Here is a 57,671-nt window from a genome sequence, read left to right as displayed (position 1 = left end):
CGGCATCTGCATCGGCCGAAGCACCGACGCCTGCACCGATCCCACCGGGTTTTGCGCCGGTGCCGGTCGTGCCCCAGCCGTTCGCCCGGGCGGAGGCCGTGCCTGCGCCGCCCGTCGTTGCCCCCGCGTTCGAAGGTCGCCGCGAAAGTGCCGCTCAGTATCGTGCGCGCATGATCGCCGAGCATGAAAGCATGCGGCGCGCTGCCGACCAGAGAGCTCGCGAGTACTGGGAGCAGATGCAGATGCCCGCCCCGATGTCCGCACCGGCAGGTTATCCCGCTTACGGACCGGCGTACGGGCCGGCCTTCGGACCGAGCTACGGCGCGCCTGTTTATCAGCGATAGCCTTGCCGGAGGCTCCGCCGCATCCGGATTCAAGCGGACGTGCGGATGAGTCGCTCGGTTGCGGGCCTGCGCGAGGCGGAATGTCCGCCTCGCGCTCAAAAATAGTGATTTTTAAAGCGCGTCTCCGTCTCCGCAAAGGTCGGGAAAATCCTTAAGCCCGATACACAATGAAAACGGCACGTTCCACCCTGGACGCGGTTTCGGTCCTCTACCCTCGCAGGTCGATCTCGTGCCGCAGGGGTTGGTGGCAGCGGCGACAGAGATAGACGGTTCCCTGTCGGCAGATTCGATTGTGACGAATGCTGCTGATCTCGTGCGTGCCGCAGCTGCACCGGTACAGAAATCGTTGCAGGGATCGGGTGCGCAGCCGGGAAACGTCGTAGCGATGACAGCGTGAAGGCTCGACACCGAAATAATGCATGACGGCTTGCCATTCCGGGCCGTGTGGACGAATACGCGGTCCGTGTTGCACGAACGCAACGACATGGGCGACCTCATGCGGCACGGTCTCGGCGATAAACTCCGTCGGGTGCAGGTCCAAGAGCGTCGCGTTGTAGCGGATGATCGCGGAGGATGCGTTTCGCATCCGCGCCTGTCCTGCCGCGGTCCCTCGAAGGTCGAATCGGATCTCGACCTGAGGCATGGCGAGGTGCAGCCAGGTTTCCGCTTCGCGCAAAAGCGCTCCGGTACGGGCTGCGGCGTGCTCGGCGGGGATCGCCATCGTCCCGCCTGTGATCGATTTGCCTGTCATCGGATCCTCGTCGTCGTATTCCGTGTCTCGATGGCTTGGCTGGTGGTCGGTCGACATTCAGGCGCCGGGCTCCCGAGGGTTCGCCGCGTTGGTTCTTTCCGCGCTCGGAGACTGCACGGATAATGCCGGTCTGGCAATGGGCGGGAGGTTCGCCGCTCGTCGCGTCGCTTCGGTCGATAGGTCGCGCCGACTCTTCTTCTCGATCGACAACCTTGCGGATCAAAGTCGAACGGGATACACTCCAAGGGCTTCGTGGATGAAGTCTCCCACGAACACCTTAAGAAGGTCGGCGTTTCATAAGAACCCCTTCGATGGGGTTTTTTTATCTCGGGCCTTTCATTGCTGCCGAGCTTCAGGTCGGCGGTCTCCTTCGCAGGGTGGTCCGCCGGGTGTCACCTGTCCAGCGTCTCGCACGTGAAGTCGGTTCTCATGGTCCGGGATCGCGCCGGTGCAGCGGCCATCCGACGACGAGGCCGTCGTCGCGGTGCATTCGATTGTGCCGGGTTGATGGCGGATTCTTTAAGTCGTTGGGCCAATGGCCCAATTTTTGTTTCTGAAGGGCGTTCGATGGAGCCTGCCGAGAGTCGTCTCTGCCAATTGGCCCGCGGGGTGGTCGAACCTCTGGGCTACGAGCTTGTCGGTGTCGAGCTGTTTCAGCGCGGCGCGAGCGGGGCTACGCTGCGGGTCTATATCGATCACGAGCGCGGCATCGGGCTCGACGATTGTGCGGCCGTGAGCGACCAGTTGAGCGCCGTTCTGGACGTCGAAGACCCCCTTCAGGGGCGCTATGACCTCGAGGTCTCCTCGCCGGGGATGGATCGGCCGCTGGTGTTTCCCGAGCATTTTCGGCGGTTCCAGGGCTCGCGCGCCAAGGTTCGATTGAGCGAAAAGCTCGAAGGGCGACGCAATCTGGAAGGGATTCTTCGCGGATGCGAAGAGGGCATCCTGAACCTCGAGGCAGACGGTCGTGTTTGGGCGATCCCCGTGAATCGGATCGAGATCGCCCGGCTTGTCCCCGTCTATTGACGTCGTCGGGTCAGCGTTGTGCCGGATCGGTGGAATGCCGGGCCGATGTATGTCGGATCGGCGTAGCCGCATTCGGTCGACGCGGACGTCGGTTGTCGATCGTATCGGCACGACCCTGTTGCGAGCCGGATCTTTTGAGTCGGATGAGGTGGAATGAGTAAAGAGATCTTAATGGTCGTGGAGGCGGTCTCGAACGAGAAGGACGTCCCCGAAGGCGTCATCTTCGAGGCCATCGAGGCCGCACTGGCGTCTGCCACCCGCAAGAAACACGGCGGGGAGATCGACGTGCGCGTGGCGATCGACCGCAAGACCGGCGACTACCGCTCTTTCCGGCGTTGGGAGATCGTTCCCGATCCCGAGCAGGGTGTGCTCGAGGCGCCGTCGCGGCAGATTACCGAGTCCGCTGCGCAGATCCTCGAGCCCGAGCTCGGCCCCGGCGACTTCATCGAGGAGGAGATCGACTCCGAGCTGTTCGGTCGCATCGCGGCCCAGACCGCCAAGCAGGTTATCGTGCAGAAGGTGCGCGAGGCCGAGCGTGCGAAGATCGTCGAGGCCTTCGGCGAGCGCAAAGGCCAGCTGGTGACCGGCATCGTGAAGAAGGCCGAACGCGGCACCATCATGGTGGATCTCGGCAGCAACGCCGAGGCACTGGTGCCGCGCGACCATGTGATTCCTCGCGAGTCGGTGCGCCCCGGCGATCGCCTGCGGGGCTATCTCTACGACGTCCGCTCCGAGCCCAAGGGGCCGCAGCTGTTCGTCAGTCGAACCGCCCCGGAGCTGCTGATCGAGCTGTTCAAGCTCGAGGTACCGGAGGTCGGAGAGGGGCTGATCCAGATCCTGGGTGCGGCGCGCGATCCGGGCTCCCGTGCCAAGATCGCCGTACGGACCACCGACCCGCGCATCGATCCCGTCGGCGCCTGTGTCGGGATGCGCGGCTCGCGCGTGCAGGCCGTCTCCAACGAGCTTAACGGCGAACGCGTCGATATCATTCTGTGGGACGACAATCCCGCCCAATACGTCATCAACGCCATGTCCCCGGCCGATGTCGTCTCGATCGTCATCGACGAAGAGGCGCGCAGCATGGATGTCGCGGTCAAGGAAGAGAACCTTGCGCAGGCGATCGGACGCAACGGTCAAAACGTGCGCCTTGCCAGTCAACTGACCGGCTGGGAGCTCAACGTGATGAACGAGGAGGACGCGGCGGCCAAGGGCGAGCAGGAGGCCGTTCGCTCGGTCCAGAACTTCATGGAGCAGCTGGGTGTCGACGAGAATCTCGCGGCGATCCTGGTGGAAGAGGGTTTCAGTACGGTCGACGAGGTGGCGTACGTGCCCTTGGTCGAGATGCAGGCGATCGACGAGCTCGACGACGAGACCATCGAGTTGCTGCGCGAGCGTGCGAACGACGTGCTGTTGACCCGCGCCATCGCCACCGAGGAGGACGGGACGCGGGATCCGGCGACGGATCTCTTGGACATGGACGGGATGGACGAGCCGTTGGCCTATGCCCTTGCGGAACGCGGCGTGGCCACAGTCGAGGATCTCGCCGAGCAGTCGGTCGACGACCTGCTGGATATCGACGGGATGGACCGCGAGCGTGCGGCCCGCTTGATCATGAAGGCCCGCGAGCCCTGGTTCGCGGACGCCCCGCAGGAATAGAGGAATAAAGGTCAGTTCATGAGTGAAGTCACGGTCAAGCAACTCGCCTCTACGGTCGGCATCCCGGTTGAGCGCCTCCTGACACAGTTGAACGAGGCAGGTATCACCGCTGAAAACGCGGAGACTACCTTGACGGAGCAGGAGAAGCTCCAGCTTCTCGGCTATCTGCGTCGCAGCCACGGCAAGGCAGAAGCCGACAGCGGCACCGCGCCCGGTCAAGTCACGCTCAAGCGCAAGTCGGTCAGCGAGCTGCGCCAGCCTGCGGCGGCTCCACGGGGAAATGTCGGAAGTGCTCGACCCACCCCCGCCGCACGGGCGAAGACCGTGAGCGTCGAGGTGCGTCGCAAGCGCACCTACGTGAAGCGAGCCGATGAACCTGTCCCGCCGCCGTCCGCCGCCGCTGCCCAGCAGCGGCCGGCCGTCGAGCGTGCGCGGCCGCAGCGCGAGCGGTCCTCCTCGTCTGCACCTGCGCATGACGGCGGGCGTCGTCGCATCGAGCTCGAGGCCTTGCGCGCCGAGCAGGAGGCACGCCGGCTCGCCGAGCAGGAGGAGCAGGAACGTCTAGCGCGCGAGCAAGACGAGAAGCGGCGGATCGAGGAGCAAGCGCGACGTGCAGCCGAGGCTGCCCGTGCAGCCGAAGAGGCCGAGCGCCTTGCCTCCGAGGCCGCGGCGCAGGCCGCCGCCAGCGTTGCAGTCGCTCCCGAGAACGACGACGTGGAAGAGGCGCCTGAAACGGCGGTTGTCGCCCGTCGCGCAGAGCCCGCGAAGTCGAAGAAGGCTGCACAGAAGAAGCCTGCAGAGCTTTCCGAGAAGGAGCGATCGGTCAAAAAGGCCGGGCGCAAGGATAGCTCGCGTGGCCGCGAGACCGCGGTGGTTCCGGGTGCCGATTACGAAGAGATCGACGCGGGCGGCGATTCCGCCGGTCGCGGACTGCGTCGGAAGAAGAAGACGCTCAAGCCGCAGCTGCAGGACAAGCATGTCTTCCAGAAACCGACCGCGCCGGTGGTTCGCGAGGTCGAGATCCCCGAGGCCATCTCGGTCGGCGAGCTCGCCAGCCGCATGTCGGTGAAGGCATCCGAGGTGATCCGCGAGCTCTTCAAGCAGGGCGTCATGGTCACCATCAACCAGACGCTCGATCGCGACACGGCCACCATCGTCGTCGAGGAGCTCGGTCACACGGCCGTGCGCGCCGACGAGCGCGACGCCGAAGGCGTGCTGATGGAAGAGGTCCAGGAGCAGGTGGAGCAGGCCGAGATGGTGCCGCGTCCGCCGGTCGTCACCATCATGGGTCACGTCGACCACGGCAAGACCTCGTTGCTCGACTACATCCGCCGCACCCGTGTCGCCTCCGGCGAGGCGGGCGGGATCACCCAGCATATCGGCGCCTATCACGTGGAGACGCCCAAGGGGACGGTCTCCTTCCTCGATACCCCCGGCCATGCCGCCTTCTCGGCGATGCGCGCTCGCGGGGCCAAGGTGACGGACATCGTCATCCTGGTGGTCGCGGCGGACGACGGCGTGATGCCGCAGACCGTCGAGGCCATTCAGCATGCCCGCGCCTCGGGTGTGCCGCTCATCGTCGCGATCAACAAGATCGACAAACCCGATGCCCATCCCGACAAGGTGATGCAGGAGCTGACCCAGCACCAGGTCGTCGCCGAGGAGTGGGGCGGCGATACCATGATGGTGCAGGTCTCGGCCAAGACCGGCGACGGCATCGACGATCTTCTCGACGGTATCTTGCTGCAGTCCGAGGTGCTCGAGCTCAAGGCAGCCGTCGACGGCCCCGCCCGGGGTACGATCGTGGAGTCCAGTCTCGACAAGGGCCGTGGTCCGGTCGCGACCGTCTTGGTCCAGTCCGGAACCTTGCGGCGTGGCGACATCATCGTCAGCGGCGGCGAGTACGGTCGCGTTCGAGCCATGTTCGACGAGGCCGGAGCGCCGATCGAGGCCGCGGGTCCGTCCATCCCCGTCCAGGTGCTGGGTCTATCGGGCACGCCCTACGCAGGGGACGACGTCATGACCGTCGCCGACGAGCGCCGGGCGCGCGAGGTCGCGGAATTCCGTTCGGCACGTTCGCGTCAGAGCCGCTTCGACGAGCAACGCGGCGTCAGCCTCGATCAGCTCTTCGCTCAGATCAAGGACGGCGAGCAGAAGAGCGTCAACCTCATCGTCAAGGCCGACGTACAAGGCAGTCTCGAGGCGCTCAAGGACAGCTTGCTCAAGCTCGGCAACGAAGAGGTCAAGGTCGCGCTGGTCGCGGTCGGCGTCGGCGGCATTACCGAGTCTGACGCCAACCTGGCCGTGACATCCAACGCCATCCTGCTCGGGTTCAACGTCCGCGCCGATGCCGCGGCACGCAGGGTGATCGAGGAGAAGGGTCTCGACCTGCGCTACTACAGCATCATCTACGAGCTGATCGACGACGTGAAGAAGGCCATTTCCGGCCTGCTCAGTCCGATCGTGACCGAAGAGATCATCGGTCTGGCTCAGGTGCGCGACGTCTTCCGCTCCTCGAAGTTCGGCGCGGTTGCCGGCTGCATGGTCACCGAGGGCGTGATCCGGCGCAACAGCCCGATCCGCGTACTGCGCAACAACGTCGTGGTCTACGAGGGCGCGCTCGAGTCGCTGCGCCGCTTCAAGGACGACGTGAGCGAGGTGAAGAACGGCGTCGAGTGCGGCATCGGCGTGAAGAACTACAACGACGTACAGCCGGGCGACCAGATCGAGGTCTTCGAGCGGACCGAGCGGGCTCGCGAGATCTGATCGGATGAAGGAATTCGATCGTACCGAACGCATCGGCGCGGAGCTCAAGCGTCTGCTCTCCACGCTGGTGCGCGACGAGGTGAATGATCCGCGCCTGGCGAACATCACCGTCCACGAGGTGCGGGTCACCCGGGATCTGGCGCACGCCAAGGTCTTCTTCACATGCTTCCCGACGGACGACGAGGCGGCCGAGCAGACGCGTCTGCTCAACGGGAAGCTTGCCGGCTTCCTCCGTCACGGGCTCGCACAGCGCGTTCGTCTTCGGACCATCCCGCAGCTGCATTTCGTGTTCGACGAGTCCATCGGTAAAGGCGAGCGCCTTGCGGCACTGATCTCGCAAGCGGTCGGGCGATCCGACACATCCACGCGTGAAGACGCCGACCCGGAGGAGCTGCAAGCTGATGGGACGCCGTCGTAATACAGGCCGAGATGTCACCGGCATCCTCTTGCTGGATAAACCGCTGGGTCTGTCGTCGAACGACGCCCTGCAGCGCGTCAAGCGCTTCTACCGCGCCGCCAAGGCCGGGCATACCGGAAGCCTGGACCCTTTGGCGACCGGGCTCTTGCCCTGTTGTCTGGGCGATGCGACCAAGTTCTCCGCCTATCTGCTGGATGCGGACAAGCGCTATCGTGTGCGGGTGCGCTTGGGCGTCACGACCACGACCGCCGATGCCGAGGGCGACATCCTTGCCGACGAGCCGGTGGTCGGGATCGACGAGGCGCGCGTGCGCGAGGTGTTGCTCGGCTTTCTCGGGACCATCTCGCAACTGCCGCCGATGCACTCGGCGGTGAAGCACCAGGGGCAACGGCTCTACAAACTCGCCCGGCAAGGCCTGGAGGTCGAGCGCACCCCGCGCGAGATTCAGATCTTCGCGCTCGATCTGCTCTCGATCGATCTGCCGGAGATCGAGCTGGACGTGCACTGCTCCAAAGGCACCTATGTGCGGACGCTTGCGGAGGATATCGGTCGTGTGCTGGGCTGCGGTGCGCATGTCAGCGGACTGCGCCGCACCGCCGTGGGACCTTACGCGGAAACCGCCGGTCCCTTCGTCGGTCTGGACCGGATCGAAGCGATGGCAGGCGAAGAGGACATGGCCGGTCTGGACGCGCTGCTCCTGCCGCTCGACAGTGCCCTGGGTCACTGGCCGGCGGTGCGACTGTCCGCCGATGCGGCCTTTTACCTCCGGCAAGGTCAGGCGGTCTTGATCCCGCAAGCGCCGACCGAGGGACTCGTTCGCCTCTATGATCCGTCGCAGATCTTCGTCGGCGTCGGCAGTATCCTCGACGACGGGCGCGTTCAGCCCAAGAGGCTGATTTGAAATCGTAGAGCGCCGCAGGCGCCGCGCCCGGCGAAAAAGCCGGGAAGCGGTGCCCCCGCGCGGCACTCGACGACTCGAAAAACGTTTCAAACCACGGTCCGATCCCCTGATGTCATTGTCGGGGCGATCCATCCCTCTCCCCGCCGGAGACGGACCAGGACCTTTTTTCTCTCCATCACCGAACCAGGAGACCACCAATGACAATGACCGCAGCCGAGAAGAAACAGATTGTCGAAGACTACCGTCGCGCCGATACCGACACGGGGTCCCCCGAGGTGCAGGTCGCGCTCCTGACCGCGCGCATCCTGCAGCTCACCGAGCATTTCAAAGAGCACAAGCACGATCACCACTCGCGCCGCGGTCTGGTCCGTATGGTCAACTCCCGTCGCAAGCTGCTCGACTATCTCAAGCGCAAGGATCTCGACCGCTATCGCGAGCTGATCACGCGTCTCGGCCTGCGCCGCTGACACGCCTCCCGACTCGGCGAGCGGGCGGTCGGGAGACGCCCGGCCCGCCCGCTCCCCGCGGAAGGGATGCCGCCGGCGGCACCGACGCACAGCCCTGCCACCGAAGCGCCAGCGGGCGCGTCTAAGGTGCAGGGGTCCAAGGCCCGGCGCTACGACGGACCACATACCCCGAGGATCTACTTGTGATTCCCAAAGCTATCGTTAAGCAGTTCAAGCTCGGTGACCAGACGGTCACCCTCGAGACCGGCGAGATCGCGCGCCAGGCCGACGGCGCCGTGATGGTCAACGTGGACGATACGGTTGTTCTGGTCACGGTCGTCGTGGACAAGCGCCCCGGCGCGGTGCGCGACTTCCTGCCCTTGACCGTCGATTATCAAGAAAAGACCTATGCCGCCGGACGTATTCCGGGCGGCTTCTTCCGTCGCGAGGGGCGTCCGAGCGAAACCGAGATCCTGACCTCGCGGCTCATCGATCGCCCGATTCGACCCCTGTTCGCGAAGGGTTTCCGGCAAGAGATCCAGGTGATTGCGACGGTCAAGTCGCTGAACCCCGCGGTCAATCCCGAAGTCCCGGCCATGATCGGCGTCTCCGCCGCACTGGCGGTCTCGGGGGTTCCGTTCAACGGACCGATCGGCGCGGTGCGTGTGGGTTACAAGAACGGCGAGTACATCCTCAATCCGGCGGTGGTCGGGGTGGGTCCGGATTCGGATCTCGACCTGATCGTTGCCGGCACCGAAAAGGCGGTCTTGATGGTCGAGTCCGAGGCGCGGGGCCTGTCGGAGGAGGTCATGCTCGGCGCCGTGTTGTTCGGTCATGAGCAGATGAGGCCTGCGATTCAGGCGATCCGCGAGCTTGCGGCCGAGGTGGGCAAACCGCCGATCGCCTGGACCCCGCCGCCGGCCGATACCGATCTGGCCGAGGCCGTCGCGAGCGCCTGCGGCGATCGCATCGCCGAGGCCTATCGCATCAAAGAGAAGCAGGACCGCTATGCAGCGTTGGATGCGGTGCGTGCCTCCGTCGTCGCCGACCTGTGCGGCGGAGACGCACCGGTCTGGACCGAGCAGCAGGTCATGGGCGCGATCGAGAAGTTCGAGAAGACCACCGTACGCGGCTCGATCATCGCCGGCAACCCGCGTATCGACGGCCGCGACAACGTGACCGTGCGTCCCATCACGATCCGCACCGGCGTGCTGCCCCGCACCCACGGCTCGGCGCTCTTTACGCGCGGCGAGACCCAGGCGCTGGTCATCACGACCTTGGGCACCGAGCGTGATTCGCAGATCATCGACGCGCTGGAAGGCGAGCGGCGCGAGCACTTCATGCTCCACTACAACTTCCCGCCCTTCTGCGTGGGCGAGACGGGTCGTGTCGGCTCGCCGAAGCGGCGCGAGGTCGGCCACGGCCGGTTGGCCAAGCGCGGCGTCCTCGCCGTCATGCCGAGCATCGAAGAGTTCCCCTATTCGGTGCGCGTGGTCTCCGAGATCACCGAGTCGAACGGCTCGAGCTCCATGGCCAGCGTCTGCGGCACCAGCTTGTCGCTGATGGACGCCGGCGTGCCGGTCAAGGCGCCGGTGGCCGGCGTGGCGATGGGCCTGATCAAGGAAGGCGATGCCTTCGCCGTGCTCACCGACATCATGGGCGACGAGGATCATCTCGGCGACATGGACTTCAAGGTGGCCGGGACGTCCGAGGGCATCAACGCCCTGCAGATGGATATCAAGATCGAAGGCATTACCGCCGAGATCATGGAGACCGCGCTCGATCAGGCGAAGGCCGGCCGGCTGCATATCCTCGGCGAGATGAACAAGGTCATCGGCGCACACCGCACCGAGATGTCCGAGCATGCCCCGCGCATCATCGAGCTGAAGATCCATCCCGAGAAGATCCGCGACGTCATCGGCAAGGGCGGCTCCGTCATCCGCGCCATCACCGAAGAGACCGGTGCCACCATCGACATCAACGACGAGGGCGTGGTCAAGATCTTCTCGGTCGAGAAGGCCGCGGGCGAGGAAGCCAAGCGGCGGATTCGTCTGATCACGGCCGATGTCGAGGTCGGCAAGATCTATGAAGGTCGTGTCGCACGCCTGATGGATTTCGGCGCCTTCGTCACCATCCTGCCCGGCCGCGATGGTCTGGTGCACATCTCCCAGATCTGCGAGGAGCGCGTTCAGAGCGTGAGCGACAAGCTCTCCGAAGGCGATCAGGTCCGTGTGAAGGTCCTCGAGGTCGACAAGCAAGGCCGCATCCGTCTGAGCATGAAGGCGATCGAGCCCGGCGAGTAACTGCCCGGTCTGATGGCGTATCCAAAAGGGGCCGATGGCCCCTTTTTTGTATCTTCAATAGGCGCCTGTTTTTCGGATTTCACGTCGCTCGGCAACGTGTCGGAAAGAAACCCCGACACGCCCCGACATGCCAGTCGTGCCTTTCGCAGACGATCGGCCGGTAGCGACGCCAACGGTCGCCGCGAAGCGGCGACATCCCCCGGGATAGACGACTTGCAGTCGTCCTCTTCCCTGACCAGACCGAAGTAAGGCACCTCATGGCGCTCGCGCCGGCGTTCGACCCCCGCCCGTCGTGAAAGCGCCTCCCTGGGCCAGCCGACGAGCGTTCAACGCGGTTCGCGAGAGCTTCCCGTTGACCGCAAACCTGCCGGCCGTCGGGACGGCGGAAGAGGACGACTGCAAGTCGTCTATCCCGGGTGGGCGGCGCGAAGTGCTACGATCTGTCGACGAGTCGAGAACACAAAGGCCATCTCCCTATGTCAACGCGTCCGCTCCGCCCACCGATCGCCTTCGGCCTCATCGTGATCGGCGACGAGATCCTCAATGGCTCCCGCGTCGATGCTCATCTGAGCGCCTTCAAGGGGATGGTCGGCGAGCGCGGTCATGAGCTGGCCTGGCACTGGTTGCTCCCGGATGAACCCGAGGTCTTGGTCGCCCATCTGCGCTTTTCGATGGGGCGCCCCGACCCGGTGTTTGTGTGTGGCGGGATCGGCGCGACCCCCGATGATCACACTCGCGCATGCGCCGCGACCGCAGCCGGTCTGGACCTGGTGCGTCATCCCGAAGCCAAAGCGCTGCTCGAGGAGAAGTTCGGATCCGAGGCCTATCCCAACCGCATCCTCATGGCGGATCTCCCCGCAGGCTGCGATCTGATCCCGAATCCGATCAACCGGATCCCCGGCTTTTCGCTGCGCGGACATTGGTTTCTGCCGGGTTTTCCCCAGATGGCCTGGCCGATGGCCGAATGGGTCATGGATGGGTTCTACTGCGTCTCGGCCCGCGTCGAGGAGCGAGCCTTCGAACTCCGCGGCGTTCCGGAGAGTCTCTTGATCCCGTTGATGCGCGATCTCGGCGAGCGGTTTCCGCAGGCCAAGCTCTTCAGCCTGCCTCACATGGGCGATGATGCCTACATTCGATTGGGTTTTCGCGGGCGTAGCGGGCTCGAAGAGGCGATGAGCGCCCTGCGCGAACGGCTCGAACGCGACTCGATTCGTTATCGAGAGGCTGAGTCGGATACCCTGCGTCCTTAACAAAAAGAAACCGCCACGGCGGGTGTGTGGTGCGCCATGGCGGCCAATTGCTTGCTGCCGAACACAAGCCTGAATGCGTGCCGGCTGAGGTAGGGTACCGGGAAACGCTTCGAGGCTTGAGTCTCTATGCTGAGCTTTACCTGCAACGATATGAAGTAAAGATCTGTAAAGGACTCAAGATGCACCGCGCGCAAGGGTTGGCCCTTCACGAATCTTTACTTGTTCCAAAGCCCTTGACGGCCATAAATGGGGCTTAGATCGACTTTGTTGATGGATCTCATGGCCTCCATCCCTGCCCGAGATACAAAGTTTCTCAATCCTATGATGTAGTCACTCAGGAGCCCCATCATGGCAGCACGGACGCCGCACGCGTCGGACGAGCAGTACTCGCCACTCTACTTCCTCGCCGCGCTCGGTGCCGGTGGGTTGGCTGCCAACTTCTATGTCTGGCTCCTGTTCTGGGTACCCCATCCGGATCGACCGGTCCCGGTGTTCGAAGACATCATTGTCGCCGTTACCAATGGGACAACGCCGTTGCAGAGCGCCATCGCAGTCGCCGTTGCCGGCATTGTGATCTTTGCGCTGCTGCACTTGGGGCTGCTGGGCTGGAACCTGGTCCGCTTCGCGCGCTATCGCGGCACCGATGCCGCTCGCCTGCTGCGGACCGGTAACTCCGAAACCCAATTGCTCGCCCTGCCGCTGACCGTGGCCATGACCATCAACGTCGGTTTCGTCCTCGGGATGGTCTTCGTACCCGGCCTTTGGTCGGTGGTCGAATGGCTGTTCCCGGCAGCCATTGCGGCCTTTTTTCTGGTGGGGATCTGGGCGTTGAGCCTGCTCGGGGACTTCTACGGGAGGGTGCTTACGCAGGGCGGTTTCGACTGCATGCGCAATAACAGTTTCGCACAGATGCTCCCGGCCTTCGCGCTGGTGATGGTCGGCGTGGGGCTCAGTGCGCCTGCGGCCATGAGTGTCACACCTTGGATCGCCGGGCTGGGATACGTCCTGTCGACCTTCTTCATTGTCGTCGCTGTCCTCCTCGGTGCCGCAAAAATGGTCCTTGGGCTGCGCTCGATGATGGAGACGGGTGCCAATGCCGAAACCGCTCCAACCCTCTGGATCGGCGTGCCTATCCTCACGGTGTTGACCATCGCGCTCGTGCGCCTCGGGCACGGGGCTGAGGTTCATTTCGACGATCAGGCCACGGCCATTCACCACTTTGATCTCATGTTGGTGCTGCTCAGCGCCCAGATCAGCTTTCTGATGCTCGGTTGGGCGGTCCTGCGACGCCAAGGCTATTTTCGCCGCTATGTCTTCGGACGTGAGATCTCGCCGGGCAGTTGGGTGCTGATCTGTCCCGGCGTTGCGATGGCCGTCATGCTGCACTTTTTCGTTAACCAGGGCCTGGTGAATGTGGGGCTGATCGGGAAGTTCGAGCTTACCTACTGGACCCTTTCAGGCCTAGCGCTTCTGGTGCAGGCGGTCACCATTCTGTTGATGCTGCGCATTGGCTTCAACCAGCGCCGCTCCGCGCGCGGCGACGGAGTCGCTCCGGTGACGGGAGGCGCGCAGTGCAGCGATGAGACGCAAATTGTTCTGGCTACACTCGCGCCCGCTTGGCCGGAGCAACTCAAGACCTCCTTGGCATGGAACGGCAAACGCGTCTCGGTTGCCAACGGGCAGGCACTCTTTCGTCCGGGTGATCTCTGCAGCGGTTTCCTGTTGATCCTGAAAGGACGTCTGCGAGTCGAACATCTTGCGTCGTCGGATCAGCCCCCGATCCCACTCTATACGATCGGCCCTGGTGATAGCTGCGTCGTGACCACGGCCTGCCTCATGAGCGCGACCCGCTATCAGGCCCGGGGCGTCGCGGACGGTGAGGTTGAAGTCTTGATGCTCCCGTCGCAGGCATTCCATCGCCTGATCGCAGAGAACGAGAGTTTCCGCGCCATCGCCTTTGGCGTCTTCGCTGCCAAAGTGAATGCCTTCGTCGATGTCATCGATGAACTGCTGCTGCGTCAGGGGCAACGGTCAACCGCGACGGCATCAAGCGCCGCTCTCGGAGCTCAAGCCTGAATGCGTGCAGGCAGAAGCAGGGTGGCAGGGTGTCGGGAGACGATTCGAGGCTCAAGCCTCTACGCTGGGCTCTACCAGCAACGACAGGACATCAAGCCTTGTAAAGAGCTCAAGGGCTCAAGGGTGCCTTCACGAATCTTTACTTGCCCCAAGGGTCTTGGAGGAGGCTAATGTGGTGAAACCCATGTCGGTTGAATCGTCCTGCCGACCTGTTCCGGCTTAATGCAACCCGATCCATTCCGTTCGGGATAGAGCTTAGGGACAGGCTCCGACGGGGCCTTCTCATCGGAGTCACCATGCATCCCACCGTCCTTGACGACGACACGCGGATCGAAGCGGTATCGGGTTGTTTCCTGCAACCTATCCGAGGAGTCTTGTTCGGTGTATCCGGGACTGCCGAGGAGCAGCGGAGGAACGTCACGCCTTGCTCCGGACCTGTCGATCGGGCCCTGCGCCCGGCAGCAGTCGATCAATCCTCTGGCCGCTATCCTGGTAGCGACGCAGCTCGCATCATGGTCGTCGATGACGACCTGCTTTTGCTGCGTGCCACGTCGCGCCTGGCGATCTCCTGGGGCTATCGCTGCGAAACCTATAGCGAACCTCGCCGCGCGCTCCTCGCTGCCGAGGAAAGTGCGCCTGACCTCTTGATCGTCGATATCTACATGCCGGAGATCGATGGGTTCGAAGTGATCAAACGGATGCGGCGGATGGCTGGCCCAACCAGCATCCTCGCCGTCAGCGGGGACGCGGGCTGCGGGAAGAGGACCCACGTGCTCGACATGAGTCGCGTTATGGGGGCAGATGCCGTTCTTGAGAAACCAATCGGCGCCGGGCTCTTGCGGGCGACCGTCAAGCGCCTGGTCGGTCCCGCGGATCGCGACTGATTCCGGTTCTCCGGCTATCCGATTGCACGCGCGGCCGAGCATCTCCTCTTCTCGGCCCATCCGAAACGATGCATCGCATTCGACCTGACATCGGCTTTGGCCTCCGATCGGGCGGGACCGGTCGGTTGTCGGTCGCTCTAGGCTATTGGGCCCACCGGGTCCAGCCACGGCCATCGCGCGAATCGACGCCGTCTGCGCCGAGGCGATCGCGCCCTTTCTTCACAAATCTTTACCCCTCGCGCGGCGAGGTGGTGGTGCGGATGCTGGAGAATGTCCAACAGAAGACAATCGAACCTATTATCCGCGCCTGCGTAGCCGAGGGGACGCGCTTCTACACCGATGAGTATGATATCTACGCACGCTTGCCGGCATAGGGCTACGAGCACCACAGCGTCTGCCACAGCCGCGGCGAATACGCCCGCGACGAGGATGGTGATGGCTTCCATGAAGTCCACGTCAACACCATCGAGGGCACCTGGTCGTTGTTGCGCTCCTGGCTGCGCCCTCACCGCTGGATCTCCCGGGAACACCTCCCGATGTACCTGAGCTTTTTTCCGTTCGTCCACAACAGTCGTGCGCGCGGGAAGAGGCTCCTCCAGGCACTCTTGTCAGCGCTGGTCGTCGAGCTGTCTGGAATGCATCAAGAGCCAAAATTTATCATTTTAAACTGCGTCTCCGCTAAGGGTCGTGGATGCACCGTAGGGACGACTTAAGTCGCCCCTTGTAGTCGGGCTCGAGCGACGATCGCGCGGGATGGTTTCAGCCGGTTTCGTTCGTTCAGCGCATTCGAAAGGGTATGTTGCTGATATGATCGACCGAGGGACAACGGCGATAGAAATCACGCTGATCGCTTCGGCCGGCGTACACCCAGGCCACCAGTCCGTGCGCGACGGCGAGCTGCACCGCTTCCTCGATCAAGGCCTGTCCCAACCCGTAGTGTCGCCAACCAGGCGCGACGAAGACGCTCAAATGCGCATTGCGAGGTCGCTCGCAAAAGGGTTTGAACCAACGCACCAAGCTCCAGCCGAGGATCTCGGATTCCGAGCGCGCCAAGAAGCACAGCGCCTGCTTCGGATGCTCGCGAAGAACGGCAAGCATGTGGGAGTCCCCGGTGCCGTCGGTTAAAATGCGCAGGCGATTACGTTCCGATGACGTCAGTGCCGACAAGGGCTTCTCCTCGATCCGGACATCGTGTGTCGCAGGGGATTCTCCCGACGGGACGGCCGAGCCATCCGAGCTTGCGAAGCCGAAGGGTTCCGGATCGACGCAGGCGACACAGCCCTCGTAGTCTTGATGATCGCCCTGTTTTCCGCCGGACGAGACAGGGCCCCTCTCGACGGGGCATGGCATCGGTTTCGGGGACGGGGAGTCCTCCGATGCAACGCCGGCGACGGGTTCCCGAGGAGGATCTAGGTTTTCGAGTGATTTCGATGTTTGTTGCATCCAAAATCCTTAGCGAAGACACGGTTTAGAATGATATATTTTTAAGGTCTTAAACCGCGCCGACTTCAACGGCCGTCAAGTCTGCCGGGGCCGATCCTATCAAAAACATCGCATTCCAGGCGTTGCGTGGTTAAGGGAGAGACGAGTATTCCTGCCACCATTATCGTCGTCGAAGACGACCCGCGCATGGGTCATGTCCTTGCGCGTCATCTGACGCGAGCGGGTTACGCGGTGTCGAGCGCCGCCAACGGATCCGAGATGCGTCGCCTCTATCGTCACGATGGCGCGGATCTTGTGCTTCTGGACCTTAATCTGGGTGCGGAGGACGGCATGGATCTGGCGCGCGAGCTTGTCGGTTCCACCCCCGCGGCCGTCATGATCGTGACCGGACGCGATGACATCCAGGATCGCATCGACGGATTGGATGCCGGTGCAGACGATTACATCACCAAACCCTTCGAGATCGAGGAGCTGCTCGCACGCATCCGAGCTGTCCTCAGACGACATGCGTTCGAGGCGAGCGTTCACGACGCGATCCAACTGGGCACGTTGACGCTCGACCCGAGCGCCATGAGCCTGAGCGACACCTCCAGCGGGGCCTCCCTGCGCTTGACCGAGACGGAATCCCGCATCCTCGCGACCTTGATGCGTCAGCACGGACGGGCCGTGAGCCGCGCACAGTTGCTGAACCGCGAGCCCTTGGCCCCGGAAGACCGCACGGTCGATGTTCACATCGGCAACATTCGGCGCAAGCTGCGTGACGGCGGCATCCACACGCTCGTGATCTGGCCGGTGCGAGGCCACGGCTACCGCCTGAGGCTCGAGAGCAAATGACCGATTCCGATGCCCCAACGGGGCTCGCCATGCGAGCCCGGGCCGACGCCCCGGGATTAAGGATCCCCATCCAGCTTAAGCCCTGAAGCGGCGGCCGAACGCTTTGATGTGCCTTTGATGTGTCGATCTCAGGTGCATACCGCGCCGGGCGCGGTTTAATCAGGTAAGTCCTTCATAAATCTTTACTTGCAGCAATCGAGTTTGGCTTGGCCTAATGCGTTATTGTCTCGAAGCGCCTTGACTCCGCCGGGTGAACCGCCATCGCTCGAGGGCAGGCGAGCAGTCGGGATCGACGTCTTGTCCCGAAAGGAGAGTCAACATGCGACTGATGTGTCTTGATGACGATCCTCGAATCGAGGCCGTTCTGGGGCGTTTCCTGAAGCGGTTCGGGCATGCCGTGGATTTCCATGTATCGATCGCTTCCTTCAAGGCCGCGCTTGAGTCCGATCTTCCCGAGCTTGTCCTCCTCGATCTCGGTCTGGGGCGGGAGAACGGCATCGATGTCATCCACTGGCTGGCCGAGACCCATCCCGGGATTCCCGTCGTTCTCCTTTCGGGGCATGGCGACGATCTTCTCGATACCGCGCGACGCATCGCCCGCTCGACCGGAATCGAGGTCCTCGGGGCGGTATCCAAGTCCCGGATGGTGAAGGATCTTCCCGCAATCCTGGAGAGGGGCGTCAAGGCGGCAGCGCAAAGACCGCACCAAGACCCGCAAGCCGGGGCCGGCATCACTCGGCAGGATCTGGAATGGCAGATCCGGAGCGGCGGTATCGTCGCGTATTTTCAACCCATCGTCTCGCCGGCCGACGGGCGGTTGAGGGGCGCGGAGGTGCTGGCGCGCCTGCGGCTGCCGAGCGGACAGATCCTCGGTGCCGGGGAGTTCATTCCGCTCGCCGAATCGAGCGGGCTCATCTACGAGGTCACCGAGACCCTGTTCGAGCGTCTGATCGAGTCGCGCGAGACGCTTGCCGCGTCGGGTCTGACCTTCATCGCGGTCAACCTCTCGCCGCTGATCCTGCAGCAGGAACGGGCCTTGGTCTTGGTGCGCCGCTTGGTCGACGGGCTCGGGGGAATCTGCGCCGTCAAGATCGAGATGACCGAGAGCGCTGCCAGCGCTTATCCCGACATCTTGCGCAGCGTGGCGGCTCAGATCCATCTGATGGGCGTGTCGTTGGCGATCGACGATTTCGGGATCGGCTATTCCTCGATGCGGGCGGTCGCCGAGCTCCCGTTCGACACGCTGAAGATCGATCTGTCGTTCGTCTCGGAGATGTTCGATTCACCGAAAGCGCTGAAGTTGTTGCGCGCCATGATCAGCTTCGGTCAGACGCTGGAGCTGCAGGTGGTTGCCGAAGGGGTGGAGACGGAGGCGCAGCGCCGATTGTTGATCGAAGCAGGCGTCGATTTCGCGCAAGGCTATCTGTTCGGAAAGCCCATGACAGCGGAGTTGCTGGCGAGCAACTTCTCCGTGCCGAAGACGGATGCCAATTCCGAACCCGGGTCTAAACCTGACCGGGACCCGGAGCCGGAGGCGGAGCCTTCGCGTGCGCCGGACGAGCCGACCGGGCGCATCATCGGGGGCGAGATCGGGCGAACCATCATGGTCGTCGATGACGACCAACGCATGCTGCATGCCATCGCACGCATGGTGACGGCCTGGGGTTACCGCTGCGAGACCTTCACGGATGCACGCACCGCATTGCAGGTCTGCGAAGAAACTGCCCCCGCAGTTCTGATTGTCGATATTTACATGCCGGAGCTCGACGGGTTCGAGGTGATCAAGCGGATGCGCCAAATCGCGCCATCCACCCGAATCATTGCCGTGAGCGGTGATGTGGTCCGCGGGCACCACACCAACGTCCTGGATATGTGCCGAGTCTTGGGTGCGGATGCAATTCTGCAGAAGCCGATTGCCCCGGAACGCCTCGAAGCGACGCTCGAGCGTTTGATCGGCGGACCGGATCAGAGCGCGTCGGGCGGTGCGCCCGTCGCGTCGGGGCGCTCGCCGGGTCCGCGGCGGGTCGAAGATCCGCAGAGCGATGACCGCGCCGAGGTCTCGTAGCGCCAGGCGGCTCGGTCCGGCCTTCAAGGGCAGGGAGCCGCCGGGACGCGTTTGGATACAAATGCGGAGCGACAGGAGTGAAACAGCAGTCCAGCCACGCCGACCCGGCTAGCCCCGGCGCGGCCATGAGTCCGATCTACACCGTGGCCCTCACGGTCCTGCTGGCCGTGCTCGCTGTGGTCGGCAACCATTTCAATCTTTCGCTCTTCTTCGGCCTACAGATCATCTTCGGATCCGTGGCCGTGCTCTTGGCCATTGTCTGGCTCGGGACCCGTGCCGGCCTGATCGTCGCAGCCGCCTCGGGGGCCTACACCTATCTTCTGTGGGATCATCCCTTCGCGCTGTTGATTTTTTTGGCCGAGGCGGCCTTTGTGGGCTGGCATCGGGATCACGCGCGACGACGCGGCCGCGAGGTGCCGATGCTCGGTCTCTCGGTGGTGCTCTATTGGGCTTTGCTCGGCGTCCCCCTGGTTCTGCTCTTCTATCGTCTGGTCATGGGGATGGTCTGGCACCAGACCCTGGTGGTCGCGGTCAAGCAGTCCCTGAACGGTATCCTGAACGCGGCCTTGGCGGGGCTGGTGGTCATGGCCGTGGCCGCCGCGAGAGGTCGCCCGGGCAGCCTCTCGACACGAGAGGTGTTGTTCACGCTCTTCCTCTCGGGGTTTCTGCTGCCGTCGATCTTCCTTGTTGCCTGGGAGAATCGCGATCTCAAGGGCCGCTTGGAGCAGGATCTCGCCGATCGCCTGAGGATTTTCGGTGTGCTCGCCATTCACGATCTCGGCCCGGCCCCACCCGCAACTACGAGTGAAGCGGCCCGAATCCTGAGCCATGTACAGGAGCTGACCCGGCTCTTCGGCAACACACTGCCCGATTCCGCCAAGCTCGAGGTCCGTCCGATCGGGCTGTTCGGGGGCATCGGGCCTACCGCGGGTGCGCCGCATACGCGCGTCGTCCGAACCGCGGTCGAGGGTCTGATGATCCTCGTGCCGGAGGATTGGCATCCCTCGCGGATGGCGCTCTGGCGGCAGGCGCGCTATCGCATGACCCTGCCGCTTGCAGACCCGACAGTGGGCGCGGGTCTGTCGATCGAGCTCAGTGCGGCCCCGCTGGTCGACGAGCTGCAGCGCAGGGTGCTGCGTCTGCTGACGCTTCTGCTGGCGATCGCCGGGATCGCGATCCTGCTGGCGGACCGATTCGCCGTGCTGCTGGTGCGTCCGTTGAAACAGCTCGTGCAGACCGCTGTCGAGGTGCCCGCTCGGGTCGTCGCGGGCGAGACCCTGCCCATCCCGTCGGCCGGGCTCTTGGCCGAAGGACGGGCACTGACCGACGCCTTCGGGGCCATGGCCAACCGCCTCGCCGCGAGCTTCGCACGGTTGGCCGAGAGCGAGGCGTCGCTGCGCGAGGCGCAGGCAACCGCGCATCTCGGCAGTTGGAACTTCGATTACGTCAGTGGCCGGCTCGCCTGGTCCGACGAGGGGTTTCGACTGCTCGGGTATGCGCCCGACGCCGTCACGCCGAGCCTGGAGGCGTTTTACGCGGTCGTGCCCGAGGAGGATGGCGTGCGCGTGCGGGCGGCAATGGAGGCCGTCCTCACCCGCCCCGATGGTCTTTTTGCCGTGGAGCATCGGGTGCAGGGTGTCGACGGCGTGCAGCGGATTCTCCGCGCGGAAGGTCGAGCGCATTTCGCCGATGACGGAACACCGTTGCGTTTCTCCGGAACTGCCCTCGATATCACCTCGCAGCGCGCGGTCGAGGATACCTTGCGGGCGCAGGAGGAGCGTTATCGTCTGGTCGTGGAGAACATCGAAGATCTGGTGGTCCGCACCGATGCCCAAGGCCGATTCCAGTATGTCAGCCCCTCCTATTGCAGGCTCTTCGGTCGCGACGAGGCCGAGCTGATCGGCCATCATTTCATGCCGCGTGTCCACCCGGACGACCGAGAACGCACGGCGGAGGCCATGCGTGCGCTGCAGAACCCGCCGTACACCTGTCGGATCGAGCAGCGCGCCGAAACGGTGCTGGGTTGGCGGTGTTTGCAGTGGTTCGACCGCGCCGTGCTCGACATGGAGGGCCGCGTCGACACGATCGTCGGGATCGGGCGAGACATCACCGAGCGCAAGGCCGCCGAGTCGGCGCTGGCGGAGGAGCGTCGCCGTCTCGCCGACATCATCGCCGGGACACAGGTCGGGACCTGGGAGTGGGATCTCGTCACCAATGCATTGACGGTGAATCCGCGCTGGGCCGAGATGATCGGCCGCCGCCTCGAGGATCTCGAGCCGACCACGATCGAGACCTGGCAGATGTTCTGTCATCCCGAGGATCTCGCGAGGTCCGAGAGCGCGGTCGCGCGGCATCTCCGCGGCGAGACCGACCAATACCGTTGCGATCTGCGGATGTTGCACGACGACGGCCGTTGGATCTGGGTGCATGATCAGGGGCGCGTCTCGGCGCGCGATGCGCAAGGTCGGCCGCTGCGTATGGCCGGAATCCATGAGGATATTACCGTCCGCCAAGAGGCCGAGCTCGAGCTGATGCGGCGCGAGTCCCTCGAGCGCGAGCTGCTCGGGCTGGCCTCGGCCTTCGTCGCAGTCTTTGATGAGCATCTCGACCCCCTGGTCAACCGAACCCTCGAGCGGCTCGGCGGCTTCACCGAGTCGGATCGGGCCTATGTGTTCCGGTTCGATCGCGCTGCCGACACCATGAGCAACAGCCATGAGTGGGTCGCCCCGGGGATCGAGCCGATGATCGGGCATCTGCAGCAGATGCCGATCGAGCGCTTTTCCGCCTCGATGCAGCTTCTCGAGTCCGGACAGGCCGTTGTCGTCCCGCGTGTGGCGGAGCTCCCGGAGGCCTGGGCCATGGAGCGCGAGGTCCTGCAGTTCAAAGCGATCCTGTCGGTCGTGCTGGTGCCCCTGCTGCAGGATGAGCACCTGATCGGTTTCGTCGGTTTCGATGCGGTGCAGGCGCCGCGGGACTGGTCGGAGGCGGAGGTCCGCTTCCTGCGGGTCTTTGCCAGCATCCTGGTGAGCGCGTTCGAGCGCGCCCGTATCTACTCGGAGCTTCGCGACAGCAACCGGCGCTATGACCAGCTCGCGGTGCAGAGCCGGATCGTCAACTGGGAGGTCGACGCCGAAGGTCTCTTCACCTATCTCAGTCCGGCGGCCGAGGCCGTTACCGGCTACCGCCGCGAGGAGCTGGTCGGTCGAAAGCACTTTTTCGATCTAACGCCCGAATCGATGCGATCCCGCGTGAAGTCCGAGGCATTGCAGCTCTTCGGGCGCCGGGATCGCCTGAGCGACTACAGCAATCCCCTCCGTTGCGCCGACGGCTCGACGATCTGGGTGCTGACCAACGGTGCCCCGGTCGTCGCCGAGGACGGCACGTTGCTCGGATACCGTGGTACCGACATCGATATCACCGCTCGGTATCGGGCACAGGAGCGGCTCAAGGAAAGCGAGGCCCGTCTGAGCGCGGTGTTCGAGAATGCGCCCATCGGGATCGCGATCGCGGGTCCCGACGGGCGAGTGAGTCTGGCCAACCGCGTGCTCGGCGAGTTTCTCGGCTATTCGCCGCAGGATCTGCTCGGGATGCACTTCGACGAGTTCACCTGCCCGGACGATCTGATGACGGAGCTTGACTTGTTTCGGGAGCTTGTGGCGGGAAAGCGCAGCCTCTACCGAATGACCAAGCGCTATCTCAAGGCCGACGGGACGATTGTGTGGGGTGATCTGCGGGTCGTCTTGCTGCCCGGCCTGGTCGATGATCGGCCCATGGCGCTCGGGATGGTCGAAGACATCACCGAGATTCAGGCCGCGACCGAGCGCAAGCGCGAGCTCGAGGCCACGCTGATGCACTACACCAAGAACCTGGAATCGCTGGTTGATCTGGCCAGCCAGGCCTTGCCGGCGACCGAGGAGCTTCGCGCCATCCTGCAGTTGGGGTGCGAGGGGCTGGGCATGGATGCCGCCGACGTCGGAGCGATCGGATCGGACCGAACCTATCGCGCGCTCGCACGTTATCCGGACGCCGATGGAGCGCAAGGCCGGTCTATCCCCGAGGCCTGCGTCGGGCTGGACGCGGACGCGCACGAGCCCGGTATCCCGCACATCTTGGTCGGCTCGCAGCTGCCGGATGGGGCTCGGCAGGCAGGCTACGTCTCCTGTCTGCACATGGCGTTGCAGTGGACCGGACCCGGCAGTCGGGTCAGTGCCCTAGTGATCAGGTTTTGGGGACGCGCCGACATTGACGCGTTGTCGGGTCCGAACCGAGAGCTGGTTCGGCTGATCGGCCAGCGCATCGCCGCTCAGCAGCACGAAGAGCAGCTTCAGGCCGCACTGATCGGCGCGAAGGAGCGCGAGACAATCGGTCATCTGGCGAGCGGCGTGGCGCACGATTTCAATAATCTGCTCGGGGTGATCGACGCCAACCTCTATTATCTGGAAGCCATCCTGAGCGGCGAGCAGGGCGATCCCGAGGTGGCTCAGGTTATCGAAGAGACCCAGAGTGCGCTCGGTCAAGCGAAGGTCGTCACCTCGGGCATGCTCTCGCTCAGTCGCGCAGGCGGCATCGTGCCGAAGAGCGTGGAGCTCGAGAAGACGATTCGCGAGCTGGTGACGATCCTGAGACAGATCCTCCCGGCCAAGATCAACCTCACGCTGGATCTCGAACCCGGACTCGCGGCCATGAGCAATTCCGCGTTCCTCCAAGCCGCGTTGCTGAACCTCGTCCTGAACGCGCGTGATGCGATGCCCGATGGCGGGGATCTGCTGATCGCCGCACAGACCGCCGTGTGGGACGCCCCCGTCCCGCTGGCGGTCGGTCAAGTCGATCCGGGCGAGTACGTCCAGATCCGCGTTGTCGATACCGGGTGCGGGATGCCAGACGAGGTCGTCGACAGGCTCTTCGAGCCGCTGTTCTCGACCAAGGCCAAACAACGCGGGCATGGGCTCGGCATGTTCATGGTGCAGGAGTTCGTCACGCGCTCCGGTGCGGGTCTGGCCGTCTCCTCGCAGGTCGGTCGGGGCACCGAGTTCCGTCTCCTGATGCCGCTCGCCCCCCGAGTATCCTCGCTGCTCGACGCCCCGGGGTCATCACGCGAGGATCCGCCCAAGCCTCTGCTGCGGATCCTCGTCGTCGACGATGACCCGCGTGTCAGGGACTCGGTCGGGCGATTGCTGATGTTGGACGGCATGCTGATCTCGTTCGCCGAGAATGGCCAAGACGCCCTCGATCTCTTGGGACGCGACGCCGACTTCGACCTGGTGTTGTCGGATCTGGCGATGCCCGTCCTCGACGGCGCTGCCCTGTGCGCCGCGCTGGCGCAAGCGTTTCCGGATCTGAAGGTGATCCTGATGACCGGCCAAGCCCCGTCGGCCTTCTCGCTCGAGGCCTTGCCGGACGCGCCGTTGGTGCTGCGCAAACCCATCGATCACGGTGCTCTTAGAGCCGCGATCGCGGAATCCTTTGTCGGACCCCGAGACTGACGAAGATCATCGCCCGATGTTCATCGCGTCATCCGAGAACGTCATGCCGATTCACATTTCTTTACTGTATGACTGAAGCCCGTTCGCTTAATCTCCTTGGCGATCCCTAGTCAATGAGTCCGGGCCGAGATGATGCGGGTGTTTGTCTCCCTTCTATCGACGTTGCTCGTGGTCTGGATTCTTCTGCGCGTCCTCCATCCACTTGCTGATCGTATGGGTTTGATTGACCGCCCCGACCAAAGACGCAAACGCCATTCAGTGCCGGTCCCGGTCGTTGGGGGAATCGCGATCTACGGCGGCATCCTGGCGGGCGCTTCTTGGTGGTTTCCGCTGTGTACGCACGCTCTTTTCCTGCTCCTTGGCGCCGGAGTGTTGGTTGTCGTCGGCACAATGGATGATCGCTTTCACCTCGGCGTCCGCATCCGTTTTGCCGGTCAGGCGACAAGTGCGCTTCTGCTCATCTTCGGGACGGATGTCCGACTCGACTCGCTCGGCGACATCTTCGGAACGGGTCCGGTGGAGCTCGGCATCATGGCCGTTCCGGTGACCATGATTGCGATCGTCGGCATGATCAACGCCTTCAATATGATCGATGGGATGGACGGGCTCGCCGGCGGGCTCGCGTTGATCGCATTGGGAGGCGTGCTTGCGATGCCCGGGGTTGCGGAGACGTCGCGCCTGCCGGTCGCCTTGGTTTGCATCGCACTCTTACCGTTCCTTGTGCATAACCTGGGGATCCTCGGAGTGACGCGACATCGCGTCTTCTTGGGCGATGCCGGAAGCATGCTCATGGGATACCTGGTGGCCTGGACGATGATCGAGGTCACGCAAGCGACGGCGTCCGACATCGCGCCGGTTGCCGCCCTCTGGCTGACCGCAATCCCGCTCTTGGATACCTTCGGCGTCATGGCGCGACGCATACGGCGCGGCCGATCACCTTTTGCGGCAGATCGTCGGCATCTGCACCATGACCTGTTGCGCGCTTTCGGATGTCCGAAGAACACCCTGCGCGTCATCCTTTCGGGCGCTGTTCTCATGGCCGCGATTGCCGTTTCGGCAACGGCACGTTCCATCCCCGAAGCCATGCTCTTCTATGCCTTTTTCCTGATTGTTTGTCTCTACTTCGCGTCGCATCGGATTGTGCCGGGGGTGTTGCGTTGGTCATACAGAAAACGCCGAAACTTACGGAATCTCGGGCATGTTGCCCTTAGCGAGAGGGAGGCTGCTTGATGGACAAGGAGCAACCCGTCGAGTCCGCTCGCTGGTATGTGGTTCAGTCCAAGCCGCGACAAGCGCAACGAGCCGAGATCAATCTCATGCGTCAAGGCTATGTCGTCTATCACCCAAGGATTCTGCTCGAACGCGTTCGGCAAGGAAAACGTCAGGCTGTCGAAGACTCGCTCTTCACGAACTACCTCTTCATTCAGCTGCGCCGTTGGATCGACGATTGGTCTCCGCTGCGCTCCACCTTCGGTGTTTGCCGATTGGTGTCGTTCGGGAACGAGCCGCTTCCTGTTTCCGACGTACTGATCGAGTGTATCCGGCAACGTCTCGCGACGGCGCCGGTTCAGCCCGTATTTCAGCCGGGGCAGGTCCTTCGCGTCAACGCAGGGGTCTTGAATGAGCTGGATGCGATCTTTGATGCCTATGACGGCGAGGATCGTGCGCGTTTGTTGATCCAGATTCTCGGCCGGCCGACAGAAGTCGTGCTCCCCTTGTCTTCCCTGGCTCGGTCCGCCTGAGTCATTTGCAAGACGAGTAACGCACCCATCAACGTCCCTGTCGTCCCCTCAATATCGGTTAACTATGTTTGATTTCTTACCCGTTGTTCGACGAAGTCGTGCTCGGATTCGCTATGAAGACCAGGTCAGAGAGCAATATGACCGTGTGTCCGCGTACTCGCAGTTGCTGGCATCGTCTTCCAGTTATTCTCCATTAATATCGAGCCGTACCATCCTGATCCATCGCAAATTCGAGTTCGGCGAATCCCGGAAAAAGGTCATCGACGTGCTCGGTCGTCCGGGACATTCGATCCATTCTCCCAATCCCGTGACGGCAGCGATCCTCGTCTACCGCTATCGGCTCGAGGATTACCGAATTCGCGACGAGATCCATTTTTCAGCGCATGGGCTCTTCTATGTGAGGCGGAACTTCTCCTCCGTCACAACGCTTAGGCATGCGGATCTTCTTCGGGCGTACTCCGAGAAGTATCTCGGCGGTTCGCCATTCCACGGCGTCAAGCAAAAGATCGTTGATACTGGCGGACGCGAGATCTTGCCAACCCTGGCGCCTGCGATCATCATGAACTATGTCGCGACCTCGCATCCTGCCTTTCGGCAGATTGCCGACCACGCACGAGGCGCCTCCTCGCGATATGCGGATCCCCACGACCTACAGAGGGACTCCGCGTTGCACGACTGGCTGTAGGCGCAGTCTCGATCTCGAAACCCATTCCCTCAAGACCGCCGGAAAGTCCCGGCGGGGCGGCCCTGCTGTTTTTTGCGCTCAGTGCCGGTCGGGTCGAGGCCCATCATCGGCATCCAGCACACGAGCTGGGCGTCAGCTTCTTCAAGCAGTTGGTGCCGACGCTGCGTCGGTATGCCCTGTACAACGGGGAGTAGGTTCCCATGACCGACCTTATGGCTCCCAACCCATACCCTAGATGCCCGGCGCGTGATGTCGTCACCCGTGACGGGTTGGATCTGCCCAAGATGGAGAGGGCGTGTATGACGTCCGATGTAATCCTGTCATCGACCATGGTGGAAATCATAGCCGAAGCTTCCGTGCCTTGCGTTGGACTGCTGGCAGAAGGATTCAGATGAAATCGGTCGATGGCTTTACAATTCTTAACTTGAAATCGGCGGTGTACACATTTTAAGTTCAAGCAGGAGTTGAGTTTCAAGGCGTTGGAAGGTTGTCTTTTTTCTATGGAGTGAATTTGTGGTGATTTCCATCAAACTCCGACTGATTGAAATGCACCTGCTGGATGGTTGACACAGTGACCATTTTCGATCGGTCCAATGGCGATGGGATCGCATCTGCGCCGAAATTGCAGCGTCTGATCGATGGCCTGCCGATTGCGATCGCGATTCAGAAACTGGACGATGAACACAAACTGGCCTTCATCAACGAGCAGTTCGTTCGCCAATTCGGCTATACCCTGGATGACATCCCGACGGTCACGCACTGGGCGCTGCTCGCTTATCCGGACGACGTCTATCGACACGAGGTCTTTTCCGTCTGGGATGCAGCCCTTGAGCGTGCGATTGAGACTGCGGGACAAATCGAGTCCATGGAGTTCGCGGTCAGATGCAAGGACGGTCGCGCCCGTGACGTGCTGATCAAGGCCGTCGTTCTCGACGATGAGCTCCTGATTACCGTGACCGACATCACGGAGCGCAAGCTCGCCGAACAGGGTTTGGCCGCGAAAGAGGCCGAGCTCCGCAGGGTGCTCGAGAACTTACCGATTCCGGTCATCGTCGCGCGTCTTGCCGGAGATGCCTCGCTGACCATCGTCAACCACGCCTTTACAGCCGTCTTCGGTTATCGGATCTCGGAGATTCCGACGCTTCGAACCTTGTCGGAGCTGACCAGTCCGGATCCGGCCTACCGAGCGGAGGTCTTTGGCCGTCTGGAGCGAAATCTCGACACGGCGATCGCCGACAAGTCTCTCGTCAAGCCCATTGATTGGGAGATCACATGTCGGGACGGTAGCCGACGCAGGGTCGAGATGAGTGCTCTCCCGCTCGATGACGTCGTCATCGGCACCTTCGTCGACATCACGCAACGCCATCAAACAGAGCTGGCGCTGCTCCAGGCAAAGCAGAAGGCAGAACGACTCGAACGGACCAAGAGCGCCTTTCTGGCCAACATGAGCCACGAGATCCGCACACCGCTCAATGCGGTGCTCGGCGTCGCTCAGCTGCTTGGCTACGAGTCGCTGACCGACCCCCAGCACGACCTCCTGAGACGGATCAATGAGGCCGGCGCCTCATTGCTGCGTGTCGTCAACGACATCCTGGATCTCTCCAAGATCGAGGCCGGACAACTCGCCATCGAGCAACATCCATTCGATCTCAGCACGCTCCTGTCGAAGATCGACGGTCTCCATCACCCGATCGCACGGCAAAAAGGGATCGACCTGTGCATCCAGGTGTTGCCCGCACTCGAGGACACACTGATCGGCGACGCTCTGCGCATCGAGCAAATCCTCAGCAACCTGGTGGGCAATGCGATCAAATTCACCGAGCAGGGCTCGGTGAGCATCCTGGTCCAGCATGGGCCGGATGACGATGATCGGGTCAGACTTCGCTTCGAGATCCGAGACACGGGTATCGGTATCGCTCCCGAGGCCCTCGCCGGACTCTTCACGCCCTTTACGCAGGCGGACACGGGGATCACCCGCCGATTCGGCGGGACCGGCCTCGGTCTCGCCATCAGCAAATTGTTGGTCGATCTGATGGGCGGCACGATCGGCGCGGATAGCCAGATCCAGCACGGCAGTCAATTCTGGTTCGAGCTTGCAGTCGTCCGTGGTGCGGCAGAGCGCACCGAGCTTCGCGCGGCCGATGCCTCGGATCAACCGCAGATGCCGCGGCTGAGCGGTCGTCACTACCTCGTGGTCGACGACAGCGCAATGAATCGGTTATTGATCGAACGGATGTTGCGGATCGAGGGCGCGAGGACGACCCTACTCGACGATGGCGGACAAGCGATCGCGTGGCTCGAGGACGGTTCGGGTGACATCGATGCCATCCTGATGGACGTTCAGATGCCGGTCATGGATGGACTGACGGCTACACGTCTGATCCGTGGGGATCTGCATTTGCATGATCTCCCCGTCATCGCCGTCACCGCGGGAGTCATGGCCGAGGAGCAAGCCGCCGCCCGGGCCGCCGGGGTCAACGAGGTGTTACCCAAACCGATCGACCTCGAGCAGCTCACGCGCTGCCTCATGCGTTGGATCCCCGGCGACGCAGGATCGGAGGCGGACGACCGAATCCAACCGGGTGGCGAGTCATCGATCGAAACGAAACGAGCAGCCAGCCGGCCGCCTATCGTCCAGGGTGATATCGGCGATTTTCCGATCATCGCCGGGATCGATAAGCCAAGCGCCGTCTCGGGGACCAGTTCTGATCGGGGGTTATTCCTGAGCCTGTTGGAGACCTTCGCCGAGCAGAATCGTGACCTCATCCCCCTGACCAGGCTTGATCTGGCTCGCGATGAGCGCGACGGCGCGGCACGACGCATGCACACCCTACGTGCAAATGCGGGGCAATTGGGCGCAATGGACCTGATGCGCTCGGCCTCCGCGCTCGAATCCGCCATCCGCAACGGAGAATCGGATCTCGATGCACGCCTGGATGCATTGGCGGCTCAAATTGCCGGACTGATCGAGGCGAGTATCCCCTGGCGGTCCAACCCCGCTGAAGCTTTACAGGCATCCAAGGTCTCGCCGGCCCTCATCGACGAGGTGCTGAGCCGGCTCAACCGCGCACTTCAGGATCAAGACCTGAGCGCACTGCGCCTGTTCGAATCGCATCGGCAAGAATTGGCTTCAGTCTTGGATGACGCGGTCATGCCCGCGCTGCGCCGTGCGATACGCGTCTGCCGTTTCGCAGAGGCATTGTCGATCCTGGAGCCGCATTCAAAGAGATCACGCCGACTGCAGGTCGCGGATCGGCCACCGGCGATGCAGCCAGAACCGCGCATCCTCATCGTCGATGACGATCTCTCGGCGATTCCGGTCCTTCACATGGCCTTGGACGGCCTGGGCGAATTGCGCTTCGCGACCGATGGATACGATGCCCTTCAGCGCTTGGCGCAGAGCCGGGTTGACCTTGTACTCTTGGACGCGATCATGCCGAATCTCGACGGTTTCGAGACCTGTCGAGCGATCCAGAGCCGGTATCCCGAGACGGCAGTGATCTTTGTCACTGCGGAGAACGATGCAGCAAAGGAGGTGAAAGCCCTCGCGCTCGGTGCCCGTGATTTCATCAGCAAACCGATCAATCCGCCCGTGGTGCGCGCTCGCATCGAGACGCACCTGCGGCTCAAGGCGCAAAACGACTTGCTGCGCGATCTCGGACAGCGAGACCCCCTAACGGGCTTGGCCAATCGGCGCGCGCTCGACGAGCAGCTCGCTCGAACGTGGCAAGATACCTTCCGCCGCCAAGAGCTCAGCTCGCTGCTGATGATCGATATCGATCATTTCAAGGCATACAACGACCATTACGGACATCTCAAGGGGGATGAGTGTTTGCGCGAGGTGGCCGCCATCTTCGTCGACACGGCTGCCCGTGCAGGTGACCTCGTCGCGCGATTCGGCGGCGAAAAATTCTCGATCCTGCTGCCCGCCACGCCGCCGGAGCAAGCGGCAGGCCTCGCCGAAAAGCTCTGCGCGGCGGTCCGCGCGCGGCGCATCCCTCATGAGCGATCCAACACCGCGCCCTACCTGACAGTGAGTATCGGCGTAGCCAGTACCATCCCATCCATGCCGCATGAGACGGCGCTGAACGACGACGACATCGCGGGCGCACACCGGGATTTCGGCCTCGAGCTCGCAAGCAATCTCCTCGCACGCGCCGATTCCGCGCTCTATGCCGCAAAGGCGGCCGGCCGCAACTGTGTGCGCATCGACATTGACGGGGCGTGCGGGGCATAGCCTGCGAGATGCCGCCGGTCAGAGGGATTTCGCGTACGCCGAATGGTCACTCGCTCGGGAAGGTTTTGGCCAGGATCCGGCAGGTGAACGCCAATCGACTCGCCCGGAATCCGGAACGGCGTCGGTTTCAGATGCTCCGCTGCAGTCGATCGCGTTCGCCTCCGAGCTTCACAACCTGCGAGTGCCGGACCTTCGCGGCTTCACGGCAAGAAGCCCCGAACGCAAAAAAGCCCCGGCCTTTCGGCCGGGGCTGTGCGCCGTTCAAGCCCGTTTCGTGCGCAGGCTCAGAGCGATCTCTTGCAGAAGTACCAGTCCACGCAGTCGTACTCGTCGCTCGCGACCCGTGCGTTCGCCTCCTCCACGCTGCCCGGCGGCGGGACGATGACCTGCTCGCCCGGCTGCCAGTTCTCGGGCGTGGCGACCTTGTAGGCGTCGGAGGTCTGCATGGCCTTCACCAGACGCAGGATCTCGTCGATGGAGCGGCCGTTGCTCATCGGATAGTAGAGCATCGCGCGCAGCACGCCTTGCGGGTCGATCACGAAGGTGGCGCGCACCGCAGAGGTGTCGCTCGCGCCGGGCTGGATCATGCCGTAGGCCTTGGCGACCTGCATGGAGAGATCGGCGATGATCGGAAACCCGATCTCCACGTCGAACTTCTCCTTGATGTTGCGCACCCAGGCGACGTGGCTGTAGTGGCTGTCGATGGAAAGGCCGAGCAGATCGCAGTCGATCGCCTGGAAATCGGCATGGCGGCGGGCGAAGCCCATGAACTCGGTGGTACAGACCGGCGTGAAGTCGGCCGGGTGCGAGAAGAGCACCAGCCACTTGCCGCGATAGTCTTCCAGGGTCTTGCGGCCGTGAGTGGTGGGGGCATCGAAGGCCGGCGCCGGCTCGTTCAGACGCGGCATGGCGGGGGCGGTCATGGTCTCGTTGGTCATGGGTCGATCTCCAGGTATTCAGTGGTTGTTGCGTCATCCCTCGCGTGAGGTTGACGCTAGATTAGCGATCGGTGATGGACGCATGAAGTCGTTTGTTGCGATGTCGCTCATCGCTCACGACGATTGCGTTATATCAATCGATTTCTAATAACGATCACGCGAGGTGCGAAGGGGCGATTCTTGGCTCGTAGCCTGCGCAGCCTCGCGATGGATCCGGATCGTGTCCGGCGTCGGGGTTCGAGACGCTCACGCCGTCGGTCCGGGGCATTCGGATTACGGCTGGGGGTGCAATGTCGTCAAACGGTGACCGACGTCGCTCCGGTCTCCAACTGCTCTAGCCTCACCCTCAACTGAGCGATCTGCTTGCTTAGAGGCGGTGTTGCCGGCCCACGCGGCTCCGGGTGTCCGATCGGGGTTTCACCGGCCTCGAGCACTCCGCGTCGGCCACCGCCGCGTCCCGCCCGCTCAAGCCCTGAAGGGGCGGCCCAACGCCTTGATATGGTGATCTCAGGCGCGCGTTTCAGGGAGGGGCCGAACGGTGACAAACGCCCCGGCCCGGCAGGGCACATCTTTAGACCGCCCTTTCAGGGCTCAAGGATTTCGGTTGATGGCAACCCGGGGCGCAGCCCCGGGCTGCATCGGTCGCGCCGTTGGCGCTCGATACACACTGCCGCAACGCGCCTCGCCAGGCTCGCCCTCAATGGTTTTTGTTGCTCGATACGTGCGGCCCTCCGCCCCGAATCGTGGATTGGTACGCGGCTTAAACTCATTGATCAGGTGCCCGGATGTCGCCGCGCACGCTGCAGTCGAGAGCCCCAACCCGGCGGCATGCGCGCTTCCGGACGGAGCGCAGATGGCCGACTTCGGAAAACCGGCGCTTCCGGTATGATCGGAGTCCAACCAGCCCTGATGCGAGGGATCCCGTCATGCGATTTCCTTACGGCTTAAGCGATTTCGGCAAGCTCATCCAGGACGGATACTTCTACCAGGACCGTACCGATCGGATTCCCCTCCTCGAAGCCGCAGGGGACCAACTGATCTTCATCCGCCCCCGCCGCTTCGGCAAAAGCCTGCTGCTGTCGATGCTGGAGCACTACTACGATGTGAACCGGGCGGCGCAATTCGAGGCGCTGTTTGGACATCTGGCCATCGGCCGGAATCCCACGCCACGGCACAACCAGTATTTCGTGATGAAATGGGACTTCTCGCTGGTCAAAGCGCAGGGAGAGATCAAGGACATCGAAGCGGCGTTGCACCAGCATCTCAATGATCGCATGGCTCAGTTTGCCGCCGATTACGCAACGCATCTCACCCAGCCCGTGACGCTGCGCCCGGATAACGCCATTTCGTCGCTGGAATCGCTACTGAGCGCGACGCGGGCGGCCGGCCGCAAACTCTATCTGCTGATTGACGAATACGACAATTTCGCCAACGACGTGCTGATGGCCGGCCGTAAACAAGAATATTACGAAGCCCTCCTGTATGGCGAGGGCTTGCTGAAAACCGTGTTCAAGGCGGTAAAAGCGGCGGCGGGTGGTTTAGGGCTGGATCGGGTGTTCATCACCGGGGTGTCGCCGGTCGTCCTCAGCGACATGACCAGCGGCTATAACGTCGGGGAGAATATCTATCTCAAAGCGACGTTCAACGATCTGTGCGGTTTCACCGAGCCGGAGATCGCCGCCGTGCTGGCGCGCATGGCCGTGGAAGGCGGTTCCTGGTCGGCGGCGGAGGCCCTGGAGACCATGCGCACCTTCTACAACGGTTACTGCTTCAGCGAAACCGGCGGGGAGCGGCTCTACAACCCGACTCTGAGTCTGTATTTTCTCAAAGCCTTGCAGACTGATGGTGGCTATCCAAAGGAAATGCTGGACGAAAATCTGGCGATGGATCGCGGCAAACTGGCTTACATCGCGCAGCTTCCGCATGGCGAAGCGGTGTTGATTCAGGCGCTCAATGGTGCGGAGGGTGTGATCATTCCGCGCCTGGCCCGGCGCTTTGGCGTCGCGGACGTCTTGACCGCGGTCAAGGATCAGCCGTTCATGGCCTCGCTGCTGTATTACTTCGGGGTCCTGACCTTTGCCGGTCGCGGCGTGCTGGGCAAGGCGATCCTGAACATCCCCAATCTGGTGGCCCGCTCGCTCTATGTCGAACGGTTGCGGGAGCTCTGGCTGCCCACCTACGACGATCGCCAGACCATCCCGCGTCTGGCGGAAACCGTGTATCTCAAGGGCGATTTGGCCCCGTTGGTCGCCTTTATCGAACAGCGTTATCTCCCGGTGCTCTCGAATCGGGATTATCGTTGGACCAATGAATTGCTGGTGAAGATCGCCTTTCTCACGCTGCTGTTCGATGACCGGCTGTACATGATGGTCTCGGAAACCGAGGTGGACCACGGCTATAGCGATCTGAGCCTGATTGTCCGATCCGATATGCGGCAGTTTCAGGCCCTGGATCTGTTGCTGGAATTCAAATACCTAAGCCTGAAGGATCTGGGCCTGACCGGGGAGCAGGTGCGTGAATCCACCGCGGCGCAATTGGAGGCGCTGCCATTGATCCAGGCAAAACTGACGGAGGCCGGGGATCAGGCGCAACGCTACGGCGCCGCCTTACGGGCCCGCTACGGCCTGACCGATCTGCGGCTGTTTGCAGTGGTCGGCGTCGGGCTGGAGCGGGTGGTCTGGCGGGCGGTCCAGCCGGTCGGACCCTAGCGACGGGGAGGGCCGTCAGCAAGGCCAGGACGCTGTGAGCCATTTGCGCTGCTGCGTTTTCCCGGACCTGGTGAGCATCGTCGAGGGTCAAGCCGGCCGGCACGGCGGGTTTTTCACAGCGTCGCGGACGCCCGGCAGCGCGCCAGGGCTCGCAAATGCGATCCACTCTCAATAAGTCCTGGCGACGAACAGCCTCGCCCGCAGGCGACGTCGCGGCGGCCTGACCGGGAGGACCGAACGGGAAACTCTAGCCGGTCGAGGGAATCGGTTGCACCAACGAGCGCATCTGTTCGATGCGCCCCTGCCGGACATGCCCCAAGGCCATCGCCATCATGACCGCCGGGGCCAAGCCGACGCGGGTGGTCATCTTCGCCCGCCCCCGAATGAAGTGCCGCTCGAAGCCGAAGCTGTTGTCGATGCGGTTGTTGATCCGCTCCAGTGCGCTGCGCCGGTTGTAGCCGCGCCGCCAACTCGGACTGCCGTGGGGCGTGGGCACGAAGATGCGCCGATCGTGCTCGTCGAGGCGGATCCGCACGATGCGCCCGTAGTCGCCGGGCGAGACGCCGCCGGCTTGATGACAGGCGTCGCGGCCTTGGCAGTCGAGCCCGTAGGCGGCGGCCGGGCAGCGGTATTTCAGGGCGTTGCGATCGGCCTCGAAACCCTGGAAGGCCAAGTCGCGCTGCACGCCGGTGTGCGGGCAGATGCAGTGGACGCTGCCCTTTTCGGTATGCACGATGGTGTCGACCCGCTCGGGGAAGAGGGGGCGCGTGATCGGCTTGGACGGGTCGTCGTCGGGGTGTTGCTTCTCCTCGCGCCACAGCTCGCGGGTGTCGATCAAGGGGCGGATACCGTACTCATCCCACAACAGCGCCTTGGTCTCGGCGCTGTCCAGACCGCGATCGGCGCTGAAGTCGCCGCAGCGCTGCGCCAACGCGGGGGTCTCGGCGAACAGCTCCTTGATCATCGCCCGCAGTTCGGGCTGCTCGGCGTGGGAGGCCGGGGTCAGGTGCATCGCCACGGGGATCTCGTAGCGGGTGTCGGCGATCAGGTGCAGACCGTAGCCGAACCAGCTCTTGACCTTGCTCCAAGCCTTGCCGGTGCGCGCGTCGACCCCGCCGGTTTCGTGCTGACCCCAATCGGCATCCGGAGCGGAGGTTGTCCCGGTGGTGCGACTGGTCCTCCCGGTACTGTGGCTCTCGATGGCCTTGCCGTCATAGCCGAGATGACAGCCGAAATCCGGCAACGCCGCCATCAACTGCTCGCGCAGGGCCCCGATCATCTCCGTCACCATCCCCAACGTCTCCTCCAATTCAATGACGTTGGCGAGAAAACGCGAGAAGCTCCAGCTGGTGGGCACCGCCGCCTGCGGATCGGCCGGCGCCTCGCGCACCGCCTGCAGGCGTCCGCTTGCCGGATCGCGCACCAACTGCGTGACGGGTTTGCGCTGGATCGGCAAGACCGCAAAGCCGCACGCCTGCAGCAACGCGGGGTTGCGCGCCAGCTCGCGCAGCAGTGCTTCCAACGAGGGGTGCTGGAAAACCACCCCGGCGATCAGTGCATTCCACATCGCCGCCACCGGGTAGTCGTCGCGGCCAGGCCCGCGCATGACCTCCAGGTATTGCAGCAACCGCGCATCCGGGAGATGATCCCGCGCCAGGTAGAAGCGATCCAAGTCGCTGCACGCTTCGACATCCCGCCAATCAAACAAGCTCGGTTCAATGGTCGCCATGGGGTCCTCCTGCACAGGATCGTCTCGACTGGATCCGGCCGCGCTGCTCGATGCCTTCCTCGCCGTCTGGCGCCGGCACGGCGAGCCGCTGCTCAAAAGCGCCCCGTATCACGAGATCGCCCCGCATCTGGTGCTCATGGCCTTCCTGCACCGGGTCATCAACGGCGGCGGCACCCTGGAGTGCGAATACGCCATCGGCATGGGGCGCATGGATTTGTGTCTGCGCTATGGGGCGGTGACCCTGGGACTGGAGCCGAAGGTGTGGCGCGACGGCCGCCCCGATCCGCTCGCCGAGGGGCTGATCCAGCTCGACGACTATCTCGCCGGCTTGGGACTGGACAGCCGCTGGCTGGTGATCTTCGACCGCCGTGCCGGACAGCCGCCGATCGCCGAACGCACCGACAGCGCCACCCGGATCAGTCCCCGGGGGCGCTCCATTCACGTCATTCGCGCCTGACCTCGGCGGGGCGGGATCTTCGGCATCTTCAGAGACGGATCACGCGGCTGGCTTTGCAATGAATGCACCTTGTTTTTTGCCGGGTAGGGCTTGGCCGGGAGGTCAGGCGGGTCTAAGGTGTCGGCAGATGCAAGCTGCGCTCGGCCGCGCGTTGAGCAGTCGAGAATGCTCTCGGGGCGGTGCACGCTCCACGCGCGCCATTGACGGTCGTGGCCGTGAGCACGAAGAGCCTCGGATGATCGACCCATGACCAGCGACAATGCCCTGCGGACCGAATCCGATTCGACGACCGAGAAGGCTTCGGCAACGGGCTCCGGCACCCCGAAGCCGGCAGGCTCGGCTGACGGTCTCACCCGGGAGGCTCGGGACGCGGCGTCGTCGCTGAAAGAGCAAGCCCGCGCGGTGCTCGAGCAGGGCGATCTCGCATGGGCGACACGCAATCTGACGCAGTCCGACGTCGATCCGATGAAGCTGATCGAGAACCTGCGGATCTATCAGGCCGAGCTCGAGATCCAGAACGACGAGCTGCGTGCGGCTCAACTGGATACGGAACGCGCCGTACAGCGCTATCTGCGCCTCTTCTCGGACATGCCGATCGCCGGCCTGGTCATCGATCGTATCGGCCGAATTATCGAGGTCAACCGTGTCGCCGGCGATCTGTTCGGCCTGAGTACGCGGCATCTGCGCCACCATTATCTGACGCGACTTGTCGATCGCAGCGGCGAGTCGATCCTCTACGATGCGATGCGTCAGGCCTGCGCAGGCGGTCGTGCGAGTGTCGCCGAGCTCGCCTTTTCGAGTCGCGACGGGGTGGGCTTTTTCGGCGAGCTCGAGCTGGCGGCGCTGCCCGGGGAGACGGACGACCCGCGCGAGTGTCGGCTCCTCGCCATGGTCATCGATCTGACCGAGCGTCGTCGGGCCGAAGCGGAGCTGGGGCGCGAGCGCCAACGCCTGCGCGAGAAGAGCGAGGAGCTCGACCGCTATTTCGCCTTCAGTCGCGATCTTCTGTGTATTGCCGATCTCGAGAACCGGTTTGTTCGACTCAATCCGGAATGGGAGCGCGTGCTGGGATACCCGATCGGTGAGCTCGAGGGGCGCGTCTTCCTGGACCTGGTTCATCCCGAGGATCTCGCGCCGACCCTGGCGATGATCGAAAAACGGCGCGCGGGCGAGGAGGTGCTGAATTTCGAGAACCGGTATCGCTGCCGCAACGGCGGTTATCGGTGGATCGAGTGGCGTGCCAGGCAGCATGAAGACCGCGTCTACGCCGTCGCGCGCGACGTCACGGCGCGTAAGGAGAGCGAGCGCGTCCTCTTGGACCTCAATCGGCGGCTCGCCGAGACATCCGAGCAAGCGGCGGTTCTGGCGGCGCGGGCCGAGGACGCGAATCGCGCAAAAAGCGCCTTCCTCTCCAACATGAGCCATGAGATCCGTACCCCGATGAACGGTGTCATCGGGATGCTCGAGCTGATGCTCGATACCGCGCTGAGCGAGGAGCAACGCGACTATGCCGAAAGCGCACGAATCAGCGCCCGCTCCCTGTTGGGCCTGATCAACGATATCCTGGATTTCTCCAAGATCGAGGCCGGCAAGCTGGATCTGGACCTGGTTGAATTCGATCTGCGCAACCAGCTCCAGGAGCTGGAGGCGATCGTCGCCCGACGGGCCCGCGCCAAGGAGCTGCGGCTTGTCTGCGAGGTTTCCGAGGAGGTGCCGGCACGCCTGCGCGGAGATGCCGGGCGCTTGCGCCAGATCCTCGTGAACCTGGTGGACAATGCGATCAAGTTCACCCCGAGCGGGGAGGTCGAGGTCCGGGTCGAGGTGTGTCCGCAGGCAGCGGGAGCGGGCTCGGGGAACGCGGTCCCGGCCCCGGATGCGGTTTTGCTGGGCTTCTCGGTGCGCGACACCGGTATCGGCATCCCGGCGGACAAGCTGGGGTTGTTGTTCGCCAGCTTCAGCCAGGTGGAGTCGGGAATCACACGTCGGTATGGCGGGACCGGCCTCGGGCTGGCGATTTCGAAACAGCTCGTGGAGTTGATGGGCGGAGAGATCGGTGTCGAGAGCGTGCGAGGGCAGGGCTCGACCTTCCGCTTTAGCCTCCGTCTGCAGGCGATCCCCGGGGACACTGGGTCTGCGCACCCCCTCGCTGTCGGCACGCCGCAGATGCGGCCGCGCGGCACCACGGTCGGATCGGTGCGCACGAGCCCGCCGCGGTTCGACGGTGCATCGATCCTGGTCGCGGAGGACCACGCCTTGAATCAGGAGGTGGCCAGGCGCCTGCTCGAGCGAACCGGCGCACGGGTCACGCTTGCCAACAACGGGGCCGAGGCCGTGGCCATGGTCGATGCGCACGCCTTCGATCTGGTGCTGATGGACTTGCAGATGCCGGTTATGGACGGCTTCGAGGCCACGCGAGTGATTCACGAGCGGCACCCGCAGTTGCCGATCATTGCGTTCTCGGCGGCTGTGATGGAGGAGGATCTCGCGCGTGCACGGGCGGCGGGGGTCGCGGCCCATCTGGCCAAGCCGATCGATAGCGGGGCCCTTTATCGGACGCTTTCGAACTGGCTCAAGCCCCTCGACGTGCCCGGGCGCTCCGCGGCGGCTCCTCGGCGCAACGACCCCGGATCTCGCCTCCCTGCGACCCTGGCTGGTTTCGATCTGGACTTGGGTCGGCAATATGCCGACGGCGACGAGGCCTTCTATCTCAATCTTCTCGAGGGCTTTCGGAAGGAGTTGAGCGGCGGTCTCGCCGAGGTGGTCGAGCGACTTGAAGCCGAGGACGACCTGTCGAGCGCGCGTCGCATGCTGCATACCCTGAAGGGCCTCGCGGGAACCGTCGGCGCCGTGCGATTGAACGCAATCGCTGCGCAGATCGATGGTGCCGTCAGTCAAGGGATTCCTGTCGGACGCGCGATGCGTATCGAGCTGAAGGCGTCGCTCGAGCAGGCGCAGGCGCAACTGGAACGTCTGCGTCGTCACGCGCTCGAGCGCCGCGACGCCGCTGCGATCGCCGGTCAGGACGAGCCCGAGGCGACGCAGAGCAGCGGCGTCTCGAAGGCCTCCGCGCCGATCTGGCCCCATTCGCGCCGCCCCCATGTGTTGATCGTCGACGACCAGCCAATGCAGATCAAAGCTATGCGTCGGATCTTTCAAGACGATTGCGAGGTGTTTACGGCCATCGCCGGTGAGCAGGCATTGGCGTATTGTCGCCGGGCACCGCCCGATCTGATCCTGCTCGATGTTGTCATGCCGGGGATGGACGGGCTTGAAGTGTGCCGCGCGCTGAAACAGCACGAGGCGACGACGGACATCCCCGTCCTGTTCGTCACGGCGCAGACCGATGCGCTCGATCAAACCCAGGCGCTCGAGGCCGGCGGCGTCGATTTCATCAGCAAGCCGGCCAATCCCGCGGTCGTCCGGGCGAGGGTTCGAACCCATCTGACGCTCAAGGCGCAGTCCGACCTGCTGCGCAACATGGCCTATTTGGACGGGCTGACAGGCATCGCGAACCGTCGTGCTTTCGACGAACGCTTGCACATCGAGTGGCGCCGAGCGCAACGCGACGGCACGCCGCTTGCTGCGCTCCTCCTGGATGTCGATCATTTCAAGCGCTACAACGATCGTCATGGCCATCAAGAGGGTGATGCGTGCCTGCGGGCCGTCGCCGCAGCACTCGTCGGCGTGCCCAATCGCGGACACGACTTGCTCGCTCGCTACGGTGGAGAGGAGTTCGTTTGCCTCTTGCCCGGTTGCGACATCGAGGGGGCCGTTTGTCGAGCGGAGTCCCTGCGCGTTGCGGTCGAGGACTTGGGGGTCCCGCACCTGGATTCTCCCGTCGGGGACCATGTGACGGTCAGTATCGGCGTGGCCGTGCTGATGGCCGATGATCGGGAGAAGCCGGAACGATTGCTCGAGATGGCCGACGAGCAGCTCTACCGTGCGAAGGGCACCGGTCGGAATCGCGTTGTGCCGGATGCCGCAGGATAAGTCAACGCCCGTACAATCGACTGACTTGTAAACCGATGCGCGGACTTGCGCCGGTACGGGCCATCGGCGAGCATACCGTACAAGGCTACTCGGAGTTTCGGTTCGGAAGACGAGCCCAAGGCGTATAAGCGGTTGCTGCGCCGAGACCAGGATTCAGGGGAGGCGTGCTGTGATCAGACCGGGAGCGGGATCATCGAGCGAGTGCGTTTTCGAGGGATGCGGCCGCCCGCCGGAGGATACGGGAGAACCGGCGTTTTTTCGGCGCATGATCGCGGCGAGCGCAGACCGTTTTGCCTATCTGGATCGCGATCTTCGGTATCGCGCCGTCAATGCGTCCTATCTGAGCTCATGGGGCTTGACCTCCGAGCAGGTGATCGGTCGTCGCGTGGAGGAGATCATGGATGGGGATCTCTACGCGCGGGAGGTCGCACCACGCCTGGAGGCGTGTCTCGCCGGCGAAACGATCGTGTACGAGGCACCGCTTCCGAGGCAAGGTGTCAGGACCGGCTGGGGAGAGGTGAGCTATATCCCGTGGCGCGACGAGGCGGGGAGCGTGGAGGGGGTCGTGGTGTGCGTGCACGACATCACGGCACGTAAGAAGAGTCTTGCCATGATCGAACGACTGACGCGGCTCTATCGCATCCTCACCGAATGCAACCAGGCCATCATCCATTCCGAGGATCCGAGCACGCTGCTGCCGATCGTCTGTCGCGAGCTGGTGATGCAAGGCGGCCTGGATATGGCCTGGATCGGCCGACCGGGGGCGGGAGCAGGCGAGGCTCGAATCGAGTGTCTGGCTGTAGAAGGCGAGGGCGGAGCCGAGCTGGTCGCGGGGCTGTCCTCGCCGATGGGGCCGGACGATCCGAGCGATGAGCCCCTCGCGCGCGTCATGGCCGGCGCCGAGGGTTATTGGAGCCTCGACCTCCAAGCCGATCCGGTCACCCGGCCATGGCATGCGTCGGCGCGACGCTTCGGTTGGCAAGCCTCGGCATCGCTTCCGCTGACGATGCGCGGGCGGGTGTTTGCGGTCTTGAGCGTCTATGCGTGCGAACGCGACGTCTTGGACGACGACGCACGTGATTTGCTGGCCGAGCTGGCCCGGGATATCTCCTACGCGCTCGATCATTACGCGGCGATCGCCGAGCTGGCAGACGCGGAAGAGCGCTGGAAATTTGCGCTCGAGGGCAGCGATGCCGGCGTCTGGGACTGGGATTTGCGTACCGGCAAGGTCTTCTATTCGACCCGCTGGAAGAGCATCCTGGGGCTCGGCGAGGAGGACATCTGCGAACGGCTCGACGCCTGGAAGGAGCGGTTGCATCCGGAGGACGTCCAGGCGTTGACCGATGCAATCGACCATCACCTTTGTGGCCGCGCAGCGGCCTTTCACCATGAGCACAGGCTGCGACGCCGAGACGGCCTCTACCTGTGGACTCTGGGGCGCGGCAAGGTGGTCGAGCGCGCCGCGGACGGCACGCCCCTGCGGATGATCGGAACAACCACCGATATCTCCGCGCGGCGCGCGGCCAGTGACTCGCTCAGTCGCCTCGGGGAGATCGTCGAGAAGGCACAGACCGAGGTCTATGTCTTCGATCCGGAGCGCTTGTGCTTCGAGCAGGTCAATCAGGGCGCCCGCGCCAACCTGGGTTACGGGATGGACGAGCTCCTGCGGATGACCCCATTGGATCTGATGCCGGATTATGATCAGCCGACCTTTTCGCGTTTGCTCGATCCGCTGCGTGCAGGAAGCAAGAGCCAGGTTGTGTTGGAGACACGGCATCGGCGCAAGAACGGCAGCTGCTACCCCGCCGAGATTCGCCTGCAGCTCCTCGGCGTGGAGCCGCGCTTCGTCGCGCTGGTCACGGATACGACCGAGCGACTCCGGGCCGAAGAGGCGATCAAGCATCTCGCGTTTTTCGATCCGCTCACGGGCCTGCCCAACCGCCGGCTGCTGATGGATCGACTCGAGCGCGCGATCGCGGCGAGCCGACGCAACCATCGCACGGGTGCTCTGATCTTCATCGATCTGGACGACTTCAAGACGCTCAACGATACCCAGGGACACGATCAGGGCGATCGGTTGTTGCGTCAGGTGGCCAAGCGCCTCGCCTCGTGTATCCGCGAATCCGACACCCTCGCCCGTCTCGGCGGCGATGAATTCGTCGTCATGTTGGAGCGATTGAGTGCTCGAACGCACGAGGCCGCGTCCCAGGCGGAGGTGCTTGCCAAAAAGCTGCTCGCAGCACTGCGTGCGCCCTGCGAGTTTGAACATCGCGAGTATCGGTGCTCGGCCAGCATGGGTGTCGCCCTCTTCGGGCGACACGCCAAGAGCGTCGAGGAGTTGATGAAGCAGGCCGACATGGCCATGTACCGGGCCAAGGCGGCGGGGCGCGACACACTGCGTTTTTTCGACCCGCAGATGCAGGTGGAGGTGTCCGCTCGGGCAGCGCTCGCCACGAGCCTGCGCCACGGCTTGGAGCACGGCGAGTTTCTCCTTCATTACCAAAGCCAGGTCGACGTGGCGGGGTTGGTGACCGGCGCGGAGGGATTTCTGCGCTGGCAACACCCGCAACGTGGACTGCTCGAGCCGGCTGATTTCATCCGATTGGCCGAGGAGACCGCGACGATCTTGCCCCTGGGTCGGTGGGTCTTGGAAATGGCCTGTGTGCAACTGGCGGCGTGGTCCGAACGGCCCGAAACAGCCGGTCTGACGCTTGCGATCAATATCAGTGCGCTGCAGTTTCATCATCCGGATTTCGTCGAGCAGGTCCTCGCCGCGGTCGATCGCCACGGATGCAATCCCAATCGATTGAAGCTCGAGATCACCGAGAATCTTTTGCTGGACGACCGCGACGCGACGATCGCGAAGATGTCGCTGCTCGGGGCGCGGGGCATCAGTTTCGCGCTCGATGATTTCGGAACCGGCTATTCCTCTCTGAACGATCTCGGACAGCTGCCGTTGAAGGAGCTCAAGATCGATCTTTCCTTCGTGCGGGATCTCGGGACCAATGCGAACGATGCGGCGATCGCGCGGACCATCATCGCCTTGGGTGAAACCTTCGCACTCGATGTCATCGCCGAAGGGGTCGAGACCGAAGCTCAACGAGATTGGTTGGCCGGACATGGCTGCCGTGCCTTTCAGGGCTATTTGTTCGGCCGCCCGGGCCCGTCGGCGATGCCTGCGGCGCGTCTCGACGGATAACTCCGGATCCGGCAATCGCCTGCGCAGTGTTCCATGCAACGTGCGGAGGGGGTGAGCATTCCGTCGGCCCGCCCGCTCGCCGAGCGTGTGATGGTCGCGACGGTCCCTGGAACCCGCTCTTCTCCGCAACGACTGCGATGATGCGGAGCACACGCTCGCACCGGGTCGCCATCGACGACGATTTGTCGCTCCAAACATCGGCAGCGCTTGCGTATTGCGCATCGACGGCCTATTTCTAAGGGGACGAAAGGACAGTTCCATAGCGGAGACGCGATCGGGACGTCGCTGTTCGATGACAACGCGACCCCGTCTCTCGCGGTCTCGGCTTTCGTGCCGATCGGGAGGCAGGTGTTCATTGATGAATCAACGATTTGAGCTCGCCGTCATCGTCGGGGCGGTTTCCCTCGCGACCTTCGTCGCGACCGCTTTGATCCTCCTGTTCTTGGGCGTTGCGCTACGCGACCGGGAGCCGGTTGCCGATTCGGCCCCGGCGACGAGGGGTCAGGCGGCGCGCCCGCAAGCCTTCACCTTACCGGACACGTCGACGCCGCCGGCAGGCTGGCGCGACAACCGATTCTCGCGCTACAGAGCACTCCCCGACGGAGGCTCGGTGATCGATGGCTATCGCTTTCGCCCGCTCGAGAAGCGCGAGCTGCGTCGTTTCGGCGGCTGGACCGACAGTCGCGAGAGCGGATCGACGGATTGGCCCGGCGCAGCAGGCACCGGTCGAGACGCAGACGACCGGGTCTTTGGTGGCGAGCGTCGACTGCCGGAGGACTTCACGTTCGGTTGGGGCGAGACACCCTATCGCTTCCGCCCGACCGAGCCCGAGCGCAGCCCGAGCGATCCCGGGCGCCGTCCGCCGGGCGGCCCTCCGGGACCGGGCGGATTCCCCGACCCCGGGTTCCTCGAGCCGCCGCGGCAATGGGGGGCGACGCCGTCGGTCCTGCCGCCGCCCCTGCCGCCGCCTTTGCCCGATCTCTATCCTTCGCTTGTTCCGCCAAACGATCATCGACTCACGGTACGATAGCCGCACGCGGTGCGTCACGCCCGTCTTGTCGATCGCCCTTTCGGAGTCGACCCGATCCCATGCCGAGCGTCCAAGCGTTTGCCTCTGCGAGTAGACCCGAGCATACGCTGCCCGGATCCGGCCGCTGTGTTCTGTCCGAGCGACGGGCACTGCAGCTCGGCCTTGCGCTTGTCGTGCTGGCCTATGTCCCGATCGCGCTGGTCGGTCTGCCGCTCTTCGGCGACGGTGCCTACTACTTCTTTAAACTCGCCATCGACGGTGTTCCGGTCTTTCCGAATCTTCGGCTCGGCTCGGTTCTTGCGCAGCTCCCGACCTTGGCTGCGACCCGACTGACCGAGGATATCGGGTTCCTGCGTCACCTCTTTTCCTTGACCTATGTTGCTCTTCCCGTGGGCTCTTTGCTCGCGTGCTGGCTCATCGTGCGCGAGCGCCGACCGGAGTTGATTCTGTTCCCGCTGCTCTTTCTCGTTGCCAACCAGATCAATTTCTCCGCGGTCTCGGAGCTTCTTTTCAGTCTGTACCTCGTCTGGCCGTTCGTCCTCCTCGCGGCGCTGGCACCGAATCGTCGTTTGACCTTGATCTACGGTGCTATCCTGGCCCCTTTGCTGCTTCTTCTGCACCCGCTGGGCTTCGCGCTGGCGGGGTTCTTGACGATTGTTGCGCTCTTGAACGCCCGTTCGGAAGGACTGATCGAGCGCTCCTGGACCCGCGCATGGAGCGGGATTGCCGCGGCCTTTGCCGTGTCGGCCGTCTTGCGCGTGATCTCGACGCTGATCGGCGCCACCGGCTACGAGCGCTCGCTGGCCGAGCCGGATGCGGCCGTCCGGTACCTGCTCCCCGAGACCTTGCCGCAGGGCCTGTTGTTGACCTGGGTCGCGGTCTCGGGGGGCTTGGCGGCGCTGAGTCTCGCTGTCGGGTGGCGGCGGGGTCGCCGGCTTGTCGAGGACCGACTGCTATGGCCAGCCTTTATGCTGCTGCCTCTATTGGGTGTCCCCGTCGCCGTCGATGTCCTCTTCGGCGAGGGAATCAAGCTCAAGGCGGGGCTGGTCCTCCCGATCGCGTTGCTCTTGATGGGGCTCTCGCTCGGAATCGCTCGACGCCCGTCGGCGCTCGCGGCTGTTCCCCGCAGTCCTCGTCTCGCGCGGTTGGTGCTCGCCGCCGCACTGACCATTGCATTGCTCGCGACGGCGAAGTCCGCCGCCTGGTGGACGGCGACACACGGGTTGATGAACGCGACGGCCAGCGCGGAGACCAGCTGCTTGGCGTTCGGGCCCGAGGAGCCCTACGCGCTGCAATGGCCCTGGATGGCGATCATCGATGATTGGGCGACACCGATGAACGCCTTGGTGTTTCGCCCCCCGTGGGCGATCCCGCTCCTGTTGCCGGGAGACGGATGCCGTCGACTCGACGAGACCGGCCAGGCTCATCTGGGGTCATGGATCCAGAGGCCGGCTGCACGCCTCGAAGCCAGGTTCGGGCCTTTGCGCAGTGTCGGGGCTCCCTGATCGCGTCACGGGCGTCGCGCATCCTATTTCAAATGGATAAGTGAGTTTTATGAATCAAGATCTTGTGAATAAGTGGGTCGTCATTCTGATGGCGCTCGGAATCTCCGCACTCTTTCTCGCGATGATTCAGCAGTTCCTGATGGCGCTCTTTCTCGCCGGACTCTTCAGTGCGATGGCACGCCCGCTGTTTCTTTGGTTACAGCCGCGTCTGGGGGGTAGTCCGCGTCTGGCCTCGATCACGACGCTCCTCGTGGTGGCGGTCGTCGTGTTGATCCCGCTGTCGTTGCTGGTCGCGGTCGTGGTGGGGCAGGCGCTCGATGTGACCCAAACCTTCGTTCCTTGGCTCAAGGAGCGGCTTGCCGATCCGGATGCTTTTATGGAAGGCATGCGTGGTTTGCCGTTCTACGAGAATCTTCTGCCGCTTCGCTCGCTCCTGATCGAGCGTCTCGGCGAGGCGGCCACGATCGCCAGCAAGTTTGTCGTCGGGGGGCTTTCTTCGTTGACGGTGGGCACCCTGAACTTCTTCTTCATGGCGTTCGTGATGCTCTACAGCATGTATTTTCTGCAGATCGACGGGCACAAGCTGGTGAGCAAGATCCTTTACTACCTGCCGTTGAAGAGCGCCGACGAGCGGGTGATGCTTCAGAAATTCACCTCGGTGACCCGTGCCACCCTCAAAGGGACCCTGCTGATCGGACTCCTGCAGGGTGGGCTGGCCGGCATCGCCTTCGCCGTTGCCGGGATCGAAAACGCGGTGTTTTGGGGCACCGTCATGGTGGTCTTGTCGATCATTCCGGCCGTTGGATCCGCGCTCGTCTGGGTGCCGGCGTGCATCGTGCTGGCCGTGCAAGGGCACACGGGGAGCGCGATCGGACTGGCGCTCTTCTGCGCGGTGGTCGTCGGCAGCCTCGACAACGTGCTCCGACCCATCCTGGTGGGGCGCGACACCAAGATGCACGAGCTGATGATCTTTCTGAGCACGCTCGGCGGCATCTTCATGTTCGGCTTCAACGGGCTCTTTATCGGCCCGCTGATCGCCTCGCTCTTCATCTCGATCTGGGAGGTCTACGGGGTCGAGCTCGCCGATCTCTTGCCCGATGTCGATGCCGTCTTCGAGGATCTCGGTCCGGGGGCCGAGACGTCGACGCCGGTTCCGGAGCACGGCTCGAGCAACCAGCAGGACGCCCCGAACGATCGGGTGTCATGAGAAGGGGGCGGCGTTCGCGGGCCGGGGAGGTGGTGCGTCCCTGCACCGGCGGAGAAAGTGTTGGATCGGTCCGGCGGACTTAGTGCGCGGTTGCCGCGATCGCCTCTTCACGCGTGTAGAAGCGCTCATCGCGGATGAATCCGGAGATGATGCCCGGGCGGGTCGCGGTCACGTGCCCCTCGTGATCCCGATCCAGAATCCAGGACTCGGGCAGGCCGTCGAGTAGGTGCACGGGCGCCGGGGTGCCGTTCGCAAAGCGCGACAGCACCGCCTCGCCGCTCGCGCCGTCGAGATACGCGGGGCGAAATCCGAACGATCCGTTATTCTGGCTGATGCCCCTTGTGCAGGCGTAAAGGACGTTTTCGTTTCGAATTGACGCTTCCGTCAGAACACCGCGGAGCCGGCGCGCGCGCTCTTGATCCCGTGTCGTCCCTTGTGGCGTCTGGGTTTGGAGTCTTAGATCGTTCATGGGTTTCTCCTCGCCTCTGTGATGAATGAGGCCTTCGCCGTGATTCATGCACTCGCCGCGCCAAGGTCAAGATCGATTGCGCCTCGCGCAGATGACCCACGGGCGCACATGGCCTCGGGCCTTCGGCCTCAATCCAGCGGGAGACTTGCGCGCTCGACCACCCGCCGCAGGACGAAGCTCGAGTGCACGCCGGTCACCCCTTCGATGCGGGTGATCTTGTTGAGCAGCAGGTCCTGGTAGGCATCCATATCGCGCACGATGACCTTGAGCTGATAGTCGGCATCGCGTCCCGTGATCAAGAGACACTCCTGCACCTCGGGGATGACCGCAACGGCGGCGTCGAAACGCTCGAAGCGCTCCGGGGTGTGCTTGTCCATCGAAATGCTGAGAATGGCCATGAGGTTCAACCCGAGCGTCTTGGCATCGAGCAGGGCCGCATAGCCGCGGATGATGCCGGACTCTTCGAGTGCTCGGACACGCCGCAGACAGGGCGAGGGTGAGAGGCCGATGCGATCGGCCAGCTCCTGATTGCTGATACGTCCGTCGCGTTGCAGCTCCTCGAGGATTCGGCGGTCGTAACGGTCCAGCTTCATCGGGTTGCTCCGGCCCGTCGGGCGTGCGAGGTCGAGATTGGCGATCTGCCGAATCTTTTCTAAAAAATAGCAGTATATTGCGCAAGAGATCTTTTTGTAAGGCATCTTTGCAATCATCTGCGTTCGTGTTGAGCCTATTCTATCTTCGTCGGCCAACCAGCCGCGACTCCGGCAAGGGCTCACGAGGCACCTGCCCATCAGGCTCCGGATCCTTACCGGGACGGGAGCGGCCAAATCCCCTACCGGGGCATGGCGAAACGGTTCCGCCCCGCCGTTCGCTCGGCGTGGGCGCGAACGATCCGACCGTCGAGGAGCGCCATCGGCAATCAGCCCTCGGGGATCACATTCGATTCGACCGCGTCGGGTCGCAGACATCGACGCGACCGACCGCTTCGGCACACTCGCAATTCGCTCTCGGAGACCCGCATGACCCGTTTTGACTCCCGCAAGTATCGTCGTGGTCCAGTGATGGATCTGCCCGAACGCCGTTGGCCGAGCCGTATCGTCGAGCAGGCTCCGATCTGGGCGAGCGTGGATCTGCGCGACGGCAACCAGGCGCTGCTCGAGCCCATGGGGGTTGCCCAGAAACGTCGTCTCTGGGCGTTGCTGGTCAAGATGGGATTCAAGGAGATCGAGATCGGCTTTCCGGCTGCGAGCCAGCCCGACTTCGACTTCGTGCGCTGGTTGATCGAGGAAGACAAGATCCCCGAGGACGTGACCGTGCAGGTCTTGGTCCAGGCGCGCGAGGACCTGATTCGCCGCACCTTCGATGCCTTGGACGGTGCCAAGCGCGCGATCGTCCATCTGTACAACTCGACCTCGCCGATTCAGCGTGACTGGGTGTTCCGTCAGGATCGTACGGGCGTGACGGCGATCGCCCGTCAGGGTGCCGAGTGGGTGTTGCGCGAGGCGCAGCGGCGGCCCGCGACACGCTGGACCTTCCAGTACTCGCCCGAGAGCTTCACGGCCACCGAGCCGGACTATGCGGTGGAGGTCTGCGAGGCGGTCCTGGACGTCTGGAAGCCGACACAGCAACGGCCGTGCATCGTCAATCTGCCCGCGACCGTCGAGGTCGCGAGCCCGAACGTCTTCGCCGATCAGGTCGAGTATTTTGCAACGCACATCTCGCGGCGCGACGCGATCGTCCTCTCGGTGCACACCCACAATGACCGCGGGGGCGCCGCGGCGGCAGCTGAGCTGGCCCTCTTGGCGGGCGCGGACCGGGTCGAGGGGACCCTGCTCGGCAACGGCGAGCGCACCGGCAACCTGGACATCGTCACCCTGGCGATGAACCTCTACAGCCAGGGCATCGATCCGGGTCTGGACCTGAGCGATCCGGACGAGATCGTCCGGGTGGTGGAGGAATGTACCGGGACGGCGCTGCACCCGCGCCATCCTTGGGTGGGCGAGCTGGTCTATACCGCCTTCTCCGGCAGTCATCAGGACGCGATCCGCAAGTGTTTGATGCGGCAAAGCAACGAGGAGCCTTGGCAGGTCGCCTACCTGCCCATCGACCCGCGCGATCTGGGCCGCAGCTATCAGGCGGTGATTCGGGTCAACAGCCAGTCCGGCAAGGGCGGGGTCGCGTTCGTCATGGAGCGCGACTTCGGGCTCACGCTGCCGCGCTGGATGCAGGTCGATCTGGCCCGTTTGGTCCAGGCCCAAAGCGAGCGGCGCGGCGGGGAGATGGATGCCGCGAGCATCCACCGGATCTTCATGGAGCAGTTCGTCGTGGATCGAACCCCGGTCCGGCTGCTCGGCTATCGCCTGGATCGCAACGGGCACGACGTCATCGAGGCCCGTGTCGCGGGACCGGACGGGGAGCATCGGCTGCGCGGTGAAGGCGAGGGTGCCATGGCCGCCTTCGTCGATGCCTGGTCGCGCTGGAGCGGCCAGCCGGTGCGCATCCTGGATTATCAGGAGCATGCCATCGGCGAGGGGACGGATGCCGAGGCGATCGCCTATGTGCAGCTCGAGCTCGGATCGCAGCGCATCGCCGGGGCCGCCATCGATCGGGATACCGTCGCCGCCTCGCTCGGTGCCGTCCTGTCCGCGCTGAATCGCGGCGAGGCGCGACAGGCCCGGGCGGCATAGTCGGTGCGGCGCCAGGGGGGCGGTCGATCGCAGCCGATCTTCGCCCTGCGTGCCCGTGTCGCTTTGCGCCGGGCACGCAGGAGCGAGGGCGAGCGACCCTCTAACACGCCTTCCACTCCCTGCCTCGAGGTTGTAGGCTCGCGGCTTTCTCGTTGTAACACTCAAGACACGCGATGCCTCCCGCTTTACTGCACCTCGATCCGGAAACCCTGAAAGATGCGATTCCGCCGGCCTACCTGGAACGGGGTCGGCGCTATCTCCAAGAACGGCGGGTCCTGAGTGCCGATCACGACGCCGAGCGCGGGCTGGTGACGGGGCGGGTGCGGGGCTCGGGCGGGCGGATCTATCAGTGCATCGTGCAACTCGGCAAACGGGCAGACGGCGCCCTCACGGTGGTCGGACAATGCTCCTGTCCGGTGGGGTATAACTGCAAGCACGTGGCGGCCGTGTTGTTGTCCCTGGGTACGCGGACAACGCCTGCAAACCTGCCGGCCGCGGGGCGCGCACTGCCGTTTCAATTAAAGAGCTGGCTCGATCAGATCGAGCGTGCGACGGGCGTTCCCGCCGAAGAGCCCCATCGGATCCTCTATTTTCTCGATCCGCAGGAGCACCTCGGGGTCAGGCGCACGCAGGTCCGTGCGGCGAAGGCGCGCCAGCTGCTCGCCGGCGGCTACGGTAAACCGCAGGATTTCAATCTCCTCGGTCACTCCAAGGCCAGCTTCATCGGTCCGGAAGACCAACGCATCATGGGGCTGCTCTCCGTTGCGCGGGGCGGCGGCGACCCGACCGCCGCCTATCTGGATACGCTGACCGGTGCGGATGTCATGGCGGCGATGACGCGTACCGGGCGTGGTTATCTGCGCTCGATCGATGGCCCGGTCCTGCGTGACGCGGGCCCTCTTGCGGGGCGCCTGGAGTGGCGCCTCGCGGAGGATGCCCGGTTGCACGTGATCCTCGACACCGATCGCCAGGGGCTCTTGCTGTTGCCGATGTCGCCGCCCTGGTATCTGGATCCGGAGACCGGCGACTGCGGCCCGCTCGAGACCGGCCTCGATGATCGGGAGGCCGGCGTCTTGGCCGCGGCCCCGGTGGTTGCGCCCGAGTCGGTGGATGCGTTGGAGGAGGCTGCGCGGGAGCGTTTCAAAGGGCGCTTGGTTCATCTGCCCAAGCGCCCGGAGCGCCGTCGCAGCCACTCCGAGGAGCCCGTTCCGCGTCTGCGTCTGTGCAGCGTCGATCTGGCGGCAAGCAGCGTGGGACGGTACTGGGGCATCCAGCGGCAGCCCGAGTGGGCACATCATGCCGTGCTCGATTTCGCCTACGGCGGCACCGGTGTCGATCCGCGCGACCGCACGCCGGTGCTGCGCCGGGTCGAGCAGGGCGTGCTCGTGGAGGTCGAGCGGCGACCCGACGCCGAACAGACCGCGATCGGTTTGCTCGAGGTGTCTGGTTTCCGCCGCGCGACGGAGGCGTCCGAGGCCGATGGACTCTGGTTCGAGCGCGCCGACTCCGAAACCTGGCTCGACTTCATGCAGGATGGGCTGCCCGATCTCGAGGCGCAGGGTTGGCGGATCGAGATCGAGGACGGTTTCCACTTTCGGGTCGCCGAGATCGGCGATTGGGAGATGGACATCGCCGAGGACGAGGGCGGCAACTGGCTCGACGTGGGGTTGGGCGTGGAGGTCGACGGGCAACGGGTGGATCTGCTTCCGCTGCTGGTGGAGATGATCGGGCGCTATCAGGTGGACCTCTCGACGCGGACGCTCGCCGCGATGGACGACGAAACGCGCTTGCAGCTGCGTCTTCCGGACGGACGGCTGATCCTGATGCCGGTGGAGCGTCTGCGGCCGATCCTCTCGACCTTAATCGAGCTGTACGACCCCGAGGGTCCGTTGGGATCACAGGGGAGCAAGGGCCGCCTGCGTCTTTCGCGGGTCCATGCGGCCCAACTCGCGGAGCTGGAGGCGGCGGCGCCTGCACTGCGCTGGCGGGGCGGGGACGCGGTGCGCGAATGGGGGCGACGGCTACATGACTTCCAGGGGCTGGAGGCGATCGCACCCCCCGTCGGACTGACGGTCGAGTTGCGACCCTATCAGCGTCAAGGTCTCGACTGGCTACAGTTTCTGCGCGAGTACGGGCTCGGCGGCGTCCTCGCCGACGACATGGGTCTCGGCAAGACGGTGCAGACCTTGGCCCATCTTCTGGTCGAGAAGGAAAGCGGGCGAGCCGACCGACCGAGCCTGGTGGTCGCGCCCACGAGCCTGCTCTTCAACTGGCGCCGCGAGGCCGAGCGTTTTGCCCCGGCGTTGCGTGTCCTCTCGCTGCACGGCTCGACGCGACACACCCGGTTCGCCTCGATCCCCGATCATGACCTGGTGTTGACGAGCTATCCGCTGTTGCCCCGAGATCTGGACGCGCTCGCGGCACGGGACTTCCATCTGCTCATCCTGGATGAGGCCCAGAACATCAAGAATCCGCGCAGCAAGGCAGCACAAGCCGCCCGAGGCCTGAGCGCACGCCATCGGCTATGCCTGACCGGCACTCCGATGGAGAACCACCTCGGCGAGCTTTGGTCGCTGCTCGATTTTTTGATGCCCGAGCTACTCGGAGACGAGCGCCGCTTTCGGCGGCTGTTTCGAGTTCCGATCGAGCGTCACGGGGACGATGTGCGTCAGGACGAGCTGCGTCGGCGGGTCGCGCCCTTCCTGTTGCGTCGCACCAAGGAAACGGTTGCCTCCGAGTTGCCGCCGAAGACCGAGATCATTCGCGAGGTCCCGCTCGCGGACGATCAGCGCGATCTCTACGAGACCTTGCGGTTGGCGTTACACGAAAAGGTGCGCGAGGAGGTCGCGCGCAAGGGACTTGCGCGCAGCGGGATCATCATCCTGGACGCCCTGCTCAAGCTTCGCCAAGCCTGCTGCGACCCGCGTCTGGTGTCGCTCGAGAGCGCGCGCCGGGTCAAAGGCTCCGCCAAGCTGGACCTGCTGATGACCTTGCTGCCCGAGCTGCTCGAGGAGGGGCGGCGCGTACTGCTTTTCTCGCAGTTCACGAGCATGCTTGCCCTGATCGAGGAGGAGCTGACGAAACGCGGGCTGTGCGAGGATCAAGACTTCGTGAAGCTGACCGGGCGCACCCGCAATCGCGACCGTCCGGTCGATCGCTTCCAGGCCGGGGAGGTCCCGCTGTTCCTGATCAGCTTGAAGGCCGGCGGTACCGGGTTGAATCTGACCGCGGCGGACACCGTGATCCATTATGACCCTTGGTGGAATCCCGCGGCCGAGCGCCAAGCAACCGACCGCGCTCACCGCATCGGTCAAGACAAGCCGGTTTTTGTCTACAAGCTCTTGACCGAGGGTACCGTCGAGCAACGTGTCGCTGATCTGCAAGCCCGCAAACAAGCGCTCGCCGACGCCATGCTGGCAGGCGGGGGTGCCGCATCGGGCACCTTGAGTCCGGATGACCTCGATCTCTTGTTCGCCCCGTTGGCCGACGACTGAATCCGGGTAGGGCCGAGTGCGCCCGGACCGACGCGGAGCGTCCCGGCGGCCTTACCGGACATCCTCACCAGGCGGCATGCCAGCCGGTCGTCCGGATCAGGATCACGGCGATCAGCAACATCAGGAGCACGGCCCAGAGCGAGAGATAGATCGCCATCGACTGTTTCGCGCGATTGCGATCGGTCCAGGAGCGGGGTCGCACCCCTTTGAGAAGGAAGACGACCTTTGCCGAGAGCAGCACGCAGACGATATTGACGATCAGCAGCAGAAAGGCGCCAAGCGCCTCTTCCCAGCGTCCCGCGCCCAGCATCATTCCCATGGTGGCGGTCGGCGGGAGCAGGGCAACGGCGACCATGACGCCGACCAGGGTCGAAGACAAGCCGGTCGTCAGGGAGAGGACCGCCGCGGCGCCCGAGGCCAGCCCCAGCACAACCCCGCCGAGATCGACACTCGTGCGGGATATGATCTCCGGGCTATCGAGCCCGATCGGCAGGATCAAGGCGATCGCGATCGCGATCAGCATGGCCAGGCCGATCCCCGCGCCGTTGGTCTTGAACGCGCGCCAGGTCAGCTCCTTGTCGCCGAGCGAGGTGGCGAACGCCAGTGCGATGTTGGGTCCGAGCAGCGGCGCGATGACCATCGCCCCGATCACGACCGCGACATTGTTCTCGATCAGACCGATGGCGGCCACCAAGGTCGAGAGGGCGGTCAACACCAGAAAGTTGCTGTCGAGCTGCGCGCCTTTTGCGATCTGACTGTAGAGCTCCTCGCGGGTCGCGGCGACGGTCTTGGACTTCTCCTCCTTGACGTCCTGGTCGGCCTGGCCGTCGTGGGTCAAGACGGCGTCGATCGATTGGACGACGATTCTCGCCCGATCGTTGGCTTTGAATAGATCCTGGAGCGAGTCGACCATCGCCTGTCGGCGGTCGTCCGGGACCAGCATGCGGATGCTGCAGCGCCCGTCATCTCCGTCGCCGCCCCACCAGAAATCTTCAGCGCCATAGAATTTCGCCATCCCGGCGAGCGTCTTGGCGTGCTTCCGATCGGCGATCACCTCGACGATGCGCATGGGCTTAAACCGCGTCCGGAGTGAAATGCGTCACTGTCATGTCGTGTCGGGCTCAAGGATTTTTCCGGCTTTTGGAGTGACGCCGCTTAGACTCAAAAAACCGGGATCTGGGCGAACAAGAACAGCAGGATCAGCGCCAAGACCCCGACCGCCGTCCAGATGTGGTTCGCCAGGCGATGACGCCTGCTCCGTTTCACGCGCGCGGCACGGAAGCCCGGGTCGGACTCGATCTCGGGGGCTAGGTAGACACGGCGATGGCTCAAATCAATTGCATCGACGGCGGCGGCCGCAGTCACCGGATCGGTCCGGTAGAGGCCGGCCTCCGCGTCGAGCATGCTGCGCCTGAGTGCTGTTTGTGCGTGCATCCGGGCGACGTGGAGTGCAGGAAAAAAGGCGGCATAGCGGATACGCGGACGGGTCGGGTCGGCTGCCGCGACGTCCGAAGGCGTCGGATTCTGCGGTGAGCTGAAGACGCGCACGAGACCGGGCCGATCCCCACGCGTCTCGATGATCAGATAACCTTCCAGATCACTCATCACGGCATCGAGCGCGCGGCCGGCGCATCCGTGCGCCGAGAGAGGGTATGGACTCGGTTGCACGTGCGCCGGATTCGAATCAGGCCGCGCGGGTGGTCGTGCGCTCGATCTCCCAGTTGCACCGGTCGATAAGGACCTTCAGCGACTTCGTGACCGTAATGTCGCTTCGCAGCTCGAACCGCTTGCCGCGCTCCCAGCAGTCGTCGGCCGCATCCGCGAGCAGCGGAAGTCCTTGACGGCACAGTTCCCAGAATGCGAGTGATCGTTGTGTGCTCATGGTGCGTATCCCCTGGCAATGGGTCCGTAGAGGGACGATGACGACTTGCTTTCTCCAAAGCACAAGTCTTGCCATCTTGCCCGAACCCCTGGCTACTCAGGATTTGTAGCCTTTTCGCAACAGACCAAATCGTTCGATTTGTCGTTGACCCCACGTCAAGTCTAGCGCAAGACGAAATTTTTGTCGGCATCGCAACACCCATGATTCTTTTCCGCAACGAAGTGACGTTCGGCCCTGCTGGGTCAACGTGCGTGCAGCGTCGGGATTTGCAATACAAAAGGTGCTGAACGGGAACGAATTCGTTTCGAATGTTGCGCGCCGGAATCTGCGCGTCGAGCGGCGCAAAACCGATGATTCTCTGATCGGGATCAGCTCAGACGTCTGACCGTGTTCGGGAGGTTCTGCCGAATGACGTCGGCAAAGGCCTGCAGCGCCTCGCGTCGCGGGAAGCTGCGACGGTAGACCAACGAGATGCGGCGGAACGCATCCGGAAGGTTGTCCAGCGGGCGTGCGATGATGCCGCTGTCGGTCATCCAGGCCCCGCGGATCGCCAATGCCGGGACGAGGGTACAGCCGAAGCCGGCACCCACGAGCTGGAGGAGGGTCTCCAGGCTCGCGGCGCGCAGGTCAGCCATCTCGCCCTTCGTCGGCCGCTCCGCGAGACGGCAGACCTCCATGACCTGGTGGGTGAGGCAATGTCCGTCGGCCAAGAGCAGGAGATCGACCTCTTCGAGGTCTTGCGCCGTGATCTCGTCCTTCTCGTACAGGGGGTCGTTGCGCGGATGCGCCAGCCAGAAGGGCTCGTCGAACAGCGGCATCGTGTCCAGATCCGTGTCGTCGACCGGTGTGGCGAGCAGCGCGGCGTCGATCTCGTGCCGGACGAGGCGGCCGAGGAGCAGCTCCGTGATCTCCTCAGACAGGATCAGCTTCAGATTCGGATAGGTCCGCTTCAGCGGCACCAGGATCTGCGGAATCAGGTAAGGGCTCAGTGTCGGGATGGCCCCGATGCGCAGCGGGCCGGCGAGCGGATCCTGATGCGCGCGCGCGACCTGTTCGATGGCCTGGG

The 57,671-nt window shown here is 63.8% G+C and carries 37 protein-coding genes and 1 pseudogene (2 of these 38 only partly in view); 28 read left to right on the top strand and 10 right to left on the bottom strand.

Annotation, left to right across the window (positions count from 1 at the left end):
* Nucleotides 1-344, top strand: the 3' end of a protein-coding gene (locus tag THIMADRAFT_RS19505) for a hypothetical protein (protein ID WP_007194820.1). Its footprint begins 679 nt before the window's first position; the window shows 344 of its 1,023 coding nt (coding positions 680-1,023); the start codon falls outside the window, past its left edge; its stop codon occupies nucleotides 342-344.
* Between the two features lie 208 nt (nucleotides 345-552).
* On the opposite strand, the gene THIMADRAFT_RS19500 is transcribed toward THIMADRAFT_RS19505, so the two are convergent.
* On the bottom strand, nucleotides 553-1,095 hold the full coding sequence (locus THIMADRAFT_RS19500) for a SprT family zinc-dependent metalloprotease (protein ID WP_007194819.1): 543 nt from the start codon (nucleotides 1,093-1,095) through the stop codon (nucleotides 553-555).
* 567 nt (nucleotides 1,096-1,662) lie between these two features.
* Here THIMADRAFT_RS19500 and rimP point away from each other — a divergent pair.
* The 11 genes and pseudogenes from rimP to THIMADRAFT_RS28735 all read left to right on the top strand — a co-directional run.
* Nucleotides 1,663-2,121, top strand: a complete 459-nt coding sequence (rimP, locus tag THIMADRAFT_RS19495) for a ribosome maturation factor RimP (protein WP_007194818.1) — start codon at nucleotides 1,663-1,665, stop codon at nucleotides 2,119-2,121.
* Between the two features lie 153 nt (nucleotides 2,122-2,274).
* Nucleotides 2,275-3,777, top strand: a complete 1,503-nt coding sequence (gene nusA, locus THIMADRAFT_RS19490; protein ID WP_007194817.1) for a transcription termination factor NusA — start codon at nucleotides 2,275-2,277, stop codon at nucleotides 3,775-3,777.
* Nucleotides 3,778-3,795: 18 nt separating this feature from the next.
* Nucleotides 3,796-6,543: a translation initiation factor IF-2 gene (infB, locus tag THIMADRAFT_RS19485; protein ID WP_007194816.1), complete on the top strand. Its 2,748-nt coding sequence runs from the start codon at nucleotides 3,796-3,798 to the stop codon at nucleotides 6,541-6,543.
* A 4-nt stretch (nucleotides 6,544-6,547) separates the two neighbouring features.
* Nucleotides 6,548-6,961, top strand: coding sequence for a 30S ribosome-binding factor RbfA (gene rbfA, locus THIMADRAFT_RS19480; protein ID WP_007194815.1), 414 nt, complete (start codon nucleotides 6,548-6,550; stop codon nucleotides 6,959-6,961).
* The gene (truB, locus tag THIMADRAFT_RS19475; RefSeq protein WP_007194814.1) at nucleotides 6,945-7,862 is read left to right on the top strand and encodes a tRNA pseudouridine(55) synthase TruB; all 918 of its coding nucleotides are present in this window, start codon (nucleotides 6,945-6,947) and stop codon (nucleotides 7,860-7,862) included. Before rbfA ends, truB begins: the two co-directional genes overlap by 17 nt.
* Nucleotides 7,863-8,059: 197 nt before the next feature.
* Complete coding sequence (rpsO, locus tag THIMADRAFT_RS19470; protein WP_007194813.1) at nucleotides 8,060-8,329, top strand: 30S ribosomal protein S15; 270 nt, start codon at nucleotides 8,060-8,062, stop codon at nucleotides 8,327-8,329.
* A gap of 182 nt (nucleotides 8,330-8,511) precedes the next feature.
* A complete protein-coding gene (pnp, locus tag THIMADRAFT_RS19465; RefSeq protein ID WP_007194812.1) occupies nucleotides 8,512-10,611 on the top strand; it encodes a polyribonucleotide nucleotidyltransferase in 2,100 nt (699 codons plus the stop codon).
* Nucleotides 10,612-11,087: 476 nt separating this feature from the next.
* Complete coding sequence (locus tag THIMADRAFT_RS19460) at nucleotides 11,088-11,861, top strand: competence/damage-inducible protein A (protein WP_007194811.1); 774 nt, start codon at nucleotides 11,088-11,090, stop codon at nucleotides 11,859-11,861.
* Nucleotides 11,862-12,209: 348 nt separating this feature from the next.
* Entirely contained in the window at nucleotides 12,210-13,937 is a 1,728-nt protein-coding gene (locus tag THIMADRAFT_RS19450; protein WP_007194810.1) for a Crp/Fnr family transcriptional regulator, read from the top strand.
* 512 nt (nucleotides 13,938-14,449) lie between these two features.
* Nucleotides 14,450-14,821, top strand: coding sequence for a response regulator (locus THIMADRAFT_RS28055; RefSeq protein WP_040732639.1), 372 nt, complete (start codon nucleotides 14,450-14,452; stop codon nucleotides 14,819-14,821).
* 236 nt (nucleotides 14,822-15,057) lie between these two features.
* Nucleotides 15,058-15,441, top strand: a pseudogene (locus THIMADRAFT_RS28735) (IS1595 family transposase); the annotation flags it as partial.
* Between the two features lie 157 nt (nucleotides 15,442-15,598).
* Here THIMADRAFT_RS28735 and THIMADRAFT_RS27175 read toward each other — a convergent pair.
* A complete protein-coding gene (locus tag THIMADRAFT_RS27175; RefSeq protein WP_040732634.1) occupies nucleotides 15,599-16,171 on the bottom strand; it encodes a GNAT family N-acetyltransferase in 573 nt (190 codons plus the stop codon).
* Between the two features lie 219 nt (nucleotides 16,172-16,390).
* Between THIMADRAFT_RS27175 and THIMADRAFT_RS19430 the strand changes: the two genes are divergently transcribed.
* The 7 genes from THIMADRAFT_RS19430 (at nucleotide 16,391) to THIMADRAFT_RS24965 (ending at nucleotide 31,310) form a co-directional block, all read left to right on the top strand.
* A complete protein-coding gene (locus THIMADRAFT_RS19430; RefSeq protein ID WP_007194805.1) occupies nucleotides 16,391-17,098 on the top strand; it encodes a response regulator transcription factor in 708 nt (235 codons plus the stop codon).
* A gap of 319 nt (nucleotides 17,099-17,417) precedes the next feature.
* The gene (locus tag THIMADRAFT_RS19425; protein WP_007194804.1) at nucleotides 17,418-19,163 is read left to right on the top strand and encodes an EAL domain-containing protein; all 1,746 of its coding nucleotides are present in this window, start codon (nucleotides 17,418-17,420) and stop codon (nucleotides 19,161-19,163) included.
* A 77-nt stretch (nucleotides 19,164-19,240) separates the two neighbouring features.
* Nucleotides 19,241-24,646, top strand: a complete 5,406-nt coding sequence (locus tag THIMADRAFT_RS19420; RefSeq protein WP_007194803.1) for a PAS domain S-box protein — start codon at nucleotides 19,241-19,243, stop codon at nucleotides 24,644-24,646.
* A gap of 129 nt (nucleotides 24,647-24,775) precedes the next feature.
* Complete coding sequence (locus THIMADRAFT_RS19415; RefSeq protein WP_007194802.1) at nucleotides 24,776-25,876, top strand: undecaprenyl-phosphate alpha-N-acetylglucosaminyl 1-phosphate transferase; 1,101 nt, start codon at nucleotides 24,776-24,778, stop codon at nucleotides 25,874-25,876.
* Nucleotides 25,876-26,388 carry a transcription termination/antitermination NusG family protein gene (locus THIMADRAFT_RS19410; RefSeq protein ID WP_007194801.1) on the top strand — a complete coding sequence of 171 codons (513 nt, stop codon included), beginning with the start codon at nucleotides 25,876-25,878 and terminating at the stop codon, nucleotides 26,386-26,388. Before THIMADRAFT_RS19415 ends, THIMADRAFT_RS19410 begins: the two co-directional genes overlap by 1 nt.
* Before the next feature lie 64 nt (nucleotides 26,389-26,452).
* Nucleotides 26,453-27,073 (top strand): hypothetical protein, encoded by a 621-nt coding sequence (locus THIMADRAFT_RS26805; RefSeq protein ID WP_007194800.1) that lies wholly within the window; start codon nucleotides 26,453-26,455, stop codon nucleotides 27,071-27,073.
* A gap of 571 nt (nucleotides 27,074-27,644) precedes the next feature.
* Nucleotides 27,645-31,310 carry a response regulator gene (locus THIMADRAFT_RS24965; protein ID WP_050799635.1) on the top strand — a complete coding sequence of 1,222 codons (3,666 nt, stop codon included), beginning with the start codon at nucleotides 27,645-27,647 and terminating at the stop codon, nucleotides 31,308-31,310.
* A gap of 284 nt (nucleotides 31,311-31,594) precedes the next feature.
* Here the strand turns inward: THIMADRAFT_RS24965 and THIMADRAFT_RS19395 are convergent, their stop codons facing one another.
* Nucleotides 31,595-32,248 (bottom strand): peroxiredoxin, encoded by a 654-nt coding sequence (locus tag THIMADRAFT_RS19395; RefSeq protein ID WP_007194797.1) that lies wholly within the window; start codon nucleotides 32,246-32,248, stop codon nucleotides 31,595-31,597.
* A gap of 926 nt (nucleotides 32,249-33,174) precedes the next feature.
* Here THIMADRAFT_RS19395 and THIMADRAFT_RS19390 point away from each other — a divergent pair.
* Nucleotides 33,175-34,956: an AAA family ATPase gene (locus THIMADRAFT_RS19390; protein ID WP_007194796.1), complete on the top strand. Its 1,782-nt coding sequence runs from the start codon at nucleotides 33,175-33,177 to the stop codon at nucleotides 34,954-34,956.
* A gap of 247 nt (nucleotides 34,957-35,203) precedes the next feature.
* Here the strand turns inward: THIMADRAFT_RS19390 and THIMADRAFT_RS19385 are convergent, their stop codons facing one another.
* Complete coding sequence (locus THIMADRAFT_RS19385; RefSeq protein WP_040732591.1) at nucleotides 35,204-36,685, bottom strand: transposase; 1,482 nt, start codon at nucleotides 36,683-36,685, stop codon at nucleotides 35,204-35,206.
* On the opposite strand from THIMADRAFT_RS19385, the gene THIMADRAFT_RS19380 reads away from it, so the two are divergent.
* The 6 genes from THIMADRAFT_RS19380 to THIMADRAFT_RS19350 all read left to right on the top strand — a co-directional run bounded on the left by THIMADRAFT_RS19380 (nucleotide 36,684) and on the right by THIMADRAFT_RS19350 (nucleotide 48,073).
* Nucleotides 36,684-37,142, top strand: coding sequence for a hypothetical protein (locus THIMADRAFT_RS19380; RefSeq protein ID WP_040732585.1), 459 nt, complete (start codon nucleotides 36,684-36,686; stop codon nucleotides 37,140-37,142). The genes THIMADRAFT_RS19385 and THIMADRAFT_RS19380 overlap by 2 nt on opposite strands.
* A 246-nt stretch (nucleotides 37,143-37,388) precedes the next feature.
* Nucleotides 37,389-41,132 (top strand): response regulator, encoded by a 3,744-nt coding sequence (locus tag THIMADRAFT_RS25885; RefSeq protein ID WP_007194793.1) that lies wholly within the window; start codon nucleotides 37,389-37,391, stop codon nucleotides 41,130-41,132.
* 169 nt (nucleotides 41,133-41,301) lie between these two features.
* A complete protein-coding gene (locus THIMADRAFT_RS19365) occupies nucleotides 41,302-44,331 on the top strand; it encodes an EAL domain-containing protein (protein WP_007194792.1) in 3,030 nt (1,009 codons plus the stop codon).
* Nucleotides 44,332-44,689: 358 nt separating this feature from the next.
* The gene (locus THIMADRAFT_RS27525; protein ID WP_007194791.1) at nucleotides 44,690-45,361 is read left to right on the top strand and encodes a hypothetical protein; all 672 of its coding nucleotides are present in this window, start codon (nucleotides 44,690-44,692) and stop codon (nucleotides 45,359-45,361) included.
* Nucleotides 45,362-45,420: 59 nt separating this feature from the next.
* Nucleotides 45,421-46,866 (top strand): hypothetical protein, encoded by a 1,446-nt coding sequence (locus THIMADRAFT_RS19355; protein WP_007194790.1) that lies wholly within the window; start codon nucleotides 45,421-45,423, stop codon nucleotides 46,864-46,866.
* Nucleotides 46,867-46,915: 49 nt separating this feature from the next.
* Nucleotides 46,916-48,073 (top strand): AI-2E family transporter, encoded by a 1,158-nt coding sequence (locus THIMADRAFT_RS19350; protein WP_007194789.1) that lies wholly within the window; start codon nucleotides 46,916-46,918, stop codon nucleotides 48,071-48,073.
* A gap of 79 nt (nucleotides 48,074-48,152) precedes the next feature.
* Here the strand turns inward: THIMADRAFT_RS19350 and THIMADRAFT_RS19345 are convergent, their stop codons facing one another.
* Together THIMADRAFT_RS19345 and THIMADRAFT_RS19340 are read right to left on the bottom strand one after the other, a co-directional pair.
* A complete protein-coding gene (locus THIMADRAFT_RS19345; RefSeq protein WP_007194788.1) occupies nucleotides 48,153-48,542 on the bottom strand; it encodes a hypothetical protein in 390 nt (129 codons plus the stop codon).
* Nucleotides 48,543-48,670: 128 nt separating this feature from the next.
* Entirely contained in the window at nucleotides 48,671-49,135 is a 465-nt protein-coding gene (locus THIMADRAFT_RS19340) for an Lrp/AsnC family transcriptional regulator (protein WP_007194787.1), read from the bottom strand.
* A gap of 426 nt (nucleotides 49,136-49,561) precedes the next feature.
* Between THIMADRAFT_RS19340 and leuA the strand changes: the two genes are divergently transcribed.
* Both leuA and THIMADRAFT_RS19330 read left to right on the top strand, forming a co-directional pair.
* Entirely contained in the window at nucleotides 49,562-51,229 is a 1,668-nt protein-coding gene (gene leuA / locus THIMADRAFT_RS19335; RefSeq protein WP_007194786.1) for a 2-isopropylmalate synthase, read from the top strand.
* 173 nt (nucleotides 51,230-51,402) lie between these two features.
* Nucleotides 51,403-54,723, top strand: a complete 3,321-nt coding sequence (locus THIMADRAFT_RS19330; RefSeq protein WP_007194785.1) for a DEAD/DEAH box helicase — start codon at nucleotides 51,403-51,405, stop codon at nucleotides 54,721-54,723.
* A gap of 64 nt (nucleotides 54,724-54,787) precedes the next feature.
* Here the strand turns inward: THIMADRAFT_RS19330 and THIMADRAFT_RS19325 are convergent, their stop codons facing one another.
* The 4 genes from THIMADRAFT_RS19325 to THIMADRAFT_RS19310 all read right to left on the bottom strand — a co-directional run.
* The gene (locus THIMADRAFT_RS19325) at nucleotides 54,788-55,792 is read right to left on the bottom strand and encodes a TIGR00341 family protein (RefSeq protein WP_007194784.1); all 1,005 of its coding nucleotides are present in this window, start codon (nucleotides 55,790-55,792) and stop codon (nucleotides 54,788-54,790) included.
* A 92-nt stretch (nucleotides 55,793-55,884) separates the two neighbouring features.
* A complete protein-coding gene (locus THIMADRAFT_RS19320; RefSeq protein WP_007194783.1) occupies nucleotides 55,885-56,328 on the bottom strand; it encodes a hypothetical protein in 444 nt (147 codons plus the stop codon).
* Nucleotides 56,329-56,407: 79 nt separating this feature from the next.
* Entirely contained in the window at nucleotides 56,408-56,605 is a 198-nt protein-coding gene (locus THIMADRAFT_RS19315) for a hypothetical protein (RefSeq protein ID WP_007194782.1), read from the bottom strand.
* Between the two features lie 368 nt (nucleotides 56,606-56,973).
* A protein-coding gene (locus THIMADRAFT_RS19310) for a LysR substrate-binding domain-containing protein (RefSeq protein ID WP_007194781.1) crosses the window boundary here: on the bottom strand, nucleotides 56,974-57,671 show its 3' portion. The gene runs 223 nt beyond the window's last position; the window shows 698 of its 921 coding nt (coding positions 224-921); the start codon falls outside the window, past its right edge; its stop codon occupies nucleotides 56,974-56,976.

Source organism: Thiocapsa marina 5811 (assembly GCF_000223985.1).
In the GTDB taxonomy this organism is placed as follows: domain Bacteria; phylum Pseudomonadota; class Gammaproteobacteria; order Chromatiales; family Chromatiaceae; genus Thiocapsa; species Thiocapsa marina.
The sequence above is the reverse complement of the archived record's forward strand: the minus strand, read 5'-3'. Positions and strand labels throughout refer to the sequence as shown.

Bases quoted from the DNA above. Each gene is read 5' to 3' on its own strand.
- THIMADRAFT_RS19500 (WP_007194819.1), bottom strand. From the start codon at position 1,095: ATGACAGGCAAATCGATCACAGGCGGGACGATGGCGATCCCCGCCGAG.
- rimP (WP_007194818.1), top strand. From the start codon at position 1,663: ATGGAGCCTGCCGAGAGTCGTCTCTGCCAATTGGCCCGCGGGGTGGTC.
- nusA (WP_007194817.1), top strand. From the start codon at position 2,275: ATGAGTAAAGAGATCTTAATGGTCGTGGAGGCGGTCTCGAACGAGAAG.
- infB (WP_007194816.1), top strand. From the start codon at position 3,796: ATGAGTGAAGTCACGGTCAAGCAACTCGCCTCTACGGTCGGCATCCCG.
- rbfA (WP_007194815.1), top strand. From the start codon at position 6,548: ATGAAGGAATTCGATCGTACCGAACGCATCGGCGCGGAGCTCAAGCGT.
- truB (WP_007194814.1), top strand. From the start codon at position 6,945: ATGGGACGCCGTCGTAATACAGGCCGAGATGTCACCGGCATCCTCTTG.
- rpsO (WP_007194813.1), top strand. From the start codon at position 8,060: ATGACAATGACCGCAGCCGAGAAGAAACAGATTGTCGAAGACTACCGT.
- THIMADRAFT_RS19460 (WP_007194811.1), top strand. From the start codon at position 11,088: ATGTCAACGCGTCCGCTCCGCCCACCGATCGCCTTCGGCCTCATCGTG.
- THIMADRAFT_RS19450 (WP_007194810.1), top strand. From the start codon at position 12,210: ATGGCAGCACGGACGCCGCACGCGTCGGACGAGCAGTACTCGCCACTC.
- THIMADRAFT_RS28055 (WP_040732639.1), top strand. From the start codon at position 14,450: ATGGTCGTCGATGACGACCTGCTTTTGCTGCGTGCCACGTCGCGCCTG.
- THIMADRAFT_RS27175 (WP_040732634.1), bottom strand. From the start codon at position 16,171: ATGCCATGCCCCGTCGAGAGGGGCCCTGTCTCGTCCGGCGGAAAACAG.
- THIMADRAFT_RS19425 (WP_007194804.1), top strand. From the start codon at position 17,418: ATGCGACTGATGTGTCTTGATGACGATCCTCGAATCGAGGCCGTTCTG.
- THIMADRAFT_RS19415 (WP_007194802.1), top strand. From the start codon at position 24,776: ATGATGCGGGTGTTTGTCTCCCTTCTATCGACGTTGCTCGTGGTCTGG.
- THIMADRAFT_RS19410 (WP_007194801.1), top strand. From the start codon at position 25,876: ATGGACAAGGAGCAACCCGTCGAGTCCGCTCGCTGGTATGTGGTTCAG.
- THIMADRAFT_RS26805 (WP_007194800.1), top strand. From the start codon at position 26,453: ATGTTTGATTTCTTACCCGTTGTTCGACGAAGTCGTGCTCGGATTCGC.
- THIMADRAFT_RS19395 (WP_007194797.1), bottom strand. From the start codon at position 32,248: ATGACCAACGAGACCATGACCGCCCCCGCCATGCCGCGTCTGAACGAG.
- THIMADRAFT_RS19390 (WP_007194796.1), top strand. From the start codon at position 33,175: ATGCGATTTCCTTACGGCTTAAGCGATTTCGGCAAGCTCATCCAGGAC.
- THIMADRAFT_RS19380 (WP_040732585.1), top strand. From the start codon at position 36,684: ATGGGGTCCTCCTGCACAGGATCGTCTCGACTGGATCCGGCCGCGCTG.
- THIMADRAFT_RS19385 (WP_040732591.1), bottom strand. From the start codon at position 36,685: ATGGCGACCATTGAACCGAGCTTGTTTGATTGGCGGGATGTCGAAGCG.
- THIMADRAFT_RS25885 (WP_007194793.1), top strand. From the start codon at position 37,389: ATGACCAGCGACAATGCCCTGCGGACCGAATCCGATTCGACGACCGAG.
- THIMADRAFT_RS27525 (WP_007194791.1), top strand. From the start codon at position 44,690: ATGAATCAACGATTTGAGCTCGCCGTCATCGTCGGGGCGGTTTCCCTC.
- THIMADRAFT_RS19355 (WP_007194790.1), top strand. From the start codon at position 45,421: ATGCCGAGCGTCCAAGCGTTTGCCTCTGCGAGTAGACCCGAGCATACG.
- THIMADRAFT_RS19350 (WP_007194789.1), top strand. From the start codon at position 46,916: ATGAATCAAGATCTTGTGAATAAGTGGGTCGTCATTCTGATGGCGCTC.
- THIMADRAFT_RS19345 (WP_007194788.1), bottom strand. From the start codon at position 48,542: ATGAACGATCTAAGACTCCAAACCCAGACGCCACAAGGGACGACACGG.
- THIMADRAFT_RS19340 (WP_007194787.1), bottom strand. From the start codon at position 49,135: ATGAAGCTGGACCGTTACGACCGCCGAATCCTCGAGGAGCTGCAACGC.
- leuA (WP_007194786.1), top strand. From the start codon at position 49,562: ATGACCCGTTTTGACTCCCGCAAGTATCGTCGTGGTCCAGTGATGGAT.
- THIMADRAFT_RS19330 (WP_007194785.1), top strand. From the start codon at position 51,403: ATGCCTCCCGCTTTACTGCACCTCGATCCGGAAACCCTGAAAGATGCG.
- THIMADRAFT_RS19325 (WP_007194784.1), bottom strand. From the start codon at position 55,792: ATGCGCATCGTCGAGGTGATCGCCGATCGGAAGCACGCCAAGACGCTC.
- THIMADRAFT_RS19320 (WP_007194783.1), bottom strand. From the start codon at position 56,328: ATGAGTGATCTGGAAGGTTATCTGATCATCGAGACGCGTGGGGATCGG.
- THIMADRAFT_RS19315 (WP_007194782.1), bottom strand. From the start codon at position 56,605: ATGAGCACACAACGATCACTCGCATTCTGGGAACTGTGCCGTCAAGGA.